General features: G+C 66.5%; 62 protein-coding genes and 2 pseudogenes (1 of these 64 running past the window's edge). 47 read left to right on the top strand and 17 right to left on the bottom strand.

Annotated elements, in window-relative coordinates; all coding sequences use genetic code 11:
- On the top strand, positions 1–66 hold the final stretch of the coding sequence (locus JD276_RS06075; protein ID WP_200114774.1) for a hypothetical protein. It extends 174 nt beyond the left edge of the window; only the last 66 of its 240 coding nucleotides appear in the window; the start codon falls outside the window, past its left edge; the stop codon is at positions 64–66.
- An 81-nt stretch (positions 67–147) separates the two neighbouring features.
- On the opposite strand, the gene JD276_RS06070 is transcribed toward JD276_RS06075, so the two are convergent.
- Together JD276_RS06070 and JD276_RS06065 are read right to left on the bottom strand one after the other, a co-directional pair.
- Positions 148–456: a DUF7882 family protein gene (locus tag JD276_RS06070; RefSeq protein ID WP_200114773.1), complete on the bottom strand. Its 309-nt coding sequence runs from the start codon at positions 454–456 to the stop codon at positions 148–150.
- Between the two features lie 76 nt (positions 457–532).
- Positions 533–862 carry a DUF7882 family protein gene (locus JD276_RS06065; RefSeq protein WP_200114772.1) on the bottom strand — a complete coding sequence of 110 codons (330 nt, stop codon included), beginning with the start codon at positions 860–862 and terminating at the stop codon, positions 533–535.
- A 177-nt stretch (positions 863–1039) separates the two neighbouring features.
- Between JD276_RS06065 and rlmH the strand changes: the two genes are divergently transcribed.
- Both rlmH and JD276_RS06055 read left to right on the top strand, forming a co-directional pair.
- On the top strand, positions 1040–1498 hold the full coding sequence (gene rlmH, locus JD276_RS06060) for a 23S rRNA (pseudouridine(1915)-N(3))-methyltransferase RlmH (RefSeq protein ID WP_200114771.1): 459 nt from the start codon (positions 1040–1042) through the stop codon (positions 1496–1498).
- Positions 1499–1608: 110 nt separating this feature from the next.
- Positions 1609–1953: a hypothetical protein gene (locus JD276_RS06055; protein WP_200114770.1), complete on the top strand. Its 345-nt coding sequence runs from the start codon at positions 1609–1611 to the stop codon at positions 1951–1953.
- A 100-nt stretch (positions 1954–2053) separates the two neighbouring features.
- Here JD276_RS06055 and JD276_RS06050 read toward each other — a convergent pair whose 3' ends face one another.
- On the bottom strand, positions 2054–2371 hold the full coding sequence (locus tag JD276_RS06050; RefSeq protein WP_200114769.1) for a helix-turn-helix domain-containing protein: 318 nt from the start codon (positions 2369–2371) through the stop codon (positions 2054–2056).
- Between the two features lie 441 nt (positions 2372–2812).
- Here JD276_RS06050 and nrdH point away from each other — a divergent pair, with 441 nt between their 5' ends.
- The 7 genes and pseudogenes from nrdH to JD276_RS06020 all read left to right on the top strand — a co-directional run bounded on the left by nrdH (position 2813) and on the right by JD276_RS06020 (position 8686).
- Positions 2813–3049, top strand: a complete 237-nt coding sequence (gene nrdH, locus JD276_RS06045; protein WP_200114768.1) for a glutaredoxin-like protein NrdH — start codon at positions 2813–2815, stop codon at positions 3047–3049.
- 73 nt (positions 3050–3122) lie between these two features.
- Positions 3123–3524: a class Ib ribonucleoside-diphosphate reductase assembly flavoprotein NrdI gene (gene nrdI, locus JD276_RS06040; protein ID WP_307866481.1), complete on the top strand. Its 402-nt coding sequence runs from the start codon at positions 3123–3125 to the stop codon at positions 3522–3524.
- Between the two features lie 35 nt (positions 3525–3559).
- A complete protein-coding gene (gene nrdE / locus JD276_RS06035; RefSeq protein ID WP_233615417.1) occupies positions 3560–5665 on the top strand; it encodes a class 1b ribonucleoside-diphosphate reductase subunit alpha in 2106 nt (701 codons plus the stop codon).
- Positions 5666–5783: 118 nt separating this feature from the next.
- Positions 5784–6752 (top strand): class 1b ribonucleoside-diphosphate reductase subunit beta, encoded by a 969-nt coding sequence (gene nrdF / locus JD276_RS06030; protein WP_200114766.1) that lies wholly within the window; start codon positions 5784–5786, stop codon positions 6750–6752.
- A gap of 361 nt (positions 6753–7113) precedes the next feature.
- Positions 7114–7314: pseudogene (locus JD276_RS16455) on the top strand (hypothetical protein); the annotation flags it as partial.
- A gap of 120 nt (positions 7315–7434) precedes the next feature.
- Positions 7435–8427, top strand: coding sequence for a tyrosine-type recombinase/integrase (locus tag JD276_RS06025; RefSeq protein WP_017883934.1), 993 nt, complete (start codon positions 7435–7437; stop codon positions 8425–8427).
- Positions 8428–8479: 52 nt separating this feature from the next.
- A complete protein-coding gene (locus tag JD276_RS06020) occupies positions 8480–8686 on the top strand; it encodes a helix-turn-helix domain-containing protein (protein ID WP_051066173.1) in 207 nt (68 codons plus the stop codon).
- A gap of 82 nt (positions 8687–8768) precedes the next feature.
- Here JD276_RS06020 and JD276_RS06015 read toward each other — a convergent pair whose 3' ends face one another.
- From JD276_RS06015 to JD276_RS05990, 6 genes are all read right to left on the bottom strand, one after another.
- Positions 8769–9362: a hypothetical protein gene (locus tag JD276_RS06015; RefSeq protein WP_024356177.1), complete on the bottom strand. Its 594-nt coding sequence runs from the start codon at positions 9360–9362 to the stop codon at positions 8769–8771.
- Positions 9363–9382: 20 nt separating this feature from the next.
- Complete coding sequence (locus JD276_RS06010; RefSeq protein ID WP_024356176.1) at positions 9383–9826, bottom strand: single-stranded DNA-binding protein; 444 nt, start codon at positions 9824–9826, stop codon at positions 9383–9385.
- A gap of 39 nt (positions 9827–9865) precedes the next feature.
- Complete coding sequence (locus JD276_RS06005; RefSeq protein WP_017883930.1) at positions 9866–11698, bottom strand: TraM recognition domain-containing protein; 1833 nt, start codon at positions 11696–11698, stop codon at positions 9866–9868.
- Positions 11695–12183, bottom strand: coding sequence for a hypothetical protein (locus JD276_RS06000; protein ID WP_233615414.1), 489 nt, complete (start codon positions 12181–12183; stop codon positions 11695–11697). Before JD276_RS06000 ends, JD276_RS06005 begins: the two co-directional genes overlap by 4 nt.
- Positions 12184–12347: 164 nt before the next feature.
- Entirely contained in the window at positions 12348–13355 is a 1008-nt protein-coding gene (locus tag JD276_RS05995; RefSeq protein ID WP_017883928.1) for a DNA-processing protein DprA, read from the bottom strand.
- Positions 13356–13475: 120 nt separating this feature from the next.
- On the bottom strand, positions 13476–16028 hold the full coding sequence (locus JD276_RS05990; RefSeq protein ID WP_233615403.1) for a hypothetical protein: 2553 nt from the start codon (positions 16026–16028) through the stop codon (positions 13476–13478).
- An 871-nt stretch (positions 16029–16899) separates the two neighbouring features.
- Here JD276_RS05990 and JD276_RS05985 point away from each other — a divergent pair.
- Positions 16900–17055, top strand: coding sequence for a hypothetical protein (locus tag JD276_RS05985; protein WP_017883926.1), 156 nt, complete (start codon positions 16900–16902; stop codon positions 17053–17055).
- 86 nt (positions 17056–17141) lie between these two features.
- On the opposite strand, the gene JD276_RS05980 is transcribed toward JD276_RS05985, so the two are convergent.
- Positions 17142–17594, bottom strand: a complete 453-nt coding sequence (locus tag JD276_RS05980) for a hypothetical protein (RefSeq protein WP_200114765.1) — start codon at positions 17592–17594, stop codon at positions 17142–17144.
- 517 nt (positions 17595–18111) lie between these two features.
- On the opposite strand from JD276_RS05980, the gene JD276_RS05975 reads away from it, so the two are divergent.
- From JD276_RS05975 to JD276_RS05895, 17 genes are all read left to right on the top strand, one after another.
- Complete coding sequence (locus tag JD276_RS05975) at positions 18112–18540, top strand: hypothetical protein (protein ID WP_017883925.1); 429 nt, start codon at positions 18112–18114, stop codon at positions 18538–18540.
- A gap of 439 nt (positions 18541–18979) precedes the next feature.
- On the top strand, positions 18980–19753 hold the full coding sequence (locus JD276_RS05970) for a M23 family metallopeptidase (protein WP_200114764.1): 774 nt from the start codon (positions 18980–18982) through the stop codon (positions 19751–19753).
- Between the two features lie 62 nt (positions 19754–19815).
- Positions 19816–20724 carry a cytochrome c oxidase assembly protein gene (locus JD276_RS05965; protein ID WP_233615402.1) on the top strand — a complete coding sequence of 303 codons (909 nt, stop codon included), beginning with the start codon at positions 19816–19818 and terminating at the stop codon, positions 20722–20724.
- Positions 20724–21101, top strand: a complete 378-nt coding sequence (locus JD276_RS05960; protein ID WP_024356173.1) for a hypothetical protein — start codon at positions 20724–20726, stop codon at positions 21099–21101. The genes JD276_RS05965 and JD276_RS05960 overlap by 1 nt, the downstream gene beginning before the upstream one ends.
- A gap of 68 nt (positions 21102–21169) precedes the next feature.
- Positions 21170–21607 carry a hypothetical protein gene (locus tag JD276_RS05955; RefSeq protein WP_238560329.1) on the top strand — a complete coding sequence of 146 codons (438 nt, stop codon included), beginning with the start codon at positions 21170–21172 and terminating at the stop codon, positions 21605–21607.
- A gap of 187 nt (positions 21608–21794) precedes the next feature.
- Complete coding sequence (locus JD276_RS05950) at positions 21795–22310, top strand: TlpA family protein disulfide reductase (RefSeq protein WP_017883919.1); 516 nt, start codon at positions 21795–21797, stop codon at positions 22308–22310.
- A complete protein-coding gene (locus JD276_RS05945; protein ID WP_017883918.1) occupies positions 22307–23071 on the top strand; it encodes a cytochrome c biogenesis CcdA family protein in 765 nt (254 codons plus the stop codon). The genes JD276_RS05950 and JD276_RS05945 overlap by 4 nt, the downstream gene beginning before the upstream one ends.
- Positions 23052–24773: a cytochrome c biogenesis protein ResB gene (gene resB, locus JD276_RS05940; RefSeq protein WP_017883917.1), complete on the top strand. Its 1722-nt coding sequence runs from the start codon at positions 23052–23054 to the stop codon at positions 24771–24773. Before JD276_RS05945 ends, resB begins: the two co-directional genes overlap by 20 nt.
- Entirely contained in the window at positions 24770–25510 is a 741-nt protein-coding gene (locus JD276_RS05935) for a DsbA family protein (protein WP_017883916.1), read from the top strand. Before resB ends, JD276_RS05935 begins: the two co-directional genes overlap by 4 nt.
- A 2-nt stretch (positions 25511–25512) precedes the next feature.
- Positions 25513–26520 carry a c-type cytochrome biogenesis protein CcsB gene (gene ccsB, locus JD276_RS05930; protein ID WP_017883915.1) on the top strand — a complete coding sequence of 336 codons (1008 nt, stop codon included), beginning with the start codon at positions 25513–25515 and terminating at the stop codon, positions 26518–26520.
- 48 nt (positions 26521–26568) lie between these two features.
- Complete coding sequence (gene lnt / locus JD276_RS05925) at positions 26569–28230, top strand: apolipoprotein N-acyltransferase (RefSeq protein ID WP_017883914.1); 1662 nt, start codon at positions 26569–26571, stop codon at positions 28228–28230.
- Entirely contained in the window at positions 28227–28868 is a 642-nt protein-coding gene (locus JD276_RS05920) for a signal peptidase II (protein ID WP_017883913.1), read from the top strand. Before lnt ends, JD276_RS05920 begins: the two co-directional genes overlap by 4 nt.
- A complete protein-coding gene (locus tag JD276_RS05915; RefSeq protein WP_017883912.1) occupies positions 28865–29197 on the top strand; it encodes a DUF6804 family protein in 333 nt (110 codons plus the stop codon). Before JD276_RS05920 ends, JD276_RS05915 begins: the two co-directional genes overlap by 4 nt.
- Positions 29198–29246: 49 nt before the next feature.
- Positions 29247–30449: a M23 family metallopeptidase gene (locus JD276_RS05910; protein WP_024356171.1), complete on the top strand. Its 1203-nt coding sequence runs from the start codon at positions 29247–29249 to the stop codon at positions 30447–30449.
- Between the two features lie 150 nt (positions 30450–30599).
- On the top strand, positions 30600–31640 hold the full coding sequence (locus tag JD276_RS05905) for a zinc-binding alcohol dehydrogenase family protein (RefSeq protein ID WP_024356170.1): 1041 nt from the start codon (positions 30600–30602) through the stop codon (positions 31638–31640).
- A 108-nt stretch (positions 31641–31748) separates the two neighbouring features.
- Positions 31749–32678 (top strand): SURF1 family cytochrome oxidase biogenesis protein, encoded by a 930-nt coding sequence (locus JD276_RS05900; RefSeq protein WP_017883908.1) that lies wholly within the window; start codon positions 31749–31751, stop codon positions 32676–32678.
- 63 nt (positions 32679–32741) lie between these two features.
- Complete coding sequence (locus JD276_RS05895; RefSeq protein WP_017883907.1) at positions 32742–32957, top strand: hypothetical protein; 216 nt, start codon at positions 32742–32744, stop codon at positions 32955–32957.
- A gap of 118 nt (positions 32958–33075) precedes the next feature.
- On the opposite strand, the gene JD276_RS05890 is transcribed toward JD276_RS05895, so the two are convergent.
- The 4 genes from JD276_RS05890 to JD276_RS05875 form a co-directional block, all read right to left on the bottom strand.
- Positions 33076–33690, bottom strand: coding sequence for a hypothetical protein (locus JD276_RS05890; protein ID WP_024356169.1), 615 nt, complete (start codon positions 33688–33690; stop codon positions 33076–33078).
- Between the two features lie 156 nt (positions 33691–33846).
- The gene (locus JD276_RS05885) at positions 33847–34203 is read right to left on the bottom strand and encodes a hypothetical protein (protein ID WP_017883905.1); all 357 of its coding nucleotides are present in this window, start codon (positions 34201–34203) and stop codon (positions 33847–33849) included.
- A 22-nt stretch (positions 34204–34225) separates the two neighbouring features.
- Entirely contained in the window at positions 34226–35383 is a 1158-nt protein-coding gene (locus JD276_RS05880) for a heparan-alpha-glucosaminide N-acetyltransferase domain-containing protein (protein ID WP_233615401.1), read from the bottom strand.
- A 28-nt stretch (positions 35384–35411) separates the two neighbouring features.
- A complete protein-coding gene (locus JD276_RS05875; protein WP_024356167.1) occupies positions 35412–36353 on the bottom strand; it encodes a cation diffusion facilitator family transporter in 942 nt (313 codons plus the stop codon).
- 143 nt (positions 36354–36496) lie between these two features.
- Between JD276_RS05875 and JD276_RS05870 the strand changes: the two genes are divergently transcribed.
- Complete coding sequence (locus tag JD276_RS05870; RefSeq protein ID WP_017883902.1) at positions 36497–36877, top strand: ArsR/SmtB family transcription factor; 381 nt, start codon at positions 36497–36499, stop codon at positions 36875–36877.
- Positions 36878–36890: 13 nt separating this feature from the next.
- Here the strand turns inward: JD276_RS05870 and JD276_RS05865 are convergent, their stop codons facing one another.
- Positions 36891–37124, bottom strand: a complete 234-nt coding sequence (locus tag JD276_RS05865) for a hypothetical protein (RefSeq protein ID WP_017883901.1) — start codon at positions 37122–37124, stop codon at positions 36891–36893.
- Positions 37125–37211: 87 nt separating this feature from the next.
- Between JD276_RS05865 and JD276_RS05860 the strand changes: the two genes are divergently transcribed.
- From JD276_RS05860 to JD276_RS05835, 6 genes are all read left to right on the top strand, one after another.
- On the top strand, positions 37212–37589 hold the full coding sequence (locus JD276_RS05860; protein ID WP_017883900.1) for a BlaI/MecI/CopY family transcriptional regulator: 378 nt from the start codon (positions 37212–37214) through the stop codon (positions 37587–37589).
- 6 nt (positions 37590–37595) lie between these two features.
- A complete protein-coding gene (locus JD276_RS05855; protein ID WP_017883899.1) occupies positions 37596–38411 on the top strand; it encodes a M56 family metallopeptidase in 816 nt (271 codons plus the stop codon).
- Between the two features lie 87 nt (positions 38412–38498).
- Entirely contained in the window at positions 38499–38732 is a 234-nt protein-coding gene (locus tag JD276_RS05850) for a heavy-metal-associated domain-containing protein (protein WP_200114762.1), read from the top strand.
- A complete protein-coding gene (locus JD276_RS05845; protein ID WP_200114761.1) occupies positions 38729–40789 on the top strand; it encodes a cytochrome c oxidase assembly protein in 2061 nt (686 codons plus the stop codon). The genes JD276_RS05850 and JD276_RS05845 overlap by 4 nt, the downstream gene beginning before the upstream one ends.
- Positions 40786–43026 carry a heavy metal translocating P-type ATPase gene (locus JD276_RS05840; protein WP_200114760.1) on the top strand — a complete coding sequence of 747 codons (2241 nt, stop codon included), beginning with the start codon at positions 40786–40788 and terminating at the stop codon, positions 43024–43026. Before JD276_RS05845 ends, JD276_RS05840 begins: the two co-directional genes overlap by 4 nt.
- A 14-nt stretch (positions 43027–43040) precedes the next feature.
- Positions 43041–43856, top strand: coding sequence for a CPBP family intramembrane glutamic endopeptidase (locus JD276_RS05835; RefSeq protein WP_017883895.1), 816 nt, complete (start codon positions 43041–43043; stop codon positions 43854–43856).
- Positions 43857–43864: 8 nt separating this feature from the next.
- Here the strand turns inward: JD276_RS05835 and JD276_RS05830 are convergent, their stop codons facing one another.
- Positions 43865–44473, bottom strand: coding sequence for a DUF5134 domain-containing protein (locus JD276_RS05830; protein WP_017883894.1), 609 nt, complete (start codon positions 44471–44473; stop codon positions 43865–43867).
- Between the two features lie 147 nt (positions 44474–44620).
- Between JD276_RS05830 and JD276_RS05825 the strand changes: the two genes are divergently transcribed.
- From JD276_RS05825 to JD276_RS05790, 8 genes are all read left to right on the top strand, one after another.
- Positions 44621–45010, top strand: coding sequence for a hypothetical protein (locus JD276_RS05825; protein WP_024356163.1), 390 nt, complete (start codon positions 44621–44623; stop codon positions 45008–45010).
- 21 nt (positions 45011–45031) lie between these two features.
- Positions 45032–46090 carry a CPBP family intramembrane glutamic endopeptidase gene (locus tag JD276_RS05820; RefSeq protein WP_024356162.1) on the top strand — a complete coding sequence of 353 codons (1059 nt, stop codon included), beginning with the start codon at positions 45032–45034 and terminating at the stop codon, positions 46088–46090.
- 82 nt (positions 46091–46172) lie between these two features.
- Positions 46173–46544 carry an IS3 family transposase gene (locus JD276_RS16405; protein WP_200114759.1) on the top strand — a complete coding sequence of 124 codons (372 nt, stop codon included), beginning with the start codon at positions 46173–46175 and terminating at the stop codon, positions 46542–46544.
- Positions 46545–46704: 160 nt separating this feature from the next.
- A complete protein-coding gene (locus tag JD276_RS05810) occupies positions 46705–47997 on the top strand; it encodes an APC family permease (protein WP_200114758.1) in 1293 nt (430 codons plus the stop codon).
- A gap of 187 nt (positions 47998–48184) precedes the next feature.
- Positions 48185–48499 carry a transposase gene (locus tag JD276_RS05805; RefSeq protein ID WP_200114757.1) on the top strand — a complete coding sequence of 105 codons (315 nt, stop codon included), beginning with the start codon at positions 48185–48187 and terminating at the stop codon, positions 48497–48499.
- Complete coding sequence (locus JD276_RS05800) at positions 48496–49410, top strand: IS3 family transposase (RefSeq protein ID WP_200114756.1); 915 nt, start codon at positions 48496–48498, stop codon at positions 49408–49410. The genes JD276_RS05805 and JD276_RS05800 overlap by 4 nt, the downstream gene beginning before the upstream one ends.
- Before the next feature lie 101 nt (positions 49411–49511).
- Positions 49512–50126, top strand: a complete 615-nt coding sequence (locus JD276_RS05795) for a vitamin K epoxide reductase family protein (protein WP_017883891.1) — start codon at positions 49512–49514, stop codon at positions 50124–50126.
- Positions 50127–50208: 82 nt separating this feature from the next.
- Positions 50209–50568: a TFIIB-type zinc ribbon-containing protein gene (locus JD276_RS05790; RefSeq protein WP_024356160.1), complete on the top strand. Its 360-nt coding sequence runs from the start codon at positions 50209–50211 to the stop codon at positions 50566–50568.
- Positions 50569–50607: 39 nt separating this feature from the next.
- On the opposite strand, the gene JD276_RS16310 is transcribed toward JD276_RS05790, so the two are convergent.
- Positions 50608–51624: a DinB/UmuC family translesion DNA polymerase gene (locus JD276_RS16310; protein ID WP_017883889.1), complete on the bottom strand. Its 1017-nt coding sequence runs from the start codon at positions 51622–51624 to the stop codon at positions 50608–50610.
- Positions 51625–51798: 174 nt separating this feature from the next.
- Between JD276_RS16310 and trxB the strand changes: the two are divergent.
- From trxB to JD276_RS05765, 4 genes and pseudogenes are all read left to right on the top strand, one after another.
- Positions 51799–52773: pseudogene (gene trxB / locus JD276_RS05780) on the top strand (thioredoxin-disulfide reductase).
- Positions 52770–53096 carry a thioredoxin gene (trxA, locus tag JD276_RS05775; RefSeq protein WP_010157039.1) on the top strand — a complete coding sequence of 109 codons (327 nt, stop codon included), beginning with the start codon at positions 52770–52772 and terminating at the stop codon, positions 53094–53096. The pseudogene trxB and the gene trxA overlap by 4 nt, the downstream one beginning before the upstream one ends.
- Positions 53093–54181, top strand: coding sequence for an ACR3 family arsenite efflux transporter (gene arsB, locus JD276_RS05770; RefSeq protein ID WP_200114755.1), 1089 nt, complete (start codon positions 53093–53095; stop codon positions 54179–54181). The genes trxA and arsB overlap by 4 nt, the downstream gene beginning before the upstream one ends.
- Positions 54178–54920: metalloregulator ArsR/SmtB family transcription factor (locus JD276_RS05765; protein ID WP_200114754.1), on the top strand; the 743-nt coding region annotated here is incomplete at its 3' end. The genes arsB and JD276_RS05765, both read left to right, overlap by 4 nt.

The raw sequence follows: 54920 nt of genomic DNA, 5'->3' as shown, positions 1-54920 counted from the left end.
GAGACGGCCGGGGAGGAAGAGGGCGAGGAGGGCCTGCCCCGCATCACCCTCGATCCTCCGGATTGAGCGGCCGAGGGGGCCGGCCTCAGGGGCGTCTCCACTGCGAGGTGGAGGCGCCCCTGTCGTCTCACCGGAAGCGCTCAGCGCTCAGTGGTGGGAGTCGTGCCCGTGGCCCTCGGGCTCCTTGGCGAGTCGGAGCCCTGCGGGACTGTTGGCGAGGCCCATGAGCAGCTCGATCCACTCCCGGTTCACGGGCGGGGTCTCGGCGGACTCGAACTCGAAGGTGAGGGTGTGAGAGGGATGCATCCAGATGCTGCGCTGCAGGCCTTCGTCGGTCCAGGTGAAGACGAAGCTCTCCTGGAGCACGAACTTGCCGGTGATCACCACGCGGAGATGAGTGAGCGTACGGTCGTCGAACTGGAAGGGCTGGTGCTGACCGTAACGCAGGTATCCCATGGTGTGCTCCTCGATGTGGTGGATGAGACGCGGATGCGCCTCGGTGCCGAACGCCGCCGCTGCGGCTCCCTACGGGCTACTCGACCTGCCTCCGGGCCGCGTACGATTCGGCCTCCTTCTCGCTGATGAGGATCAGGCCGCGCGGGGTGTGGGAGAGTTCGCCCAGCACCTCGAGCCACGTCTGGTTGAGCTCGGGAGCTCGGCTGCCGGCGAAGCGGAAGATGAGCGGGATGTTCGGAGACACCCAGAGCGAGACCCGGCCGCTGCCCTTCTCGACAGGGTTGGACCAGCTCACGAAGAAGCACTCCTGGCGCCTGAGCTTCATGCCGATCGCGACTTTGGCGTGGGCCAGGGCTCTGTCTTCGATCTCATACTCGACGGCTGCTCCGTACACGAGATAACCCATGCCTAATGGTTGCACAGGTGGGAGGCTTCCCGCCATTTCGACGCGCGGCTTTCCCGCCGCTGACCAGAACATTTCGCGGGTTCCGAGCGGGTTCGGGCGCTCCGCTCGCTCCTCCGCCGGGAGCCTTCGGGGGCGGCGTCGCCCCCTGCGTCGATCCCGCGCTGGGAGAATGTGCCCATGAGTGTGCGCATTCTCGCGATCGGCAGGAAGCACGAGGGCTGGGTCTCCGAGGGGATCGAGCGCTATGAGAAGCGGCTGCGGAAGCCGTTCGACACGAAGTGGCAGCTGCTGCCGCACTCCTCGCGCGACGGCGAGGCGGCGCGGGCGGAGGAGTCCGAGCGCGTCCTCGCGAAGGTGGGGCGCGACGAGTTCCTCGTGCTGCTGGACGAGCGGGGGCGCAACGTCGACTCGCCGGCGCTCTCGGGCGCGCTGCAGGGGGCGCTGGAGCGGGGAAGGCCGGTCACCCTCGTCATCGGAGGGGCCTACGGGGTCGACGACGCGGTGCGGAGCCGGGCGGACTTCGTGTGGAGCCTCTCGAAACTGGTCTTCCCGCACCAGCTCGTGCGCCTGATCGTCGCGGAGCAGCTCTACCGGGCTCAGGAGATCGCGGCGGGACGCCCCTACCACCACGTCTGAGGCGGCCTCGCCCGTCGTGCTGAACGGCGCTTCCGTGCTCGGGGCATCCGAGCGGGATCCCCGTCGGGAGGCGACCCGTCGATGTCGGTGGCGGAGCCTACGGTGTCCGCATGAACCCGTTCCGGCTCACCACCCGACTGAGCCCGGCGCCGCGCGTGGACCCCGGTGCCCGGCCGGCCGCCGCCGTACCCTGGCGCGTCGCGAGCCGTTCGGACAGCGGTGTGATCGAGTTCGAGCACTGCGGGCCCGAGCCGCTGCGAGGGGTGAGGTTCTTCCTGGCGGGCGGAGGACTGCTCGGCCTGTCCCTGCCGCGCACCGTGCACCCCGGGGAGCGGCTCCGCGTGGTGCTGCGCGGGGTGCACGCCGACGAAGCGGTGGTCAGCGCCGACTCGATGCTGGTGCTGCGGTGGTTCCACGCCGACGGGACGGAGCTGCTGTGGCCGATCGCGCTCTAGAGAGACGGACGCGTCGAGGCCCGCCGCGCCTGTGCCGGCGGTGCTCGTCGCGGCGCCGGAGATGTTCGTCGCGCCTCGGCCGCATGCCGCAGCTCCCCGTTCAGGGGTCGTGCGCTTCGGCGCTCAGCCCGCGGGCGCGGATCAGGTCGGCCGCCGTGACCCGGCGCTCCCGTGGTGCGACGTGCTCGGCAGTGACGTACCGCGTCAGATCCGACACGGTCGTGTTCAACGCCGTGGCGATGCGGGTCAGCGTGTCGAGGTTCGGGTTGGCCTCGCCGCGCTCGATCTTCCCCAGATTCGACGAGTGCAGCAACGCGAGTTCGGCCAGATCGTTCTGGCTGATGCCCAGGGCCAGTCGGATCTCGCGCACGCGCGCCCCCACCGCGCGTGCGGGGAGGCGGGAGAGGGGAATGTCCATGAGTGTATGTTCGTGCCCGCGCGGGGGAGAATCCAGAGGCGAATGCGCTCGAAGCCCGGACGCTCAGATCGTCCAGGACCAGTGTCTCGCCTGTGAGGTCACAATGCGTATGAGATGGTTCTCGTGTGAGAGCACGCGCACGGCTCATCTCGCCGGCGGGAGTTCGGGTGCGGGATGTCGCGCAGGCCCGGCGAGGAATCCATGCGACACGCCGGAGCGGGGTGTGTGGGCAATTTTCTTTCGCCGCCTCGCCCTTGTGGATAACCGGGGAAGAGGGGCGGAATGGTGCCGAAAGTTCTCCCCAATCCGAGCTGCCTCCCGGTGGAAACGGCGTGGAAAACTACACAGCTGTAACTACAGCATCTTGTGGTCGGCGGCAGTGTGGTTCACTATATGTAGTGCCTCGAACGGGGCGCGGCAGATTTTGACGAAGGGCGTGAAATGGCGATCACGGTGTACACCAAGCCGTCGTGCGTGCAGTGCACGGCGACCTACCGGGCGCTCGACAGCAAGGGGATCGAGTACAACGTTCTCGACCTCTCGCAGGACGAGACGGCGCTTGAGACGGTCAAGGAGCTGGGCTACCTCCAGGCGCCCGTGGTGGTCACTGAGGACGAGCACTGGTCGGGCTTCCGCCCCGACAAGATCTCGGAGCTCGCCGGCCGTCTCGCCGACTGACGCTGCTCGATCGCCCGCGGCTGGCCGGTCGCGGGCGATTTTCTCTATGGAGACGAGGCTGAAGGGGGCGGCTGTGGCGGATCTGGTCTATTTCTCGAGCGCATCGGGGAACACGCACCGTTTCGTGCAGAAGCTCGGCCAGCCGGCGGTGCGCATCCCGCTCTATGCGAAGGATGAGCCGCTGGTGGTGGACGAACCCTTCGTGCTCATCGTGCCGACCTACGGCGGCGGGCCGGAGACCCGTGCGGTGCCGAAGCAGGTCATCAGATTCTTGAACGATGAGCGGAATCGAAAGCACCTCCGGGGCGTTATAGCTGCGGGGAACACGAATTTCGGTGAGGCCTACGGGATCGCGGGCGACATCATCGCTCGCAAGTGCCGCGTGCCGCACCTGTATCGATTCGAACTCTTTGGGACCGAGGACGACGTCAACGCCGTTCGAGAGGGATTGGAACAGTTTTGGAAGCAACACTGACGGAGACGAGCCTCGAATCGTCGAAGATCAGCGAGATGGATTACCACTCGCTGAACGCGATGCTCAATCTGTACGACGCGAACGGCAAGATCCAGTTCGACAAGGATCGGGAGGCCGCGCGCCAGTACTTCCTGCAGCATGTCAATCAGAACATGGTGTTCTTCCACAACTTCGAAGAGCGCATGCGCTACCTGATCGACAACGACTACTACGAGAAGGAACTGCTGGATCAGTACCCGCTCTCGTTCGTCGAGGAGCTCCGCGACGAGGCGTTCGCGATGAAGTTCCGCTTCCCCACCTTCCTCGGCGCGTTCAAGTTCTTCACCTCGTACGCGCTGAAGACCTTCGACGGCAAGCGCTACCTCGAGCGCTTCGAGGATCGCGTCGTGATGGTCGCGCTCGGCCTCGCCCAGGGCGACCATGAGCTGGCACGCGGTCTCGTCCGCGAGATCATCGCCGGCAGGTTCCAGCCGGCGACCCCCACGTTCCTCAACCTCGGCAAGGCCCAGCGCGGCGAGCTGGTGTCCTGCTTCCTGCTGCGCATCGAGGACAATATGGAGTCGATCTCGCGCGGGATCAACTCGTCGCTGCAGCTGTCCAAGCGCGGCGGCGGCGTCGCGCTGTCCCTCTCGAACATCCGCGAGGCCGGCGCCCCCATCAAGAAGATCGAGAACCAGTCCTCGGGCATCATCCCCGTGATGAAGCTCCTGGAGGACAGCTTCAGCTACGCCAACCAGCTCGGGGCCCGTCAGGGCGCCGGGGCGGTCTACCTGTCGGCGCACCACCCGGACATCATGCGGTTCCTCGACACGAAGCGCGAGAACGCCGACGAGAAGATCCGCATCAAGACCCTCTCCCTCGGCGTCGTGATCCCCGACATCACCTTCGAGCTCGCGAAGAAGGGCGAGGACATGTACCTGTTCTCCCCCTACGACGTCGAGCGGGTGTACGGGGTCCCCTTTGGCGACCTCTCGATCACCGAGAAGTACCACGAGATGGTCGACGACGCGCGCATCAAGAAGACGAAGATCAACGCGCGGCACTTCTTCCAGACCATCGCCGAGCTGCAGTTCGAGTCGGGGTACCCCTACATCGTGTTCGAGGACACGGTGAACAATGCGAACCCCATCAAGGGCCGCATCAACATGTCGAACCTCTGCTCCGAGATCCTGCAGGTCAACACCCCGACCACCTACAACGAGGATCTCAGCTACGACGTCATCGGCAAGGACATCTCCTGCAACCTCGGCTCGATGAACATCGCCATGATGATGGACGGCGACCGCTTCGGCGAGAGCGTCGACCTGGCGATCCGCGCGCTCACCGCGGTGAGCGACATGAGCCACATCACGTCGGTGCGCTCGATCGAGGACGGCAACGACAAGTCGCACGCCATCGGCCTCGGCCAGATGAACCTGCACGGCTACCTCGCCCGCGAGCGCATCCACTACGGCAGCGAAGAGGGCGTCGACTTCACGAACATCTACTTCTACACGATCCTGTTCCACGCGCTGAAGGCCTCGAACCGCATCGCGATGGAGCGCGGGCAGCGCTTCGAGGGATTCGAGGATTCGAAGTACGCCTCGGGCGAGTTCTTCGACAAGTACACGGATCAGCCGTGGGAGCCCGTGACCGGGCGCGTGCGCGAGCTGTTCGCCTCGGCCGGCGTCGAGATCCCGACCCAGGACGATTGGCGCGAGCTGAAGGCGAGCGTGCAGCAGCACGGCATCTACAACCAGAACCTGCAGGCGGTGCCGCCCACCGGTTCGATCTCGTACATCAACAACTCGACGAGCTCGATCCACCCGATCGCGTCGAAGATCGAGATCCGCAAGGAGGGCAAGCTGGGCCGGGTCTACTACCCGGCACCCTTCCTGACGAACGACAACCTCGAGTACTACGAGGACGCGTACGAGATCGGCCCCGAGAAGATCATCGACACCTACGCCGCGGCCACGCAGCACGTCGATCAGGGCCTGTCGCTGACGCTGTTCTTCAAGGACACCGCCACCACGCGCGACATCAACAAGGCGCAGATCTACGCGTGGCGCAAGGGGATCAAGACGATCTACTACATCCGCCTGCGCCAGCTCGCACTCGAGGGCACGGACATGTCGGAGTGCGTCAGCTGCATGCTATAGCGTGAGCGTCGAGGGCACCGGTTCGCCGGCGCTCTCGGTTCGCGGGGGCCTGTCCACCCCGATCCCGAACTGAACAAGCGGCCGGATGCAGGAGCCGCGAGCTGAGAAGAAGGAAACGATGAACTTCAAGCTGGGCCATGTGGTGCAGGCGATCAACTGGAACCGGATCCAGGACGACAAGGACCTCGAGGTCTGGAACCGGCTCGTCAACAACTTCTGGCTGCCGGAGAAGGTGCCGCTGTCGAACGACGTGCAGTCCTGGACGACGCTCACCCCCGAGGAGCAGTTGCTCACGATGCGCGTGTTCACCGGCCTCACGCTGCTCGACACGATCCAGGGGACGGTGGGCGCCGTCTCGCTGATCCCCGACGCGATCACCCCCCACGAGGAGGCGGTGTACACCAACATCGCGTTCATGGAGTCGGTGCACGCGAAGAGCTACTCGTCGATCTTCTCGACGCTGTGCTCGACGCAGGAGATCGACGACGCCTTCCGCTGGTCGGTCGAGAACCCGAACCTGCAGAAGAAGGCCAAGATCATCGTCGACTACTACGAGGGCGATGATCCGCTGAAGCGCAAGGTCGCCTCGACGCTGCTCGAGTCGTTCCTCTTCTACTCGGGCTTCTATCTGCCGATGTACTGGTCGAGCCACGCGAAGCTCACGAACACGGCCGACCTGATCCGCCTCATCATCCGCGACGAGGCCGTGCACGGCTACTACATCGGCTACAAGTTCCAGAAGGGTCTCGAGACCGAGACCGAGGAGCGCCGCCAGGAGCTCAAGGACTACACCTTCTCACTGCTGTACGACCTCTACGAGAACGAGGTGCTCTACACGCAGGATCTCTACGACGGCGTCGGCCTCACCGAGGACGTCAAGAAGTTCCTCCACTACAACGCGAACAAGGCGCTCATGAACCTGGGCTACGAGCCAATGTTCCCGAAGGAGATGACTGACGTCAACCCGGCGATCCTGTCGTCGCTGTCGCCGAACGCCGACGAGAACCACGACTTCTTCTCGGGGTCGGGGTCGAGCTATGTGATCGGCAAGGCCGTTGCGACCGAGGATGAGGACTGGGACTTCTGAGTCGTTGATGTAGCCCCAGGCCCGTGAGGGCTGATGAGAGGCCCGGAACTGCAGGATTCTGCAGTTCCGGGCCTCTTTTCATGCCACCTCCTGATGAACAGAGGAGGACGGAAATGCACATCAGTATCCAGTCGGAGTGGCACGGAGGTGGCACGGGCGCACCTGCCAGACCAGAGCGGGGTGGGTTCCCGGACGGAAAGCAGGTTCGAGAGGTCACCGAGGCCGTGCCACAACGTGCCAGCGAGGACGTTTCAGGCTCGCTCGGAACCGCAGAATCATGCGGATCTGGGCTGATCCAGGTGCCTAGTGGCACGAAGTGGCACGACCGTCCGCAACAGTCCGTTTGCGGCCACGGGAGGGCATGATGAGCGTCACGGAGCAGAAGAGGCCAACTACAAAGCGTGAGACCTGGGGAAGCCTGCGAAAGCTCCCTTCGGGGCGATGGCAGGCTCGCTATCCGGCGCCTGACGGGGAGATTTACACTGCGCGAACCGACGACGACAAACCGCTGACGTTCCTTACCAAGACGGATGCTCGCACCTGGCTCGCAGGCGCTCACACGAAGATTGCTCGCGGCGACTGGCAGCCTCCGTCCGCAGTGGCTGCACGTCGTCGCGCGGAAGCAGCTGCGGATCAGGCGCGCGCGGTCGGGTTCTCGGAGTACTCGGAGCGTTGGCTTGCAATGATCCGCACGGAGCCGAACCGCAGCGGTAAGAAGCGTGCCGTCGGCACCGTCCGCTCTTACCAGAGCAAAGTCACGGGCTATCTGGTGCCAGAGTTCGAGAACACTCCAATCCGTGACATCGACGAGGCCCGGATTCGCGTCATGACAGAACGCCTCGACAAGATCCCATCGCCGTTGAATCCGAGGTCGAAGTTCAACGGCGTCACGCGTCCGGTCTTGATCGTATTGATGATGATCTTGCGACAGGCGGCACGGGACGGCATCACTCCTGCGGCTCCGAACGTCTCGATTCCACGTCAAGAGCCGGTGCGACACGATGCCGACCACGATGCCAGCGAGGACGTGATCGCACCCGAACAGGTTGAAGCTTTGTATGCGGCGGCACCCCCTGAGTGGTCGATCATGGTGCTGCTGGCCGCGTGGTGCCAGTTGCGGCGAGGCGAGTGCCTCGGACTCCAACGCCGAGACGTTGAATGGTACCCAGACGGGAGCGCCACGCTGCACGTACGTCGACAGCTGAACGCGAACACCGGGGACTACACAGATCTGAAGAGCGACGCAGGCAAGCGATCGCTCAGCGTCCCAGATCTGATGGTTGATCGCCTGCGCGAGCACCTTCTGTCGCGCGTCGCGCCGGAGGCCAAAGCGCCCTTGGTGCCGGCAAGCCCTCGCGGAAGCATGCCCCTTTCCAACACTCGCTGGGGGTTCATCTGGGGTGACGTCCGTGACAACGTCGCTGGGCTGCCCCCAAGGTTTCGCTTCCACGATCTGCGCCACACCGGTCTGACGCTGTTCGCTCAAGAGGGTGCCACGTTGGCTGAGCTGATGCGTCGGGGCGGGCACTCGGATATGAGGATCGTGTTGCGATACCAGCACGCCACGATGACGAGAGATCGAGAACTCGCCTGTCGAATGAGTCGCCGTGTCGAGGCTGCCATCACCTCCGCACTGCCTGAGAACGGTAGTAGCGGTGCGGCCCGGGATTCGTGAAGGGCACCTATGGGATGAACCCATGTGACGACAGAGAAGGAGAGGTGTTGACATGGTTCGTCAATCTCGAACAAAAGTGCCCGTCGAGAACCTGGTCCCGTTGGCAGAGGCCGCGGTGAGATTCGGGGTGTCCGTGAAGACGCTACGCCGGCGGATCTCGGACGGCACGGTTACTGGGTACCGTGTGGGACGCCTGATCCGAGTCGACATGAAGGAGCTGGAAGAACGATTGCTGGTCGAGATTCCATCGACGCGATAGAAGTGAAAAGGGAGGAACGGTCCTGGCGGACGTTCCTCCCTTTCGTGTTGGCCGGGAGTCCAACCACGGGTGCCGGCCGGGATCATTGAGACTTCGAACCCTTTGCGGCCGCGACCGCGGCGGCGATCGTTTCCTCTTCGATCTGGGCGCGACGGGCGGCGTCGGCAGAGACGAACGTGATGAAGTCAGCGTCCCGATCCGGGATTACCTCATCCTCAATCGGTGCCTGCGCAACCTCACCAGGCCAGGTGGTCTGCCGAGTTGGCCGGTCGCGATCCAGGCGGGTGCCGCAGGTGGCCACCCATTCGCGGAGCCGTTCGCGGGCGAGCGCGAAATCGGTGTGCCACGCGATCGGCCCCGACCCGTCCTGTTCGGGGTCGTAGCTGCACAGCCAATGCGTGTGCAGCGCAGAGAGCTCCCAGACGAGTTCGGGATGCCGATGCCAGAACGGCGGCACTACCGACGCGGGCAGCCCATAGGTCTCGCGGAGCTGGTTCACCCACTGGTTCAGATCGAGCCATTCTTGTTCGGCTTCGTGCGAGCGCAGGAGATGCCAGTTGATCGGCTTCGGGGTGATCGGCAGAGAGACAGTGCTGAGCGGGTCAGTGCCGTCGTCCTCCTCCTCGAGTTCTTCGGGGTCGAAGCCTTCCTCGTCGGCGGGCGCGTCGATGTTCATGGCGGGGTCCCCTTCCCGGTTCACATGGCCCTGGCGAACACCGGCGACGTGCTCCGCTCAGTGCCTCGGGCAGCGGTGCTGGTGCGTTCGACGGTTCGGCTGGCGCGCTGGCTGCGATCCATCGTGAAGGTGGTGCGGGCGGCGTCGGGGCCGATCTTCGAGACGATGAACTGCTCGATCTCGGTCGGCACACCGTCTCGCTCGATGGTTCGGCGATTCACGCGCCCCTCGGCGACGAAGTTGTCGTGCTTCTGCAGCGTCGACAGTGCGCGCACGGCGCTCTCCCCGAACGCGACGAGGTCATGGAACGAGGGTTCGAGCTCCGTGAATGTGCCGTCCTCCTCACGCCGGTAGCGGGGCTTGCCCACGCGGGCGAACATGCGCGGCACCCCGCTCTTCGTGGACGAGGGATGCGGGGTGGTTGCGATGAACCCTGACAACGAGGTCTTGGTCGGGATCGACACGATTTCGCCTCCTGCTTCACGGCCGCGCCCATCACGGCTCTACGAAACAGGTGCACCTTCTCTGCCTGACGGATCGTCCGCGCCCGGCTGGGTGTTGGCCTGCCGGTAATGGAGTTTTGCTTCGACCGCGCGGCGGTCGGCTACGAGTTGTTTCCCGTCGGCGCGCTGGTTCCAGGAGCGCAGGCGTGCCACGATCGGCGGTGCCGCGCGCAGCAGCACGAGGCCGGTGCCGAACGGGAGTCGGCGGATCGCGTCGGGCGGCATGATCGGTACGCGGCGGATCGAGCGTTGCGCGGAGCGGGTGCCGTGGTCGCCGACGGTGGTGGAGTCGGTGATCTCATCGCGTTCCCCAATCAGGGTTGAGAGGTCTTGGAGGTCGCGGCTGTTGGAGGCGCCGCCGAGGACGATCTTCACGATCGCGGCATCCCAGATCGCGGAGGCCGCGTGCTCCGACCACTGCTCCCGCGCCTGCGCAAGCGACTGCAAGACCGGCATGGTCGTGATCCCTGTGCCGCCGCCTTCGGCCATGAGCGTCGGCAACGACGGCAACGGGCTGAGGTTCGCGACCTCGTCCAAGCAGAGCAGCAGGGGCGGATCGAGTCGTGCGCCTGCGGAGCGTGCGGCGAGGCGGCGGGCTGCCTCGACTACGTCTTCGATGAGCGCTGCGACCAGCGGGGCGCTGTTGTTCGCCCCGGCCGCGGTCGCCAGCAGGTACAGGGTGCCCTTCTTCGCGAGGAAGTCTTCGGGGTTGAATACCTCGTCGGGGCCGGGGGTGACGGCATCGAGCACGCGGGGGTCGGCGAGGGCGGCGAGGGCGAGGGAGACGCCCTGCCAGATCGAATCCCTGGTACGCGGGTCCGCGTCGATCATCGCCTGCAACGCCTCCGCCCACCCGCCCGCGGCTTGCGGGTGGGTGGCGAGGATCGATACGGCGTCGCCGGCGGCTGCGGGGTCGAGCGTCCACCGGAACAGGTCGGCGGGCTGCCGCTGGTCGAGGGCGGCGGCGTGGAGCAGACATTGGAGCGCAACACGGGTTTTCGCTTCCCAGAAGTCTCCGCCCTCGACCCCGCCTTTCCCGAGCCCGGTGGCGGAGGCGAGCCCTGCGGCGCGAATCATCGCGGTGAGGGGATCGGTGCAGCCTCTGACGGGCGACCAGCGGAGCCCGGCGGGGATGCCGTCGGCGAGGTGCTGCGGATCGAACACCGCCACCGGCCCCACCTTCTCCCTGGCCCGGATCGTGGCGGTCACGTTGTCCGGACGAGTGGACGTGGTGACGACCGCGCCGGGGGCGGTGAGGATCGAGTTGATGACGATGTGCACGCCCTTCCCGGAGCGGGGCGGCCCGATCAGCAGGATCGAGTCTTCGACCGACGCCCACACCTCGACCCCGCGCGACACCCCGAGCCGGTACCCGACCTCTGAAGGCTCAGGGTTCTCGAGCGACGGGCGCAGGTTCCCCGCCCGAGCCAGGAGCGCGCGCGGAGATCCCGCTTTCGCGACTTCGGCGCGGGTGGCGATCCCGGCGATCCGGTACGGGTCCATCGCCTGCCGGCGGCCGTGCTGCCGGATCGCCGTCCACCCCCGCCAGGCCGCAGCCCCGGCGGTGAAGATCATGGTGCCGGCGATGACCCAGTACACGACCGGGTTCAGGCCCGGCGCGCCGAGTGCGGCGCCAGGGGCGCCGGGGTGCAGGAGCACCCCGGCCCCGGCGCCGAACCCGGTATCGGGTTGCGGGGTGCCGGTGAGGAACGCGGTGACACTGCCCGCAGCCCGGAGGATCACCGCGATGACGGCGAGGGTGGCGAGCCCTACGAGGGCGGCGTTGGTGAGTTCGTCGCCGAGGCTCCCCGTCGGGCGGATCGGGGAGGTCACTGCGGTGCCCCGATGCAGACGGTGGCAGAGATCCGGCCGAGGAGAATCACTTCATTGGTGGGCGCGTGGTCGAGGTAGCGGGAATCGATCAGGGCGCGGGCGATGCCGTCGGGCCCTGTCTCGGTGTGCGCGATGACGATCGCGACCGCGACATCCTCGCCCGGCACCATCCCCGACCCCGCGAACTGCACCAGACGCGGCACCACCGGCACCGGCACCGCGGCCACGGGCGGAACCTGTTGCACCGGCTGCGCCTCTGGTTGTGGGGTGCGGCGCGGGCGCGGGGTGTAGAAGTCGGTCATCGTGCGGCCGTCGGTTTCGATGACGTCGACGCGGATCGTGCAGTCGGTCTGCTCGCGGATCGCGTCCACGATCGCCGGGAACGATCCCCGCCGCCACGGCGGGGAGAACTCCGGCGGCAGAAACGGCGCCCCGTCGACCGTGACGGCCAGGGTGCCGTCCTCGGCGACGACGATGCGCACCATCACCACGGACGGATCAGCAGGGTTCGAGCGATCACGCTTCGACATACAGGGTCTCCTTCATAAGACGGGCAGGCAGAGATCGGCCCGAGGCAAGGGGTGCCATCGGGCCGGAAGACACACACCCAGGACGGCGCGACGTGGATGGCAGTGATGAGCGCCGGGGTTCAGAGCGCTGGCCGGCCCGCGCCGCGGCCTGGGTCTGGGGCGGTGCGGCGGGCGGCCGACTGATATGCCGGCGGGAGCTGGTACGCCGCTGGCGTCGGGTCGAGCATCGCTTCGACATCTCCGACGCTCGTGGTGACTTCTGCGAGGCCTTCGGCGAGGAGCCGGTGGCAGCCGGCTGAGTTCGCGGAGGTGATCGGCCCAGGGATCGCGCCGAGCTGGCGGCCGAGTTCGTAGGCGGCGACCGCGACCCGGAGGCTTCCCGACCGTGCCCCGGCTTCCGGGATCACCGTCGCGGCGGAGAGGGCAGCGAGCAGACGCGAACGTGCCTCGAACCGGCCCTTCGTCGGCGCATATCCTGGCGCGGCCTCGGAAAGGAGGAGGCCACCCTGATCGGTGATGCGGCGGAACAGGTCATCGTGCGCCTGCGGATACGGCCGATCCAGGCCACCCGCGAGCACCGCGATCGTAGATGCCGAACGCGCAGTGAGGGCGGCGCGGTGGGCTTCGGCGTCGATGCCGTAGGCGCCGCCCGAGACGAGGATGCGCGGCGACGCTGCGAGCTGCCACGCGAACTCACGAGTGACCTGCACCCCATAGCCGGTGGCGGCGCGGGCGCCGGTGATCGTCACCCGGGACGAGAGCGAGGCGGTGAGCAGTTCCGGGTTGCCCTTCGCCCACAGCGCCAGCGGTGCGGCGTGGCCGAGGTCTGCGAGGGCTGTGGGCCAGCCGGGGCGGTGCGGGGTGAGGATGCGCAGGCCGTGGCGCTCGGTCAGGCCGATCAGCTCATCGGTGAGCGCGTCCTTCTGCAACGAGGCGGCCTGCTGCCGCCACCTCACCCCGGCCACAGGGTCGACCTGTGACGGGATCGCTGCGCCTGGGTCGCGGATCAACGCGAGCGTCTCCGTGACGCCGATGGCCTGCACGAGCTGCCCGGTGACCGGATCACCGGGCTCGGTGAGCACGGCGAGCGTGATCCGCGCGATCGTGTCTGCCGTGTACTCGCTCATTACCGCCTCCTGCACCGCCGTCACTGTCAGAGGACAGGTGCGCCAGGCGGACACGCGAAAAGGGCGGGGCGCAGACCCTGGGGAATGGTCTGCGCCCCGCCCAGCATGGGGGTGCTGGGGTTACTGGTTCATGAGGTCTTCGATACCGGTGTCCTCCTCTCCGCTGTCTCCGCCTCGCTCCCGGTGGAGCGCGAGCCTGCGCCCGAACCACAGCGTCACTCCGGCCGCGAGGAGCGCGACCAGGCCGCCGGCGGCGATCAGCCACGGGAACCCGCCCCCAGTCGTAGCCAGCTCGGACGGCGTCTCCGGAAGCTCCGGCTGCTCCGGCGTCGGCGGCACCTCTTGCGGCGTCTCGGTCACGACCGTCGTCTCACCCGGTGCACCGCATTTCCCTTCCGCGATGACCTTGCCCGTGGCGTCGTAGAGGGTTTCGACCCAGTAGACGTGCCCGGCACGGTCGACGCTCGTCTTCCCGGAGCGGTAGATGCCAGCCTGGGTGACGGCGATCTTCTCGGAGGTGAAGAACGGCACCTCGCAGACCGGCTCGGCGTCGGGGTCGTGGGGGCCGTAGGCGCGGAACACGAGGTACGCGCCGTCGGGGATCTTCGTCCCCTGCACGAGTGCGGTATCGTCGAACTCCTCACCGACCCCCGCGACGGGGGTGGCCTGCGTGATGACCGACACCGGCTGCTCGTCATCGGGAACGTAGAACCGCTCCCAGATATCCGTCGGCGAGCTCGTGAAGGGCTGCACGCGGTCGTCGCCCGCGAACCGCGTGACGATGACGTAGTAGCCGGCCTCGGTCGGCTGGATGCGGTCCTCATTGGTGTAGCCGATGTCGTAGACCCCGTTCTTCGCGGGCGTCGTGATCCGCGTGAGCACCGGGGCATCCGACAGATCGAGATCGTCGGTGAGCTCCGCATCGGTCTGGAAGGGGCCGTAGACGGTGTGCTCGATCTCCTGCTCGTCGGGCCCCCAGTAGCCGTCACCTGTGAACTCGGGGTGATTCTCCGGGAACCCAGAGACGGTGATCCGGTCGAACGCGCGCCCGTTCTTGTGGACGTTGTATTCGCGGACTTCCGAGGTGATCGTGAGCGGCCACCTGACGGAGTGCGATTCGATGTTGATGCCGTACTCGTCCTGCCAATCGGCGGCGATGTACGGGCGCACCCACTCCGGCTGCGACGCCTTCTTCACCTGCCACACCCAGGCCACGAACCCCGCATCCGGCAACTCCACCTCGGGCGACTCGTACTCACCGGGCCCGGGCGCGGTTACCGTGACGGTGCCGATCGGCACCGCACCCGCCGGCGCCTCCGCACCCTGCACCGGCGGGAGGGTTCCGGGTGCCTGGTAGGCGGTGCCCTCGAAGACGACCGGGATCGGCTCGCCGTTGTGCTTCAGCCAGGCGCCATTGGTCGAGGAGACCGTGATCGTATCCGTCACCCGGTCGCCGGGCTTCACGAGCTTGCCGTTCGCCTTCGATACCGCCTCCGGCTGGAACGGCGTGACCGAGGTCTCGGCCACCCGCCCGAACCGATCCGTGAAGGAATCGGTGAGGTACTTCGCGTTCGCACCCTGCTTGGTCTTGTCGATCCTCCACACCCACGTGTAGAACCCCGACTCCGGGGCCGTGAGCGTGCCCGGCGACACGTAGTTCCCGGGGTGCGTGAGCGTCAGCGACTCGGTCCCGAGCACGGGCGCGCCCTCTGGCGGTGCGTTCGCTTCGACCGGCTGCGCGTCGAACGGCCCGTAGAGGGTGCCTTCGGCGAGCACCGGCACCGGGATACCGTTCACCTTGATCCAGGAGTGCTTCGTCACCGTGACGTTCAGCTTGTCGGAGAATACGTCGCCTGCCTGCACGAACTTCGCATCCACGACCGTCTCGATCACCGGCCGGAAGTCCAACGGAATCACCGCTGACTGCGCAGAGGCGAACAGCGGCTCGAACGAGGCCGCGCCGAGGATGCGTTGCTCGCCCGGAGTGTAGAACAGGTCCACGCCAGCCCCGTACCCAAGCGACGGAGCCTTGAGGCTCGCGGTGATCTGATAGTCCGGTGCGCCCTCGGGTGGGATACCGACGATCTCATGTGTCCCGACACCGAGTGTCGCGGAGGTGCTGCCGTTCGTGAAGTTGGCGTTGGTGAGCGTAACGGTGCCGGTTGCGCTCGTGGGGTTCGCCTGGACTTTGAGCTGCCCCTGGTACTGGTCGGTCATCGTGATCGACATCGACACCGACGGGTTCGCGACGGCGTTCGCCGCCGACTCGCTCCGCATCGTGGTGAGGTGCGACAGGATCGTGGCCTGCATGTTCCCGGGTGCCCGGGTGACGAACTGCCCGTCTCCGCCGCGTGCGGAGTAGTTGCCGCGGTCGGCGATATCCCAGACGTATAGCTGGACGGCGGAGGTGATGTTTGGATCGTTGCTCTCACCCCACCGCCCGAGTACGTAGTTCAGGCGGGCGAGCTCGGTCGCGCTGAGGCTGTCGAGCGTGGTCTTCAGCTCCGGGTGTTGCGTGTTGCCCCACGGGGCGAGCGCGTCGAGATCCATGCAGTACGCCTGACGGCCATGCGACGAGAAGGAACCGAGCCAGAGATCCTGATTGCCATACCCGACGCCCAGGGTCGCGGCCTGCGCCGGGGCTGCCGGGAAGAACAGGCTGCCAAGTAACATCAGCAGGATTGTGAGGGTCGTCGCAACGCTTGAGACAACGCGGCCGGGCAGCGGTGATTTGTCGGGTGGTACGAGAATGTGAGCAGACAAGTGGGATCTCCTTATTGATTGTGTCCGCCGTCGTCAGAACGGCAACAGCTACTAGTCAGGTGCGCACACTGCACCGGTAGGACTTGGACGAGCACTACATAGGTCTCTCCGGTTGCTCAGTGCAGCGCGACGGGGCTGCCGGGAATGCCGCGCCATAGTAGAAGTACCCCGCTTCATGGAATCTCGTGTCAAAGCAGGTCGCTGCCCGGCTCCGGCAGCGGGTGCCGTCGACGATCGCAACGAGGTCGAAGCCCTCGGTTCCGTACTCGGTGGTGATCCGAAGGCTGCCGTTCGGGTCGATCCGCGCGGCTGCGCCATACTGTACGGTGCCAGGACGAAGCAGATTGGTGAGTACTCGGTGCTGGTCGGTGCGGAGGGCGCTGCGCAGCGATGCGACCGAGGATTGGGGTTCGGTGAGTAACCAAATGCCCGAGGGCTTGCGCTACCCGGCGCCTTGACGCGATCTATCCACTCGATTCTGAACTGACCGCATTACCCAGACCAGAGCGTCGAGTGCTTGGAACGTGTTCCCGAAGAGCATCAGCGCTGCAACGTCGGGATCTTCATCATCAAGGCTGGAGAAGGAGACGCCATCGGCGGTACTGCTTTCGACGGCACATTCAGTATCGACGCCTCTGCTATCACGAGGGAGTCCATCCCGGTCTGGGGGAGGGGATGTGGCTACGGCAATCGCTGTCGACAGGTCGTGCGTGCTGTTCATCAAGTCCACCGCCTATGGCCGAGAAGACTCGCTCACGCACATCGGACCCTTATCGACCGAATGCACGCCCACGAGTGGGAACGTGCCAAGCTCACCGACCGAGGCGCCAAGCTGCTCGTGCCGACCGTACTCATCATCGCCGCTTCTCCGTGGGCGCCTGTGAACACCGTCTCCGCCACCGTGAAGGGCGCGATCGGCTCCGCCTCCAAGCACTGAAATGTGCCCAAGCTCCGTCAGGAGTTCGAAGAGCTGGGTACGATCCGCACCGTGGCCCTCAACGGTAAAGGCGCACTTACCCGCAACTAACCCCAAGTCGTCGAAGTCGTGAGCTTCGAATGCGCCGAACGCGAGGTGATCGGCTTCGCCAACGCACTCGAATCATCCAGCATGCACCCGCCGTCGTGACCGTGCCCGATGCGGCGACCAGGCGAGATGCTTAGTAGGATGAGCCGTAGCGCGGAATCACCGGCACCGCCTCCTGCCAGAGGATCCGAATCAGTATTGTCCGCTGGGTTGATCCCGGTAAGGACCGACTCGCCACCGAGTAGCTTGCCGAGCAGGGTATGATCATCGTCGTGATCGAAGCCGATTGGGAACTCCCCAATCTCATCGAGGTTCGCGACGAGTTGCGTGCGCGGGATTGGCTGAGACGATCCAAATGCTGCAGGAGACGGGATCTCTCGATCATGCTCACCGGTGGCCACGATTGCACTGCACAGGCTCTGGCGGCCGACTCCGGCATCTTGAGTATGCACGCCGGGCGGTCCCCGCAGACAAGGCCATGCCATCAGCGCCCTCGTCGCCGCTGATCCCACGGTGATAGTCGGCGATGGTTTTTACGACGTCCCGGCGCTCGCTCCGGTGACCGTCGCGATGAGCGTCAAGGTTCCGTGGCTGCCATTGAGTCTGCTGGCGTTGCCAATAGCCGTCACGATTCAGTCTTCATTCCGCAGAACCTTGTGCCAGCTCAGCGGGGCCGGCGCATCGTTATCCGGAATATAGCCCTAGCCCTCTACATCGTGATTGTCCCCTCGTGCTGTTCTGTGCACTCGGGTAACCCGGAGTCGTGCACGTTCTCAAACTCGCGTAGCGCTCGTGATCCTCAACGGCGTCCCTGCCCCATACCAGTGGGTGCGGCAGGATCAGCCCTGGCATGCGGAGCCGCGCCGACACTGGCAAAAGCGCCGACGTACGCCCACACGCAGTAGCATCCCCTGGCTGACCTCAGGTTCCGATGCTAAATTGTTACATGACAATGGAGGTGATGGAGTGATGAGTGCACGCGTTGCATCGCGACGACCGCTATCGCGGCGTGCGATCCTGACCCTCGTCTGGGTCGGCGCCTTCGTCATCCTCGGTCTCGTCGGACTGCGCGCGCACAGCGCCGAACTCAGCAGCGTGCCGGTAATCGCCGAGGCCTCGGCGAGCACCAGTGCGACCACCCCCTCAACAGCCTCGACCGCCACGCTCGTCGAGGGGGGCGAGCACGCCGCCCACGGCAGCGTGCAGAGCTGGCACCTCGATCTCATCGCGATCTGCATGCTCACCATGCTCGCCACTCTGATGCTGGTCGTGCTCTTCACCCGGCGACCGTGGCTACAGCTGCGGCTCGGCAGGATCCGCGAATGGGCGGTCGCCCTGCCGCGCGCACCCGCCCGCCCGCAGCCATTGCTGCTCCTTCACTCGATCTCGCGAACCTGATCTCCACCGGGAAACCCGTGCACGGGGATAGCCCGCGAAGCTCCGTGTGCCTCCAACCGGCACCACGTTCCCTCTGAGAGCTTCGCCGGCCCCTGCAAAAGCGCTGACATCGGCACGCCTTCCGGCATTGCGCACTCTCGAACATCACTCGGGCGCACGAGCGCCCCCGATCAGGAGCCAGCAGTTTGAACTGCACAGATTCACCGATCAAAGCTAAACACTTCCTCTTCGTCTTCGGCACCGTGCTCCTGAGCATCTGTTTCGCCGTCGTCTCGTTCTTCGTCCTCGGAGTCGTCTTTTGAGGCGGTGTCGGCACGCCGAGGAATCGGCGGGGCCGAGGCGGAGCACCTGGATCGAACCCACTGATACAGACGAACGCTCGACCGACGACTCGGCTCGGCCCCGCCGATCCAAGCATGCAGCCGCAGCACCGTCCACGGTGCCATACACCGATCTCCCGGCGCAGCCCGTCAGCGAGCTGCCTGCCGCCGAGGAGACGCCGACCGGGGGCGGAACGGAACCCGAGACCGGCACGGCACGGCGACGCTCACAACTGCGCAGCTTCGTCGCTGGCAGTACGGCGCTCGCGAGCGTCACCGTACTCGTGGCGGGTACCGTCTTCCCTGCGACCAGCGCCGCGACCGCCGATACCCCCGTCTTCGCGAGCCGACAGCAGGCCTTCGTCACGGGAGGCACAACCGACACTCCGACGCTGCTCGACGAGCTCTCGGTCTCCCCGACTGCGATCGCGCCCGAGATCGGGCTGAGCGGTGGGGCAGTGACCGTCAGCGGCCTCACCGACACCACATTGCAGTACCCCTTCGCCCAAGAGGTGCCGCTCACCGATGGCTTCGGATACCGCTCCGCACCAGTCGCAGGCTTCCACGACGCACAAGACATGGCCGCTGCCGGCGGCACTCCGATCCGCATCGTCGGTGACGGCGTGATCACTGAGGCTGGCTGGGCCTCCGACGGCTGCGGCTTCTCGCTGAAAGTCCAGCACCAGGTTGCCGGTCAAGAGGTCATCAGCCGGTACTGCCATATGCAGGAGAACTCCCACTCCTGGCAGGTTGGCCAAACCGTTCAGGGAGACGACCAAGCCGGACTCGTCGGAACCACCGGGATGTCCTTCGGCAACCACCTGCACCTGGTGGTGCGCGTCGAAGATGAGCCCGTCGACCCGCTGCCGTTCATCGCCGCGAACTCGAAGTAGCCCCCTCCCCGGCGAGCACTCGCCAGCGTCAGTAAGGACAACCCCCGACCGTGTACCCCGCGATGGCCAGCCTCGAGCTCGGCGACCTCTTCCAGTTCGATTTGCGCAGCATGTCGCCGCTCGCCTGGCTCGCCGTCGTCTGCCTCTCCATCTACCTGACCGGGGCGATCTCCCTCTGGGTACGGGGAAAACGATGGGGCGTCGGTTCGACGCTGCTGTTCACCGTCGGCTGCCTCCTCTGGTTCGCGGCCACCGGACTGCGCGCGAACGCCTACGCCGAGGAACTCGTCTCGGTGCTGCTCTTCCAGCAGATCACGCTCATGGTCGTCGCACCCCCGTTCCTGCTCATGGGCTCTCCCGGCCGTCTGCTCCTGCGCGCGACGCCGCGCCGGGGACTCGGGCGGCCGGTGATGCGCGCCGCGCTCAGCGCCTACCGCTCGCGCACCGCCCAGGTGCTCCTGCACCCGGCCACCGTGATCGTCATCGCCGTCGTCGCCTTCCCTACCCTGTACTTCACCGACACCCTGAGCTGGTTCCTCGAGCTCCCGTCCGGGCATCTCATCCTGCTCACCCTGTTCCTCGCCTTCGGCATGATCGGTGGCGCTCCGCTGTGGTCACTCGACCCGTTGCCGCGCGCCCCATCGTTCGTGGTACGCATCGTCGACGTGCTCCTCGAGATCCAGATCCACGCGATCTTCGGGCTCGTGCTGCTGCGCAGCACCGAGCCCATGTTCCGCTGGTACGCCACCGACCCCGAAGCGTGGGGGATCAGCCGCGCTCTCGACCAGGCCATCGCTGGCGGCCTGATCTGGTCATACGGCGAGCTGCCGCTGATCATCGTGCTCATCGTCACCATTTCCAAGTGGCGCACGAGCGATCTGCGGCAAGCGAAACGTCGAGAAGCTCAAGAGGACGCGGAACTCGACGCCTACAACGCCTACCTCGCCGCGAAGTTCGGAAAGGAGCAGTGATGGCGACGATCCTGATCTTCGCGCTCACCGCGATGCTCGGCGTGCTGGCCATCTTCCAGATCGCCCTGGCTGCCGGTGCACCGCTCGGCAAGTACGCGTGGGGCGGGGAACACATCACGCTCCCGCTCAACCTCCGCCTCGGCGCGATCTCCGCTGTGCTCCGCTACGCCTTCATCGCTTTCATCGCCCTCGATCGCAGCGGCACCATCGCTGTGCTGCCCGGGGAGTTCAGCTTCTGGGTGATGTGGCTCATCGTCGCTCACCTCGGGTTCAGTGTGATCCTCAGCCTGCTCTCCAAGAGCAAAGACGAGAAGATGACGCTCGCTCCCTACACCTTCGTGATGGGCCTGCTCAGCCTGCTCATCGCTCTTCAATAGGGTGCAGTATGCCGTGCGCGTCAGTCCACTCCCATGATCGCCTTGAACCCGCTCGGTATAATCGGGGTGTGTCCTCAGTTCCCCGCAGTGCCCGCATCACGCGGCGACGATTCACGATGAGAGCCGCGACGCTGCTCCTCGCCGCAATCGTCACCGTCGTGGGCTTGTGGGGCGTCTCCCACGCCGATGATGTCGGCTTCTCCGCGCCGGCGGCCGCCTCGAACACGGTCGCAGCCACCTCCTTCGACGCCGCAGTGGGACACTTCGCCGACACCGTGGGGGAGACCACCGCCAGCGACGACATCCTGATCGGTGTTGTCACCTGCCTGCTCGGGATACTCTGCGGCTTTGCCTTGGCGATCCTGATCGTCTTCGCGCTCCGCTGCAGGCAGATGCGGTTCCAACGCCAGCGCCCCCAGATCGCTCCGATCGCCGCAACTGCAGCGTTCAATCATCGCGGCAGGCATCGCTTCGGCCTGCACGACCTCAGCCTCCTGCGCATTTAAGCGCCCCTCACGCTGCCCCCTGAGGCAGGAACGGGCCGGCACGTCCGCCATGCCCGCGACCACGCGTTGAGGAATGAGGAGAACCAGGAACTTGAGGACGTCCAAACCGACGTACCTGCTGCTGACCGCACTCGTAGCGACCGCCGCAATCAGCATTGGGCTGATCGGCTGCACAGCCGCCGCGCCGATGTCGGAACAGTACCAGCAGGGCAGTGAACGAAGCGGCACTTCTGATGGCCGCATCGTCGAGATTCCGGTCGACGAGCGTGGCGCCGCCGTGAGCTTCAGCGGCACCACCGAATACGGCGACCCGGTTTCCAGCGACGACTACGCCGGAGAGGTGTACGTCGTGAACTTCTGGTACGCCGCCTGCGGCCCCTGCATCATCGAGGCCCCCATGCTCGAGGAGGTCTGGCTGAACTACCAGGATGAGGGCGTCGGGTTCCTCGGTGTGAACATCTACGACCAGCCCGCAACCGCCGTCGCCTTCGCCGAAGAGAACGGCATCACCTACCCGAGCATCATCGATGTGAACGACGGCCGCGTCAAGCAGGCCTTCGCCGGCGTCACCCCGATCCAGGCCACGCCCACCACGCTCGTGCTCGACCGCGAGGGGCGCGTCGCGGCCCGCATCATCGGGCAACTCGAGTCCGCCTCCATCCTCGACACGCTCGTCGCCGACGCACTCGCGGAGACGCCATGAACCCGAGCGATCTCGTTTTCGACGGCGCACTCTGGGCGGGTGTGCTCATCGCCGCACTCGCCGGCTTCGTCTCCTTCGCCTCCCCCTGCGTGCTTCCGCTCGTACCCGGTTACTTCGGCTACCTTGGCTCCGCCGTCGCCCCCGTCGAGCCGAGCTTTGCACCTGCCCGCGGCACCACCGCACAGCGCCGCCGCCTGCTCCTGGGTGTTCTCCTGTTCATCGCCGGATTCTCCATCGTGTTCGTCACTGTCACCGTGCTCGGAGGTGTCTTCGGCCAGGTCTTCCTCGCCTATGCCGACATCGCCACCCGTATCCTCGGCGTCGTCGTGATCGTCATGGGGCTCGCCTTCGTCGGGGTCTTCCGCAAGATGCAGCGCACTGTCCGACCCCGCTTCCGCTCACGCCTGGGCCTCGCCGGGGCGCCACTGCTCGGTCTCGCCCTCGGTATCGGCTGGACACCGTGCATCGGGCCCACCCTCGCCGCGATCATCTCCGTGTCGTGGAACCTCGGCGACCCCGTCCGTGCGGGGCTGCTCGGCGTCGCCTACTCGCTCGGCCTCGGTATCCCGTTCCTGCTGCTCGCCCTCGGGCTCGGCTGGGCCACCCGCTCGATGTCGTTCCTGCGGCGTCACATCCGCGCCATCAACATCGCCGGCGGAGTTGTCCTCGTCGTGCTCGGCCTGCTCATGGTAAGCGGGCTCTGGACGCGCCTCATGTCCTCCCTGCAGGGGGTGATGGCGAATGTCCAGCTCCCGCTCTGAGAACGATACCCTCCCCGCACGCCCAAGCGATCACGTCGACTCCACCGAACGCGGCAGCGGCGACGTCGGCCTCGGGTGGCAGGGCTGGCTCCGATGGGGGTGGCGGCAGCTCACGAGCATGCGCACCGCGCTCATCCTGCTCCTGCTCATGGCGATTGCCGCGATCCCCGGCTCGCTCTTCCCACAGCGCCAAGCCGACCCCAACGGCGTCGTGAAGTACTTCGACGACAACCCCGAGCTCGCCCCCACCATCGACAAACTGCAGCTGTTCGACGTCTACAGCTCGGCCTGGTTCTCGGCCATCTACCTGCTGCTGTTCGTCTCCCTCATCGGCTGCATCATCCCGCGGATCAAGCATCATGCGAAAGCGCTCCGCGCGCCGGCGCCGAAGACCCCGGCCCGGCTGCAGCGCATGGTCGGCTATTCCTCCAACGATCTGCAACTCGTCGATGATCGCACCTCCGAAGCCGACGTCGCCCAGGCCATCGCGATCGCCGAGAGCGAGCTGCGACGCCGCGGATACCGCACCGCCCGCTACGACAGCGCGACTTCCTGGTCGGTATCCGCCGAACGCGGTTACCTGCGCGAAACCGGCAACCTCGTCTTCCACTCGGCACTCGTCGGGATCCTCGTGACCGTGCTGCTGAGCACCGGCCTCAACTACACCGGCGATCGCGTCATCGTCCAAGGCACCACCTTCGTGAACAGCGAGAGCGCCTACTCCTCGTTCTCGCCAGGACGGTACTTCGACCGAAGCTCACTCACCCCCTACGCACTGAGCCTCGACAGCTTCGACGTCGAGTACGTCGACCCTGGGAAGCCCGGTGCGGGGCAGGCAGGCAACTTCGCTGCCCACCTCTCCATCCGAGAGGCCGGGGACGACGACACCCGTGCCGAGACCGTGCGGGTGAACGCACCGATCGAGGTGAACGGCGACCGCATCTACCTCCTCGGTAACGGCTACGCGCCGATGATCACGATCCGCAACGCCGCCGGAGACGTCGTCTACCAGGAACCCCAGCCCTTCCTCCCGCAGGATTCCGCGATGACCTCGCTCGGCGTGATCAAAGTCCCCGACGGTCTGCCTGAGCAGGTCGGGCTCATCGGCTTCCTGTACCCGACGCAGAGCACCTTGGACACCGGCGCCTACTACTCGGTGTTCCCCGACCTCTACAACCCGATGATGACGTTCAACGTGTTCACAGGAGACCTCGGCATTGACGACGGCACTCCGCGCTCGGTGTACCAGCTCGACACCCAATCGATGACCCAGATCACCGGCGGCGACACCGGTATCGACTCGATCGAGCTCACCCCCGGCGACACCGCCGACCTCCCGAACGGGATGGGAACTATCACCTTCGAGGATCTCACCGTCACCGAGGGCGCCGAAGAGTCGATCAAGCGCTTCGTCTCGCTGCAGATCCAGCGCGACACCGGCGCCACCTGGGTGCTTGTCTTCTCCATCCTCGCCACGGTCGGCCTCATCACCGGCCTCCTCGTGCCGCGCCGTCGGCTCTGGGTGAAAGCCACCCTCACCCGACCAGTCGTCGGCGGCCGCAAGGTCAAGATCGAGTACGCCGGCCTCGCCCGCGGTGAGGATCCAGGCCTCGAGCGCGCCGTCGAACAGTTCCGCACCAGCCACCTCTCGGCCATCGCCGAGCAACTACCGTCACCGCTTTTCAAGAAGGGAACCCCATGAACTGGCCCCCGCACACCGTGCAGAAACCGAACAAGAAGCTGAGCACCTCGCAGAAGGCGGCACTCATCGCCATTCCCGCCGTGCTGCTCATCGCGCTCATCCTGATCCTCATCTCGGTGCTCAACCGGCCCGAAGTCCAGGCGCCCGGCGAGGCGTCGAACAGCGGCGGAACGGGCGGCGGAACCCCCACGCAGAGCGAAGTGCCGCTCGTGCAGGAGAACTCGCACGTCCTCGACGACGCCGGCGAGGGTGCACCCGTGCTCGTCGAGTTCCTCGACTTCGAATGCGAGGCCTGCGGCGCCGTCTACCCGGTGATCGAGGAGATCCGCAAACAGTACGACGGGCAGATCACCTATGTCGCCCGCTACTTCATCACCAACCACACGAACTCCATGAACGCCGCCATCGCGGTCGAGGCCGCGTCGCAGCAGGGCAAGTTCGAGGAGATGTACCAGAAGCTCTTCGAGTCGCAGTCCGAATGGGCGGAGCAGCAAGACTCGCAGGCCGACAAGATCCGCGGCTACGCCGAGGAGCTCGGACTCGACATGGACGCCTTCGATGCGGCCGTCGCCGACCCTGCAACCCAAGCGAGGGTCGAAGAAGACCACAACGCCGGCATGTCGCTCGGCGTGCGCGGCACCCCGACGTTCTTCCTGAACGGTGAGCTGCTGCAACCCCAGACCGTCACCGACATCACCGACGCCCTCGACGCGGCGATCGCGGAGAGCAAGGAGTAGCCATGGATCTGCAACTGCAGGCCGCGCTCGACGAGTTCTCCGTGCTCGCCGTCTGGTCAGCGATCACGATCTACGTCCTTGCGTTCCTCGCCTTCGCCTACGACCTCTCGCAGCGCGCCTCGGCCGCACCCATCAAACAGCGGGAGGCCGCGCTCGTCGGCGCGGCCGGAGGCCCCGCAGCCTCCCCGCAGAACGGGGGAGGGGAGGGGAGCCTCCGCGTGCCCGGTGCCGAACGGTCACGGCGCTACTTCGCGCGCCTCGGTATCGCGTTCACCGCCCTCGGCTTCGCGCTCCATCTCGCCGCCACGGTCACGCGCGGGATCGCGGCCGAACGGGTGCCGTGGGCGAATATGTACGAGTTCGCCCTCATCGGCACCCTGCTGATCGTCGCCGTCTACCTCGCCGCCTTGCGCTGGTACGACCTCCGGTTCCTCGGCGTCTTCATCGTCGGCATGGTGGTGTTCTTCCTCGGTGGATCGACGATCTCCTTCTACGTCGAAGTGACCCCGCTGATGGATCCGCTCAAGAGCATCTGGCTCATCATCCACGTCTTCGTCGCCTCGCTCGCCACCGCGCTGCTCGCGATCGCGGCGGGCCTATCGACGATGCAGCTGCTGCAGGCACGCCGCGAGCGGATCAAGGCCACCGGGGGCGAAGAGGTTGCCCCGGATCGCGGCTACCTGCGCACGCTCCCGAAGGCCGAGGTGCTCGAGACGCTCGCCTACCGCTTCGCGATTCTCGGCTTCATCTTCTGGACGTTCACGCTCATCGCCGGAGCGATCTGGGCGAACGAATCCTGGGGCCGCTATTGGGGCTTCGACGTCAAGGAGGTGTGGACGTTCGTGATCTGGGTGATCTACGCCGGGTACATCCACGCCCGCGCCACCCGCGGCTGGCGCGGCACGAAGTCGGCGTGGCTGTCGCTCATCGGCTTCGCCACGGTGATCTTCAACTTCACCATCGTCAACCTCTACTTCCAGGGCCTGCACGCCTACTCCGGCGTCAGCTGAGCCGCCCCCGACCACACCCGCGATTCGAGCACCAGGAAGGAGGCCGCTGTGACGACCACGGACACGCTCCCGCTGCGCGACGACCCCGACGTGCCCCGCACGGCACTCGGGCGCGGTGCGCGCGAGCAGCGCACCACCACCACGGTGCGTCGCCTGCCGTGGGGCGCGGCGATCCCGATCGCCGCCGTCTCGGGCCTGCTGCTCGACGCCGCGTTCCCGAGCCTCGGCTGGTGGCCGCTCGCCTTCCTCAGCATCGCCGGCGGGCTCTGGACGCTCATGGGCCGCAGCATCGGGGGAGCGTTTCTCGTGGGTCTCGCCTACGGCGCCGCGTTCTACTTCACGCACCTCATGTGGGTCGTGCAGTTCCTCGGCCCGATCCCGTGGGTCGCGCTCGCCGGGGTCGAATCGCTGCTCTTCGCGCTCGGCGCGATCCCGATCGCCCTCGCCTACCGCTGGGGCGCTCTCCTCGAACGCCGCGCCACCCGCCGATTCCTACTCCCGGTGCTCATCGCGGTGCTGTGGGCCGCACGCGAGCTCCTCCTCGGAACCTGGCCCTACAGCGGGTTCCCGTGGGGCAGAATCGGCATGTCCCAGGCTGGTGGCCCCTTCGCCGAAGCCGCTTCCTGGGTCGGCGTCGCCGGCCTCACCCTGCTCATCGTCTGGCTCTGCGCGTGCGTCGTCGACTGGGCCGCCCGGCCCGCACCCCGGAGACGCGCCGAGCTGCTGCCCGCAGCGGTGATCCTCGCCCTGCTGCTCGTGCCGGCGTTCCCCACGACTGCAGCGGGCAGCCTCCGCGTCGGTTGGGTGCAGGGTGATGGGCCTGCCGGCTACTTCGACACGCGCAGCCCCGGCGATGTGCTCGCCGCCCAGCGGCAAGCGAGCGACGCACTCCTCGGTGAACCGATGGATCTGCTCGTGTGGCCCGAGGGTGGGGTCGATTCCGATCCACTGAACACCCCGGCCACCGCCCGCATCCTCGACGAGCTCGTCGCAAACGCCGAGGCCCCGCTCCTCATGAATGCGGCCACCGCGCGAGGCGAGGACACCTACAACACGTCGATGCTCTGGGAGGCCGGCAGCGCCGAGCAGATGCATGACAAGGTGAACCCGGTGCCCTTTGGCGAATATGTGCCCGACCGGTGGTTCTACGAACGCATCGTCCCCGACCTGGTCGGCCTCATCCAGCGCGAGTACACGCCGGGTACGAACCCGCCGCTCGTCTCCGTCGACGGCATCCAAGTCGGGCTCGCAATCTGCTTCGATGTCATCTACGACTCGGTGATCTGGGACGGGGTGCGAGGCGGTGCGCAGTTCTACGCCTTCCAGACCAACAACGCCGACTTCCGGGGCACTGACGAGAACCTGCAGCAGCTCGAGTTCGCGCGTATGCGCGCCATCGAGACCGGACGTGCCGTCGTGAACGTATCGACCGTGGGCACCAGCCAGATCATCGCCCCCGACGGCACCATCATCGACGGCGCACCCGCCGATTCTCCGGCGGCCGCCGTCACCGCCGTACCACTGCGCACCGGGCTCACCCCGGCCGTGCTCGTCGGCCCGACCCTCACCCTCATCATCCCCATCGCCGCGCTCGGCGGGCTCCTCGCACTGGGCCTGCTCGAGCGACGGAGCCGCACGACCTCCCTCCCGCCCGCGCCTGCCTCCGCAAAGGGCGGCGCAGCAGCCGAACTCCCGCCGAAAGCATCATGACCTACGAACTCCCGCACGACCCGCCCGCCGATGAGCGCACCGGCCCGTCGGCGCAGCCCCGAAGCCGCCGTCCCTCCCGCCGACTGCTGTTCGTCTACAGCTGCGCCATCGCCGCCCTCACGATCGCTGTCGACGTGATCAGCAAACAACTCGCCTTGCACTTCCTCGACACGGAGAACCGCATCCCCGTGCTCGGCGACCTCTTCGGGCTGCAGCTCGCCTTCAACACCGGGGCCGCGTTCTCGATCGGTGCCCAGCTCACCCCCTTCATCACGCTGCTCGGCATCGTCGCCTCCGTGCTCCTTATCCGGGCCGCCCTCCGCACGAAGTACCGCATCTACGCCGCCTCGATCGGGCTGATCCTTGGCGGTGCCCTCGGCAACCTCGCCGATCGCATCTTCGCCCCGCCAGGATTCGGCAGCGGTGCGGTCACCGATTTCCTCGCCTACGGTCACCTGTTCATCGGCAACCTCGCCGACGTCGCGATCGGGGCCGGCGTCGTGCTCTATGCCCTCGGTGCTTGGCGCCTCCACGCAGCCTCCCGCGCTCGAGATACCGACGATTCGGTCGAGAGCGCCGAGGCCGAACTGCCGACCAGTAGTCCCGTAACCACCCGAGCAGAAACGACGGACTCATGAGTCAGAAACAGCAGCCCCCGTCCTACCAGCGCAACGCGCTGCTCCCGGGATTCATCGCACTCGCCCTACTCATCGTCGCGGTCGCCTTCATCGGCACCGACTGGTTCACCGTCTTCCGCTTCATCATCGCTATCCTCGCGCTCATCGTCGCCTGGTTCGCGGTGCAAGCCCGCCACTGGTGGTGGGTGCCAGTCTTCGTCGCGATCGCCGTGCTCTGGAACCCCGTCTATCCGTTCAACTTCAGCGGCATCTTCTGGATCCTCGCCCAGCCCATCGCCGGCAGCGTCTTCCTGATCGCCGGAGCACTCATCAAACGGCCTCGCGACTAGAGACCCAGGATCCGACCGTTCACACTCCGCAGACAGGAGGAGCAGACAGATGAATATCACCTCAAGCGTTCGGAGACGCCGGCTCGTCGGCGCTCTCGCGGCCGCCCTGGTCGGCCTCGCCCTCTTCCTCTCGGGAGGGGCGACGCCCGCCCACGGGGTCGAGCTGCCCACCTGGGACGACGTGCAGGCCGCGAAGCGGAACGAGGCGGCCGCCGCCGCGAAAGTCACGGAGATCGAAGGACTGCTCGAGCAGAGCCTGGCGGAGCTCGAGCTGCTCCGGGTCGCGACCGAACAAGCGAACGCGAGCTGGCAGGACGCCGAGACCGCAGCAGCCGACGCCGCGCTCCGCGCTGAGACGCTCCAAGCGAAGGCCGACAAGAGCCGTGAGGAAGCCAACGTCGCCGCAGACCAAGCGGGGGTCGTCGTCGGCCAGATGTATCGCTCCGGCGGTATCGACCGCAGTGCCGACATGTTCTTCGAGGCCGACGCAGCGACCACCGACGCCCTGCTGAACCGCCTCGCGATGATGGAGCAAGCCACCCGGCGCAACACCACCATCGCCGCGAGTGCTGAGCTCGCCCGCAACACGGCTTCCTCGCTGGGCGAGCAAGCCGACGCCGCGAGCACGGAGCGCGATCAGTTGCGAGCCGATGCCGAACAGCTGGCCCAGACCGCCGCTGAGAACCTCGACGCACAGCGCACTACGTTCCTCGCGCAAGAAGCGCAGCAGCGTGAGCTCGAGGCGCAGCTCGCCGCTCTGAAAGACGCGACCACCGACACGGTCGCCGGTTACGAGGAACGCCTCCGCGCCGAAGAGGAGGAGCGCAGAAAGCAACAGAGCGGCGGAGGTGGCGGCGGTGGGGGTGGCGGCGGTACCCCCGGCGGTGCCGGCTGGTACCAGCCGGTGCCGATCTCCTGGATCTCCACCTACTTCCGGCAACCACCGAGTCACACCGGGCTCGATCTCCCAGCCGGCTGCGGCACCCCCATCGTCGCGCCCTCCTCCGGCACCGTCGCCGTCGCCGGTTGGGTCGACAACTTCGGCGGATACATGACCTACCTCAACCAGGACAACGGCTATCAGACCCGTTTCGCGCATCAGATCGGCACACCGCCGGTGGTCTCCGGCCAATGGGTGCCCGCCGGAGCTGTCATCGGCTACGTCGGCAACACCGGGATGAGCTTCGGCTGCCATGTCCACTACGAAGTGCTCTCCGGCGGCAACTTCATCGATCCGACCCCGTTCATCTAGCACGATGTCACCTCTAGACACCGCATCCGCTCAAGACCCGCCTCTGGCACGCCGACGCCCCATGCCGTGCCGCGCGCAGAGGCCGCAACCGGTGACGCCGCACTCGTGCCGGAGCCCACGACTCATCTACATGCAGGAAAGGGGACAAACATGAAGGCCGTTGGATATACCCACCCAGGCCCCCTCGACGAAGACGGGGCTCTCCGCGACGTCGAGCTGCCGATACCCGAAGCCGAGGAACACGATCTGCTGGTGCAGGTGCACGCTGTCTCCGTGAACCCGGTGGACTGTGCGATTCGCGCCACCGAGCAACCCCGCGCCGGGCAGCCTCGCGTTCTCGGCTACGACGCCGTTGGCACAATCGTCGGACTCGGCGCGTCCGTCGAGGACGAACCGCTGCTTGAACACTTCGCCGTTGGCGACCGCGTCTTCTACGCGGGAGCGATCGACCGGCCGGGCAGCAACGCCGAATACCAGATCGTCGATGCCCACCTCGCTGCTCACGCTCCGGCCTCGCTGAGCGACACGCACGCGGCGGCGCTGCCGCTGACAGCGCTCACCGCGTGGGAGCTGCTCTTTGACCGGCTCGAGGTGACGCGGCCCGTCCCGGGAGCCGCATCCGCAGTCGTCATCATCGGCGGGGGCGGGGGAGTCGGGTCGATGGCCATTCAGCTGCTGCGCGCCCTCACCAACGTCACCGTGATCGCCACCGCCAGCCGCCCAGTCACGAAGGCGTGGTGTGCGAACCTTGGCGCCCACCACGTCCTCGACCACCGCCGGCCGCTCACCCCACAGGTGGCCGAGCTCGGCCTCGGGGCGCCCGGCTTCGTGCTCTCCACCGCGGGATCCGAGGAGAGACAGGGCGACATCCTCGAACTGCTCGCCCCGCAGGGGCGCTTCGGGTACACCGATCACCCCGAGCTCGACGTGCAGCCGTTCCAGTCGAAGTGCATCTCACTGCACCCCGAAGACGTGTTCATGCGCTCTCGCTTGCAGACCCTCGACCTGGCCGAGCAGGGCGAGATCCTCCGACAGGTCGGCGAGCTCGTCGACGCCGGGAAGCTCCGCAGCACGCTGACCAGCACGCTCGGCGAGATCGACGCCGCGACCGTCGCCGAAGCCCATCGCCTCATCGAGAGCGGCACGGCGGTCGGGAAGATCACACTCGAAGGCTTCAGCTCCCTGCCGTAGCAGCGAGGCCGCCCAGCTGCGGGCGGCTCAGGAAAGGATGACCGGCATGATGCTTGCCGCCCTCACACTCCGTGTCGACTCCGGCATGCTGCGCACCCCTTGAGCGGCATGACGACACACACCGCCACCTCCGGGCAGGGCCCAGTCCACGGAGGACATGAGCGACCCCAGGAGCCGCCCCAATCGCAACCGGGCTGGTCGTTCCTGCGATCGCGCCGCTGGCTCGGGTACTACGTCCTCCTCGTCATCTTCTGCATCGTCTGCGTCTGGCTCGCTGACTGGCAGTTCGACCGGCGAGCCGATGCCCGAGCGGAGATCGCGCGCATTGAGCAGAACTACGACGCCGCAGCTATCCCGCTCGATGACGCTGTGCCCGACCCTGCTGGCTTCGACGAAGACACACTGAAATGGCAGACCGCCACCGTGCGCGGCGAGTACCTCGGCAACCCCTTCCTCGCCCGCAACCGACCCGGCCCCGAAGGGGTCGGCTCACATCTCCTCCAAGCTCTGCGCACCGATCAGGGGTTGATGTTCATCGTCGACCGCGGCTGGGTGCCGGTCAATGGCAACGAGGCGAATGCGGGCGACGCCTGGCTCGACAGCATTCCTGCAGCCCCAACCGGGCCGGTCGAGGTCGACGTGCGACTTCGGGCGAGTGAACCGCAGATCGCCGGGCGCCTCGCTCAGGGCAGCACGGTCGCCAGTATCAACTTGCCCGAGATCGCCCGGATCGGCGGTTTCGATGAGGCCTACACCGGGGCGTACGGCATGCTCATCGGGGAAACCCCCAAGGCCGAAACCGGGGTGCTCCCCGAGCCACCGGAGCGCGATGAAGGCCCGCACCTCTCTTACGCGCTGCAATGGTATGTGTTCATCCTCATCGCCGCCTTCGGCGTCGTCTACGCCGCCCGGCAGGAGCATCGCGGTCTGAATGCGGGCAGCGAAGCCGTGCTGCGGCAGCAGCGACGAGCCGCAGCGCGCAAGGCCCGGCGCGGCACGACCGACGCCGAAGAGGAAGACGCCTTCCTCGAGCAGTAGCGGTCGCCACCGGCCGCATGCGCCGGAGCGTCTTCCCGACCCGGGCCATCGAAAGGAGCAGGCGTGGAGATCGCCCTCTGGATCACGCAGCTGCTCATCATGTCCGCCCTGATCGCCGTCATCGGTGTCGCCGGCGCACCCCCGCGCGACAGCCGCGAGGATCCGACCGTTCGCGAGGAGCTCGACGACTTCGTCTACCGCTCGCGTCGGCTCGGCTCACGGCTCAAGCGCCGATGGCAGCAGCGCGGCAGGCGGAAGAAACGCCCTCCGCGTCGCTGATCTGTCGTCTTGCCGGGTCTTGCCTACACTGGACGATGCGGCTACACTAGTGAGTGCAAACCGGAGCATTCCAGCCCAGCGCTCGATAGCTCCGGCGGCCCCCGGTCTCTTGCTTCGGCTACCGGGGGTTGCTTTTTTCCACGGGCACGACCCGCAGCAGCGGCGCCAGCGGCACGGCATAGCCCGCGTCGCTCCCACGCTCAAGGTGGCTCTGCGCGAACGCCACGATGTCGGGCACCCACAGCAGCGGCTCCACTGACGGTGAGGTGAAGGTCACCTGCATCTGGCCGATCACCTGCGCCTGTCGCATCGTCTTGATCGTCCGCAGATCACGGGCCCGCTGTCCTTGGTGGCGTCGCTCCTCGGCCACGACGAGCGACGGCCGAGGCGTCAGCTGCCCCTCGTGCAGGTTCCCCAGCAGTGCCGTCAAGCATGCCTCGCGAGCGAGTTCATCGCCGCCAGGAGCATCTTCGATCGGCGACTGCACCGCCAACAGGAACGCTTCGTCCTCCTCGGCTGCGGCGAGGTAGCGGCAGAGCTCGTGGATCGTCTCCGCATCGCCCGCCGCGTGTGCCTCGCTCGTATGCCAGTAGCTTCCGCCGACGATCGACCCGAGATCGTCACGCACCGGCTGATGGAGTCGAACCGGCGACACATACGCGGTCGCGATGTAGAACGTGCGTGCACCGTGTGCGACCTCGGGGACGACGTAGCTCTCATCGACGAACGCCACATGCGCATCCGGTCGGAGACGACGGTAGGACTCGGAGAGCAGCCGACGCCGAGTCTCATCCGTGTGCGAAGCTGCCATTCCGCCATTCTCTCAAACCTCAGCCGGGCGGCGGGCGATGTCACCGCGGCGCGGCGTGCCGGTCAGCGTCGAACTCACTCATCCCCAGATCACCATCATGCGGTAGAGCATGACGGCGACGGCGAAGTTCACGACGACCAGCACGAGGTTCGCCGTGCGGCGACGGTCGACGAGCGCCCAGAACGCCGCACCGAACGGGATGAGTAGCGCGACGATGAGATACATCCAGAACTCGAGCGGATCCCCCACGACGGGATTGCCTGCGACAGGCTGCACGATGCCGACGACTACCTGCGCGATGAGCAGCACCCCGACAAGCAGGGTCGCGCCGAGGGTGTAGTCGTTGGGGCCTCGCTTGCGGGAGAACTCAAGGATGCAGACGAGCGCCGCGAGCAGGGCGAGGACGATCTGGGCAATGCCGAACCAGACGATCATGCGGCGAGAGCGGGGTCGACAGTCACGGCTCAAGGATATGCTGGCGCCGCTGCGCATTGCCCCCGGAGGAGCCAGGCGGCCCGCCGAACGACGAGAGCCGACCGATCAGAGCTTCCAGCGGCCCTTGCCCGACCAGCAGACTCCACACCACGGAGAGCACAATCGTGGCGAGCGTCATCGGGAGAAACGGGTCGAGATCGCGGAACGCATGCTCATGCGCGGAGCCGAGCAGGATCGTCGAGGCGAGGGCCCAGCCCACGATCTGCAGCACATAGGCCGTCAACGGCATCGACCCTACCGCCCGGAGCGGGAAGGTGAGCCACGGCAGCCGTCCGGCAGAGCACAGCAGCAGGCACACGCCGATCACCGCGATCGCGAAGCCGCCGCTCCCGATCGCCTCGAGCACGCCGCTCGAGTGCGGATCCGCCGTCCACCAGGCCTCAAGGAACGGTCGATCAGCCGACTCCTCCGACGGCTCCGCGCCAGGGGAGAGACTGTATCCGGCTACCGCCAGCAACATGCCAAGGCCGAGTGCCGCCCACTGCGCCCGCCGCGACCACATCCCCGCGCGCGCCAGACCGAGGCCCGCGAGGGTGAACGCGACCCACAGCGGAAACGGATAGTTCCATCCGATGTAGAGCCCGGTGAGCCAGCCTTCGTAGCTCTCCCACCACGGCGAGGCATTCGCCCACACCACCACGGGCGAAGCCACGAGCACGACGATCGCGGCTGCGAGGAACAGCCGTGAGGCGCGCTGCGCGAGCAGGGGGAGCGCCAGGACGAAGATGACCGCATAAGTCGGCAAGATGATCGCCGCCGGTACGTCGAGGCTGATGAGCAGCACGCCGATAAGCCAGATCAACAGCGCCCGGATCACCACCCGCAGCCTCGCCCGGCCGAGCCCGGCACCGCTCGGAGGCCTCGGGCCGCCCGTGGAGAGGCCGAGCGAGACGCCAGCGAGCGTGGCGAAGAGGATCGAGGAGCGACCGTTCACGATCGCCCCCCATGTCGACGGCTCCGTCCACGACAGCGAGCCGAGCCAGAGCAGATGCGCCGCCAACATGCCCAGCACCGCGAGCCCGCGAGCGAGGTCGACCCCCGCGACCCGGGCGGGGCCGTTCAGCCGCCGCCAGTTTCGTTCGATGCGGCGGCGCAGCGGAGTCGTGGGGGCGCTCGTCATGCTCCGCCGCCGATCCCGCGCCACTCGCTCATGGGTGCTTGACGCCCACCGGCTCGTCGTCGCTGATGTGCGCCGTCTCGATCTGGAAGGTCGAGTGGTTGACCGACACCTCGAAGTGCTCCGCTACGCACTCCTTCACCGCATGGAGCACTTCGGCAGCATGCCCGTCGGTGAAGCATTCATCCTCGACGACGACATGCGCGGTGATCGTCGGCAGACCGGTCGCGACCGTCGAAGCGTGCAGGTCGTGCACATCCTTGACGTGCTCGAGCTCGAGGATGTGCGCACGCACCTCGTCGAGATTGAGGCCCTTGGGGGTGAACTCCATGAGCACGCTCGTCGTCTCGCGCATCAGCTTGAAGGCGCGGGGCACGATGAGCGCGGCGATGAAGAGGCCGGCGAGGGCGTCGGCGCGCTGGAAGCCCGTGGTGGCGATCACGATGGCGGCGACGATCACGCCCAGGGAGCCGAGCGCGTCGTTGAGCACCTCGAGGAATGCGGCGCGCATATTGAAGTTTGCGCCTCGGCTCGAGGAGAGAATGAGGATGGCGGTGATGTTCGCGGCGAGGCCGACGATACCGAAGACCAGCAGCTCGGTCGCAGGCACCTCCGGCGGTTCGAATAGGCGCCGGATGCCCTCGATGGCGGTGTAAAAGCCGACCACGAGCAGTAGCGTCGCCTGCCCGAGCGCGGCGATCACCTCGATCCGGCGGAACCCCCAGGTGCGCGTCGACGTCGCCGGCCGCAGCATCAGTGTCGCCGCGATCAGCGCGACCAGCAGCCCCGAGGCGTCGGTGATGGCATGCGCGGTGTCAGTGAGCAGTGCGAGGCTTCCGGTGACGACGGAACCCACGGCCTGCGCGACGACGATCGTTGCGGTGATGCCGAAGGCGATCCAGAGCTTACGGCGATAGTCGCCGGGCTGTCCCGCCTCGGCCACGCCCGGGCCGTGATCATGTCCTGCGCCCATTCGAGATCTCCGTTCTCATTCGGTACTGGTCAATACACTTCACTATATAGATAACATCGTCGTTTGGCGATGTTATCTTTCGCCAATAAGTCGCGGCTGCCTCCGACCTAGAGTGATTGCCGATTCGGAGATAACATCGTGATATGACGATGCAAGCCGAACGTTCTCATGAGCTGCCGACGATTGCCGAAGCCGAGGCGCTGACCTCTGCGGCAGCCCTCTTCCATAGCCTCGGCGATCCTTCCCGACTGGTGATCCTGCAGCATCTGCAACTCGGGGAGCACCGCGTGGTCGACCTGGTGAAGCACCTCGGTCTCTCCCAGAGCACCGTCTCCAAGCATCTCGCCTGCTTGAAAGACACCGGCATGGTCGTCTCGCGAGCCGAGGGGCGGGCCTCGATGTACTCGCTCGCGCATCCCGACGCCGTCGTTGCGATCCTCGCAGCAGCCGAGAAGATGCTAGCTCTCACCGGGGACGCCGTCCGCTTGTGCCCCATGCATCATGAGGGCATCACCGCTGACTGACCGGCCAGCGTGCTCACTCCGGCGTCTCTTCGACAGGCGCGGGCTCGGCAGCCGCCGGCGACTGCGCGGGAGGCTGCTGTTTCGGCGGGAGACCAGCTTTCGCGCGCTCCTCGGCCTCGATCTGCTTATAGACCCGGCGCTCCGTGCGATCGGCCCGAGAGATCGCGCGGATCACGAACCAGAAGAAGGCGCCGATGATCACCGACGGGGTGAGCGACCAGAGCGCGTTCGCCCACCAGTTCTCCATGCGCAGAGGCTACTGTTGCATGCTGTGAGAACAATGCAATAACTCGACGAGATGTAGAGTAAAAATCATCGACGAGGAGGGTACGACATGGCCGGGGTGCGCAAACGCGAATGGGGCGGTCTCGAAGACGAGGTCATGCAACGACTCCACGAACAGGAGCGCGCCGTGAGCGCGCGCGAACTGCAGACCATGTTCAGCGAACCCGTGCCGGCCTACACGACGCTCATGACGGCACTTACCCGCTTGGAAGGGAAAGGCCGCGTCGAACGGATCGGCGACTCGCCCCGGAAGATCAGCTTCCGACCGCTGCGATCAAGTGAGAAGGAGGCGAGCGAGACGATGACCTCCGCGCTCGAGCAGGCCGCCGACCGGCGGGCCGCCCTGCTCGCCTTCGCCGGGAATCTCGCCGAAGACGACGTCGCCGCGCTCATGGACGCCTTCGGCGAGGCGAAGCCCGAAGGATAACCGACCGTGCTGCTCCTTGCCCTAGTTCTCCTGGGCACGGCCCTCGCGCTCGCCGTACTCTGCCCGCGCGTGCTCACCGCAGGACGCTGGCACCTCTTCCACCCGAGAGCCGCGCTGACGGTCTGGTTCGGGTCGTTCGGCGTGGGCATCGCGACCGCCCTCGCCGGCATCGCCCTCGGCATCGTCGCGGTCGAGTCGCTGCGGCACACCATCCCGCACACCACCAGCGTGACCGTATCAGCGGTGATCTGGGTCGCCGCCGGGATCTCCGGCGTCTTCCTCGTCTTCGCCTTCACCTTCGCCGGCTCGCTGCAGTCCCTGCGCCCGGCCTCCCACTCCCACGCTGTCGCCTATGCGAGAGACGAGCACATCGGATTCACCCTCGTCCGCTTCCACTCGGAGACGCCCGAAGCCTATGCTGTCCCCGGCAGACGTCCCGAGATCTTCGTCTCCTCAGCCATGGAGCAGCTCCTCACCCCGCCGCAGTTGCAAGCCGTGCTCGCCCACGAGTTCGCCCATCTGCGCCACCAGCACGGACTCGCCATCCGCATTGCCCAGCTCAACACGCTCGTCCTGCCGGGTACCCGAGCCAGCCGAGCGCTCGAACGCGCCACCCGCCTGCAGATTGAGCTCGCTGCCGACGATGCCGCCGCCCGTCAAGTCGGGGCCGCACACCTCGCGAATGCACTCATCGTCCTCGCAGCCGCGACGCACGATGTCGGCATGACCCTCCGAGCCGAGCGCCTCACCCGGAAACGCTGGCCTACCCCGCAGCGACGCCGCATCCCGCAGGGCCTGCACGCCGCCGCACAGTTGCGCTGACCTCGTCGCGCCGGCTGCCCGCGCCAAGCTCGCGTACGTCTACATCTTGTAGTCTTAAGCGAGTATCCCGAGGAGAGGACGACGGCGATGGACGTGACCAGCAAGCAGGAGCTCACCGTCAACGGCATGACCTGCAGCCACTGCGCTCAGACGTTGACCACGGTGCTCAGCGCGCTCAGCAGCGTCGAGAACGTCGACGTCGACGTGACCTCCGGCCGGGTGATCCTCGACGTCGCCCACCCCCTCAGCACCAACGCCCTCACGCAGGCCGTCAGCGAGGCCGGCTTCGAACTCACCGCCATCCGCGAGCGGGCACGATGAGCAGCAGCGCGGCCACGACCACGCCCGCTCAGGCCTCACGGGAGCGCTCGCCACGTCGCACCGCCGTCGCTCTGGCGATCGCGGCATTCGGTCTCCTTGCGATCATCGTCCCCCCGATCGTCGCCACGCTCCGCATCGGGCCGGCCGCCTATGAACAGATCTACCTCACCTTCCCTGGCTTCGACGTCGCCGTGCCGACCGCGCTCGGGCAGGGACTCGGCGATCTCGCCGCCATGCTCACCCTCGGCGCCCTGCTGTACCTCCTGTTCTTCCGTGACGCTCGCGGCAAACAGGCCAAACGGATCGAGCCATGCCTCGAACTCGCCCTGCTGCGTATCGCCTCGGTCGCCTGGGCGATGGTGTCGGCAGGCATGGTGGTCTTCGAATCGCTCGACAGCAGCGGCATGCCCCTCGCGCGTCTCACGGAGCCGGGCGCATTCGCCTTCCTCTACGAGACGAGCGCCTTCCCGCGAGCCTGGACGGTGTCGCTGGTCGCCGCCGTCATCACCTCACTCGTCTGCCAGTTCGTCACCCGGTGGACAGGACTCCTCATCCCGCTCTGGGTGACCTGCTTCGGCATCCTCGCCCCCGTGGTCGTCGGGCAGATCCTCGTCGGCCCGAATCACGACCTCGGCAGCGACGCCGGCACCTATCAAACCCTCGCCACCGGAGCAGTCTTCGGCGTCATCCTCATCGCCGCCATCCGCGCCGCGAGCGGCCGCACCCTCGACCCGGTCATCGTCACCCGCCTCACCAGCTTCGTGCTCGCGGGCATTGCGCTCATCATCGCCACCGACCTCGTTCTGACCTGGTTCAAGCTTGCCGGATCGAGCCTCCTCGAGTCCGAGACGGGCTGGCAGATCCTCGCACGCTGGGCATGCCTGGCACTCCTCACCGTCGCCCTGCTCGGCTGGCGCGCGGCCCAGCGCGCAAACCCGGCACAGCCCGCTGCCCTGCCGCCCGCCATCGCGACCCTAGCGATCACCGGATGGATCGGGATCACCGCGGCGATGACGAGGATCCCGCCACCCCACTACTTCCAGCCCACCAGCATCTCCCAGGTGTTCCTCGGCTTCGACGTCGACGAGGCACCCTCGATGCTCGTGTGGTTGACGCACTGGCGGCCCAATCTCCTCTTCATCGTGCTCGCGATCGCCGCCATCGCCGCCTACCTCTGGGCGGTGCGCGTGCTATGCACGCGCGGCGACCGGTGGCCGATCGGCCGCACGGTCTCCTGGATCGGCGGGTGGTGCGTCATCGTCTTCGCCACGAGCTCGGGCTTCGGCAAGTACTCCGCCCCCGACTTCGGCACGCACATGATCGTGCACATGAGCCTGAACATGCTCGCCCCGATCCTCCTGGTGATGGGCGGCATCATCACCCTGCTGCTGCGGGCGACCCGCGCAGACCCCACCAGACCAGCAGGCCTGCACCTCTGGATCACCTGGATGCTGCACTGGAAGGCGCTCCGCCTCGTCTACAACCCGCTGTTCGTGTTCGTGCTCTTCGTCGGCTCCTACTACGGGCTGTACTTCACCGGGATCTTCGAAGAGGGCATGCGGTTCCACTGGGCGCACCAGCTCATGAACGTCCACTTCATCATCGCCGGGTACCTCTTCTACGGGCTCGTAATCGGGGTCGACCGACCGCCGCGCCCCCTCCCGCACATCGGCAAGCTCGGCTTCGTGCTCGCCGCGATGCCGTTCCACGCGTTCTTCGGCGTGATCCTGATGATGGCTGATGGCGAGTGGATCGCGGAGAACTTCTACCTCTACTTCGGGCTGCCCTGGACAAACCTCCAAGCCTCCCAATACCTCGGCGGCGGCGTCGCCTGGGCTGGCGGCGAGCTGCCGCTGCTGCTCGTCATCATCGCGCTCGGCATCCAATGGTCGCGGCAGGACGCGAAAGAGGCCCGCCGCAAGGATCGACACCTGGACTCCGGCCGCGATGAGGAGTTCGACGACTACAACAAGATGCTCGAAACTCTCGCCAATCGACGGCAAGCCGCAGGCCCTGGACGACCCGCGCCCCGGAGCGAAGAGGAGCCCCAGTCGTGACCCTCGCCCCCGACGTCGTCGAGCCGTTGCAGCTCGACGTCTCAGGCATGACCTGCGCCGCCTGCGCGGGACGCGTCGAGCGCGCCCTGAACAAGATCGAGGGTGTCACCGCGAGCGTGAACTACGCGACCGAGCGCGCCATCGTCTCTGGCCTCGGCGCCGCTCGCGCGAGCGAAGCACTCGAGCGCGTCGAGAAAGCCGGCTACGGGGCGCGCATCCACGACGACGCCGACGACGCCTGGTCAAAGCGCGCTACCGAAGTGCGCATCACCTCGCTGCGCAGACGGCTCATCCTCGCCGCCGTGCTCACCGTGCCGCTCATGGATCTCACGATCGTGCTCGCCCTCGTCCCCGAGTGGCGCTTCCCCGGCTGGGAATGGCTCTGCGTCGCCCTCGCCGTGCCGATCGTCACCTGGGCGGCCTGGCCGTTCCACAAGGCCACCCTCAGAAACCTCCGCCACGGCGACGTCAGCATGGATACCCTCGTCTCCCTCGGCATCGCCGCGTCCTTCGGCTGGTCGGTTGTGACGCTGCTACTCGGTATCGAGGGGAGCGGGGCCGGATACTGGCTTGGCATCGGCGCCACTCCCGAGGGGGCAAACGCCATCTATCTGGACGTCGCCGCCGGCATGACCACCTTTCAGCTCGCCGGCCGCTACTTCGAAACCCGCTCACGCCGCAAAGCCGGCGACGTGCTCGGCGCTCTCAGCGAGCTTGCCGCCACGCACGTCCGCATCCAGCGCGACGGCACCGAGGAGATCAGGCCCGCCACGGAACTCCGCGTCGACGACGTGTTCGTCGTGCTCCCCGGCGAAACTCTCCCCGCCGACGGCACCATCATCGTCGGTAGCGCCGACATCGACGCCAGCATGCTCACCGGCGAACCGCTCCCCGTCACTGCCTCGAGCGGCGATGCGGTGATCGGCGGCACGATCAGCACCAACGGCCGCCTCGAAGTGCGCACGAGCTCGGTCGGCGCACACACCCAGCTCGCGCAGATGACCGCCCTCGCCGAACAAGCCCAGGCCCGCAAAGCCCGCGTGCAGACCCTCGTCGACCGCGTCACCCGCTACTTCGTACCCGGAGTGATCGTTCTCGCCATCCTCGTCACCACTGGGTGGATGCTCGCCGGCCGCTCCTTTGAAGAGGCCTTCGGGATCGGGATCTCCACCCTCATCATTGCCTGCCCATGCGCCCTCGGGCTCGCCACTCCGACCGCGCTCATGGTCGGCATCGGCCGGGGCGCCAGCCTCGGCATCCTCGTGAAGGGGCAGGACGCGCTCGAGGCGAGCGGCACGATCACCACCGTGGTGCTCGACAAGACCGGTACCCTCACCACCGGCGAGATGACCGTGCGCAGCATCGCCACCGTTCCCGGCGTCGCCGAGCACGAGCTGCTACGCGTCGCCGCCTCCGTGGAGCAGGGATCGGAGCACCTCATCGCCCGTGCCATCGTCGCGGCCGCGAAGCAGCAGATCGCCGACCTCGACCCCGTCAGAGACTTCATCGCCGTGCCCGGCCGGGGCGCCTCCGGCACCGTCGCCGGCGACACCGTCCACATCGGCAGCCTCGCCTACCTGGACGAGCAGGGCGTCTCGACCGGTGCCGCCCGCGTCTACCTCACCGAGGCCGACGCCACGGAATCGACCGTGTTCGTCTCCCAGGCAGGACGCCTGATCGGGCGCTTCGGACTCGCCGACACCATCAAGCCGAACGCCCGTGCTGCAATCCAAGCGCTGCAGCAACAGGGCCTCACCACCGTGCTGCTCACCGGCGACTCCCGAACGGCCGCAGAGGAGATCGCCGACACCCTCGGCATCGACCGCGTCTCCGCAGAAGTGCTGCCCGCCGAGAAAGGCGATGCGATTCGCGAGCTGCAAGCGGCGGGAGAGCGGGTCGCGATGGTCGGCGACGGCATCAACGACGCCGTCGCCCTCGCCGCCGCCGACCTCGGCCTCGCCGTCGTCTCCGGCACCGACATCGCCCTCAAATCGGCCGACGTCATCCTCGTTCGGGAAGACCTCGCCGTGATCCCCGAGGCGATCGAGCTCTCCCGTCGCACCCTTCGCACCATCCGCGTGAACCTCGGCTGGGCGTTCGGCTACAACCTCGCCGCGATCCCGATCGCCGCTGCCGGCTTACTGAATCCCCTCATCGCCGCCGGCGCCATGGCACTCTCCTCGGTGCTCGTCGTCTTCAACAGCCTTCGGCTGCAGAACTACCGCCGCCGGATATAGACGGGCTCTCAAAGGTGCGACCACCCCAATACGCGCGCTTCGACGTTGCCCCGATCTCGAAGCGTCGACTGCGCTGGGAGCTCGCGATCGTGCTCGCACTGTCTTTCGGCTACGCGGGCGTGCAGTCGATCATCACGATCCTGCGCCGCCTCAGCCAGGAGACCGCGCTCGCCTCCCAGACCGCCACCATCAACCGGCCGCTGGCCGAGCAGCCCCTCTTCGACCTCGCCTACCAGCTGCTCGGCTTCGTGGGGGAACTCGCACCCGTCGCGCTCGTGGCGTATCTGCTCTGGCGCACAGCGGCCCCGCACCTGGGAAACCTCGGCCTCGGACGGCTCCCCGGCAGGGGCGGCCGGTGGTGGCTGGCAGACACCGGCTGGGGTGTCGTGCTCGCGGCTGCGATCGGGATCCCGGGGCTCGCGTTCTACCTCTTCTCGCGCATCATCGGAATCAACGCGAACGTCGTACCGACCGCCCTCGACGCCTACTGGTGGACGGTGCCCGTGCTGATCCTCTCCGCCCTGCGTGCAGCTCTCGGCGAGGAACTCATCGTCGTCGCCTACTTCTTCGACCGTATGCGACGCCTCGGGGTCGGCCCGATCTCCACCATCGTCTCAAGCGCACTGCTGCGCGGCAGCTACCACCTCTACCAGGGCATCGGCGCATTCATCGGCAACGTGGTCATGGGGCTCCTCTTCGGCTGGGTCTACCACCGCTGGGGGAGGTCGTTGCCGCTCATCGTCGCGCACTGGCTGCTCAACATCGTCAGCTTCGTCGGCTACCCGCTCGCGCTGCTGCTCTGGCCCACTCTCTTCCAAGTCGCGCCATAGCAGGCCGACTACCCGTTCATGAGCAGCAGCATCGCCGTCATCCCCGCCGCCATCAGGCAGTGGCAGAGCGCGTGCAACCGATCCCCGCGAACCGTCGCCGCGCGGAAGGCCCACCACAGTGCGATCGCTGCGCTTCCAGCCACAAACACCACGTTGACGACGTCCACCCACACCGGGGTGGTCATCGCCAACATCATCGCCTCATCAGCGGCCTCTCCGTGGCCGCCACCGTGCTCCCCGCCGCCCATGTCCGCCATGAGCAGCGGCATCGCCGCGATCATCCACACCATCGCGCCAGCGAGCCAGATATGCCCGGCGAGATCGACGCGGCGGGCCGGCAACGGCGCCTTCCAGAGCCCCGGCACTAGGGCGAGCGCAAGTACGGTGAAGACCACGATCTGCGCCCAGTTCGACGCCGCCGGAATCGACATCATCCAGCACATCGCGATCATCCCGGCGCTCATCACCAGGTGCATGAGATGGATCGCCATCGACTCGAGCACCGGGCCGCGCCGCGCGCCGGGAGGGGGCCGGTGCGCGATGAGGCGCACGAGGCAGTACACCCCGGTGAACGCGAAGACGACGGTGAGAATCAGATTCCACGGGGAAGCCAGCATACCCACGAGCTTACATCTACATCATGTAGAGTACGGGCCAAGGCCCGCATCCCTCGAGGTTCCCCGAACCCGGGGGAGGGGAGGAGACATCCCGGGCGCCCGGCGCGGCCCAGAACCCCTGCGGCGTCTGCGAAAGGAATACTGACCATGACCGGACTCACCTTCGCCGTCGGCGGCATCCTCACCGCCACCGGCGTCGTCGCCTACTTCGCGTCCGACGCGAGCAGCATGACCGCACTCATCCCCTCCGCACTCGGCGTGCTCATCCTCGTCGCAGCCGTCATCTCACGCGCGCCGAAAGCCCGCCGCCACGCGATCCACGCCGCCCTCGCGATCGCCCTCCTCGGCATCGCCGGCACCGCGATGAACGTGATGAAGATCGGGGAACTCTTCGCCGGCACCGCCGAGCGACCGAACGCCGTGATCGCGAGCACCGTCACCTTCGTCGTGCTCCTCGTATTCCTCGCCGTCGGCATCGCCTCCTTCGTCCGCGCCCGCCGCTACCGCGCGCAGCAGCCGACGAACGCCCCCGCCTGAGCCGCAACCGCAGTTCCCCGCATGTCCAGCCCCGAGTCCGAGCCCCACGCGCCGTCTGCAGTGTCGCCGTCCTGGGGCTGGGCACGGGGCACGCCGCCGCAGCTGCGCATCATGGAGACCGAACCGCTCGACTACCACAGCCTGCTGCGCGGCACCTCCGCCTACCGATGGTGGAAACCGCTCGCCCTGCTCCTGCTGTCAGGGGCCTTCTTCGGCATCCTCACCGTGGTAGTCACCGTGGCCGTCATCCCAGTGCTCCTGCTCACGGATCCCGACTATCCGGCGCAGGTCGCCGCCGGCACTGCCGCGGCGCTCGACACCCAACGGCCCGTCTCGGTACTCGTGAGCATGGTGTCGATCATCATCATGCTCCCGGCGGTGCTGCTCGCGATGCTCGTCCTCGGCATGCGGCCCATCGGCCTGATCTGGTCAGTCGCGGCCCGCATGCGCTGGGGGCTGCTCGGGCGACTGTTCGTCATCTCCGTGCTCGCGATCGCCGTGATGAACCTCGTCGGTATCGCCGCAGGCGTGCTCCTCGAGCCCGCCACCGACCCTGCAGCGGCTGCGAACGAGACTGCCTTCGATGCACGCGCCGCGCTGCTATCGATGCTGCTCGTGCTGCTCCTGGTGCCGCTGCAATCCACTGCCGAAGAGATCGTCTTCCGGGGACTCTTCATGCAGGTGCTGGGAGCCTGGCTCAGAAACCCCTGGTTCGCGATCCTGATCCCCTCGATCGGCTTCGCGTCCCTCCACATCTACGACATCTGGGGACTCCTCGCCGTCGGGTTGCTTGGCGCAGTATCCGCCTGGCTCACCTGGCGCACCGGCGGCCTCGAGGCAGCGATCGCGATCCACGTCGTCAACAACTACGTCGCTTTCGGCATCATGGCGTCGGGCCTCACCGGGGAAACCGCGCAGACCACAGGCGACGGCAGCGCCGCCGGACTGATCGGCCAGATCGCCGGTCTTGCGCTCTTCGCCTGGCTCACGCTGCGCGTCTTCACACGGGGCGGGTACGGCCGGCAGCGCATCGACCTCATCCAGCACACCTCCGCGCCGAAGGAGCGGGGAACCCGGTAGAGCGCCGCCGAGTCGACACCGGGAGAGCAGTCCCGCGTCGCACGCCCACACTAACCCAGAAATCGAGAGTAAGAGAGACACCATGGACGCCGACACTCGCCGCATCCTCGTGCACGCCCTCGGAGCCGTCCTAACAGTCGGCCTGCTCGGAGGACTCGCCGCCTGTGCCGCCACGAAGCCCGAGGTCACCCCCTCTGCCGAGGACGCCGCCCCCGCCGTCACGGTACGGGCCTACGACGCGATGGCTGAGGCGGTCAACAATCTCTACAAGACCGAGCTTATTCGTCAGCAAGGGCCATGGCGGACCGTTGAGCAGGTCGAGCTCGCGACCCTTAAGTACGTGTGGTGGTGGAACCATGAACGACTTCACGGGGAACTCGACATGCGCACCCCGGCCGAAGTCGAGCAGGCATACTACGCTGAGACCGAGACGCTTCTGTCACCAACCGGCTGACAGGAAAACCGGTCGGAACTCAAACCAGGCCAATTCAACCCATCCCCACACCCTGATGTTGCACTTCAAACTAGAACGTGGGGAAGTGCAAAGTACTGCTCCCTGCTTAGTAAGCATGGCGTGAAAACCGAAATTGAACGAGAAGGAGCGAGGGGTTCACATGGTCGCAACGAAGGGCAGGATTTCACTCGTCGGGTCCGTTTCGCTCGGCACCGGAGTGATGATCGGGGCGGGAATCTTTGCGCTCGTCGGGCAGGTCGCGGGCTTCGCCGGAGACTGGTTTCCGCTCGCGTTTCTGCTCGGCGCGATTGTCGCCGGTGTCAGCGCCTACTCGTACACGCGATATTCAAGCGTGAACCCCTCTGCGGGTGGTATTGCGATGCTACTGAAAGATGCGTACGGACCGGGGGTCGCTGCGGGATCGTTTACCCTGTTCATGTACGTCTCAATGGTGGTCGCGGAAAGTCTCCTCGCCCGCACCTTCGGAACTTACCTGCTGCGCCCATTTGGCCTACAAGACTCTGCAATTCTCGTCCCCCTCCTGGGCGTGCTTGCGATCGTGGCAGCAGCCATCGTGAACTTGCTCGGTAATAAGCTCGTTGAAGGATCCGCGACCACGACTGCGATCATCAAGATCGTGGGCATCGCACTGCTCGCTATAGCGGGACTCGTCGGTGCTGTCGCATCAGGATCCGGACTCTTCGCCCAAAGCTCAGGCGAGGCCCCCGATATCGTCGGACTGCTCGCCGGAACGGTCCTGTGTGTGCTCGCCTACAAAGGGTTCACCACCATAACCAACCAAGGTGACGACATTCAGGACGCGAAAAAGAACATTGCGCGCTCGATCGTCATTTCCCTGGCGGTCTGCACGGTCCTCTACATGCTGATCACCGTCTCGGTAGAGTCCAGTATTGGGGCCGCAGGCGCGGTAAAAGCGCGTGATTATGCGTTGGCTGCGGCAGCCGAACCGCTCTTTGGCTCGTGGGGTATCGGAATCACGGTGGCGATCGCCGTTGTCGCCACACTGTCCGGGCTGCTGGCCAGTCTGTATTCGGTATCACGCCTCTACGGAATGCTCCAAGACATGCGCCAGACGCCGTCACTGCCTGCGCGCGTCCCGCAACAGCCGCTGATCATCACGGCTGGGCTCGCGATTATCGCCACAGCCTTCCTGGACCTCACTCAGATCGCATCGATGGGAGCGTTCCTCTACCTCGCAATGGACATCGCGGTGCAATGGGGCGTGATTCGGCACCTCCGGACAAAAATCAAGGCAAAGCCGTGGGCACCGCTTCTCACAATATTGCTCAACTTCTCGATTCTGATTTCCTTCACGATTCTTAAAGTGCAAAGCGATCTTCAAACCGTAATTGTCGCTGCAGCGGTTGCGACAGCCGTTATCGTCGGCCAGGTGATCGTTATGCGGGTGAGAGCAAAAGAGGAGACGAATTAGAGCCGGGAGTCCTAACTCTGAGGCCTCGCCGATGTCGGAGCCTCGTGCTGTCTCGGTTCCCAGAGCACTGATCCAATTACGGATTTCGTCTTCACCTTCAACGTTGCGGTGCCTGTAGCTCGACCCAATAGCTATCCGTGAATTGGCCTGGGTTTAGTTCCGATCTGTATATAAGGATGGAACTACGATGCCAAGCAAATACGACCCCGAACTTCGTCAGCGTGCGCTCCGCATGCTTGCCGAGGCCCGCCCCGAATTTGAATCGCTGACCGCCGCTTGCCGACACGTCGGCGGCCTCCTTGGAGTGAGCCCGGAGACGCTGAGAGTGTGGCAGCGCCGCTACGACATCGATACCGGCGTGAGACCCGGCGTCACGAGCGATATGGCCGAAGAGAACCGACGTCTGCGACGCGAGAACGCCGAGCTGAAGAAGGCCAACGAGGTTCTTAAAGCTGCGAGCGTGTTTTTCGCGAAGGAACTCGACCGGCCACGAACGAAATGATCCAGTTCATCGACGAGCATCGTGATCGTTTCGGGGTCGAGTTCCTCTGCCGTACGCTCAGGACGGCAGTTCGTGGGTTTCTCACCTCGCGTGGTTACCGGGCAGCCAAGTCGCGGCCGACCTCGGTGAGACAGCTCCGTGACAAGTTGCTCGTGTCCGAGATCCAGCGCCTCCACGCGAAGCATTACAACGTGTACGGGCGACGGAAGATGCACGCCCTACTCAAGCGTGAGGGGTGGGAGATCGGCCGCGACCAGACCGAGCGTCTGATGCGGCTCACCGGTGTGCGCGGGGTGCGAAAATCGAAGCGGGTATTCACCACGCGCCCGGACAAGGCGCTGGCATTGCCTGCTGATCTCGTGAACCGGAGATTCGTCGCTGATGGGCCGCGCAAGCTCTGGGTGTGCGATGTGACCTACGTCGCTACTTGGTCCGGGTTCGCGTATGTCGCGTTCGTCACGGATGTGTACTCGCGCAGGATCGTGGGTTGGAACGTTGCTTCGTCACTGAAGTCAGAGATTCTGCCGATGCAAGCACTCGATATGGCGGCATGGCAGTCAGGCGGCCGGCTCGATGGGCTCATCCATCATGCTGATCACGGGTCGAACTACACGGCCATGGTCTATACCGACCGTATCCAAGAACTCGGCGCTGTTCCCTCGACCGGAACCGTCGGGGATTCGTTCGACGCCTACGACATAGCCGAGGTCGAGGTTGCCGAGGGCGAAGCGGTGCGCTGGGTGTTCGAGGGACAGAACGAGCACGATGTCGTCGCCCAGGATGCGAGCTTCGTGAGCGATCTCATGCGACAGGGCAGCTTCACCCATGTCTTCGACCAGGCCGGCAGCTACGAATACGACTGTTCCATTCACGCGGAGATGAAAGGCGTCGTCAACGTGACGGCCGACTGACCCGTGCCCAGGATCCCGCATGCAGAGCGCCTCTGCCCGGCCGCTGCATTCGTATCGAGCAGCCGTCATCCGTTCAGCCTCCCCTTGTGTAGATTCGAACCATGACCACGAGCGCTGAGACACCGCTACGCCGACGACGCATCGGCTTCGCCTGGTTCTCGATCGTGGCCGGCATCGTCGGCTGGTTCGCCTCCTTCGAACTGCTCACCGAGTACATCAAGACCCTGCAGGAACCCACCCACGCGCCCAACTGCAACATCTCGAAGCTCGTCACCTGCGGGCCGAACATGGACTCCTGGCAGGGTTCCCTCTTCGGGTTCTCCAACACCATCATCGGCGTCACCGCCTTCACCGCGCCGATCCTCGTCGGGGCCGCGATCCTCGCCGGAGCACACTTCGCCCAATGGTTTTGGCGGCTCTACTGCCTCGGCCTCCTCGGAGGCATCGTCTTCATCACCTGGCTGCAGTACCAGAGCTTCTACTCTCTCGGCACCCTCTGCCCCTGGTGCATGGTCGTCTGGACGGCCATGATCCCGCTCTGGTGGGTCACCGTCGCGAAAGCCGGCGCCGACGGCCTCCTCCTCCCGGGCGACTCCGCCATGCGCGCGCTCAAAGGATTCGCGTCCTGGGCATGGGTCGCGATCCTCCTCCACTTCGTCATTGTCGCCACCGTCGCGCAGCTCGCCGTCGACTGGCTCTTGGAGTTCCGACTCTGACTCGGCAACGCGCGACGAACTCCCAGGCTGCGGCAGTCAACTTCACAGCCAGGGAGCGACCCGGCTGCTTTACGCTGACATCATGAACTGCCCCAGCGATGGAACCACCCTGTTGATGAGCGAGCGACAGGGAGTCGAAGTCGACTACTGCCCGCAGTGCCGGGGCATCTGGCTCGACCGGGGCGAGCTAGACAAGATCCTCGAGCGTATGCAGGCCGAAAGCGACGCGGCGCCAGGCTCGCAGTATGCAGAACCCCGCTATGACGACTACGAGGCACCCCGGTACGACGATCGACGTCGCGACAGTCATCACGACGACCGCCGACGAGAAGGCCACCACGGTGACCGACGCGGCGGCTACTCCGACGATCGCCAACGCGACCCCCGCTACCGCAAAAAGAAGAGTCCCTTCGAGTTCCTCGGAGACATCTTCGACTCCTGAGAGCTTCAGCACAGTCGTAGCTGCAGACGGTAGTCGGCCCTACGCCCGGACGATCATGAGCTCGTCCCAATGAGTTGTCGCCCTGGGCGTCAGCAGTCCACGCTTCATCTGCCAGGCCGGGCCGGGCCGGAGACCGCCATAGCCGAGCCCGAGCACCTCTCGGCCGGCCTTCTTCTGCACCGCGTCCACGAGCGTCGCGATACTCGCATCCTCGTGGACGTGCCTGAACAACTCGAGGGCCTGGTGCGCCTCAGCCGCGTGCAGATCCGTAAGCAGGAGCCCGGCCCGCGCATACCGCGTTCCCTCCTGAATCTGCGGGAGCAGCAGATGTGCCGCTCGCGTCAGCATGACCGGATCGGCCGTCGGATAGGGGAGCGGCACCCGGACAGCCGGATAGTGCTGCTGCTCGTGCCAGTGACTCGTGCCGGCGAACGCCTGCACCGACTTCGCCACCTGCCGGTGCTTCACCAGGCGCGCCGCGGCCTGCTGCGCATAGATCGAGAGCGCCTGCCGCATCCCCTCAATCGTGGACACCTTCTCTGAGAAGGAACGCGACACGATCAGCTCGTCTTTCTTCCCCGTGCGATCCTCCTCCGGGCCGATGCACGCGACCCCGCGCAGCTCGAGCGCGGTACGCATGACGACCACGGAAAAGCAGCGTCGGATCTGCGCAGGATCCGCGGTGGCGAGATCCCACACGGAGGTGATGCCGTACCCTGCGAGCCGCCGCTCGAGGCGCCGCGCGATCCCCCAGACCTCCGAGACCGGCAGTCGGCGCATCAGCTGCTCGCGCCACGCCTCCCGCGTCGCCGGCCACACGCACACCCCTTCGAAGACCGGGATCTTCTTGGCCGCGCGGTTCGCGAGCTTCGCGAGGGTGCGGGTCGGCGCGATCCCGACGCAGACGGGCACACCGACGAGCCGGCGCACCTCGTCTCTGATTGTGCGCCCGAGCACCGACATGGCCTCGGGATCGGCCGAAGTCCGACGATCCACCGCGGCGAACGCCTCGTCGATCGAATACACGTCGAGCTCGTGCGTGAAGCGCTCGAGCACCTCTACTGGTAGGTCCGATTGTTGAAGAGTGCACTTTTCATGCACTGTTCGTCGATGATGCGGAGGTCACGCGCGAAGGGCGTTGGCAGCCCTGCCTGAGCACGGTAGGTGAACATCCGGTGACAAAGCCGGCATGGGCTCGCGAACTGATTCGATAGATGTCAATATAGAAGTATGTCGAATCAAGAAGTCGAACTGGTCATCGTCGGGTCCGGTCCGGCCGGATAGACCGCGGCGGTCTACGCGGCCCGCGCGGGTCTTGCGCCGAACGTGATCGCGGGCTCGGTCACCGCGGGCGGTGCGCTGATGACGACGACCGAGGTGGAGAACTTCCCCGGCTTCGTCGATGGCGTGCAGGGGCCGGAGCTGATGGAGTCGATGCGGGCGCAGGCTGAGCGGTTCGGCGCTCGGATCGTCTACGACGACGCGATTCGCCTCGAGCTCGACGGCGACGTGAAGACCCTCGAGACGGGTGCCGGGATGACGTACCGGGCGCGGGCGGTGATCCTGACGATGGGTTCCGCGTACCGCAAGCTCGGCCTCCCCGAGGAAGAGCGCCTGTCGGGGCACGGAGTGTCCTGGTGCGCGACCTGCGACGGGTTCTTCTTCCGCGACAAGGAGATCGCCGTGATCGGTGGCGGGGATTCCGCGATGGAGGAGGCGCTGTTCCTCACCCGGTTCGCATCGAAAGTCACCGTCGTGCACCGCCGGGACGAGTTCCGAGCGTCGAGAATCATGGCACAGCGCGTGCTGGACGATCCGAAGATCGAGGTCGCCTGGAACAGCGAGGTCGCCGCGATCCTCGGCGACGAGCAGGTCACCGGGCTCACGCTGCGCGACACGATCACCGGGGCCGAGCGGAGGCTCGACGCGACGGGGGTGTTCGTCGCGATCGGGCACGACCCGCGCTCCGAGCTCGTGACTGGGCAGGTCGACACCGACGCGGACGGGTACGTGCGGGTCGCGCACCCGTCGACGCGGACGAATCTGGCCGGGGTGTTCGCGGCCGGGGATCTCGTCGACCACACGTATCGGCAGGCGATCACCGCCGCGGGCACCGGCTGCGCGGCCGCGCAGGACGCCCAGCACTACCTGTCGCACCTCGCACCCGCCACCGTTTCCGAGCCTGTTCTGGAGGTCTCCGTATGAGCACCGTCACCCCCGTCACCGACGCCACCTTCCAGGCCGAGGTGCTCGAGTCCGAGCTGCCCGTCGTGGTCGACATCTGGGCGACCTGGTGCGGCCCGTGCAGGGCGATCGCCCCGATCCTGGACCAGCTCGCCGGCGAGTACGAGGGCCGGGTGAAGATCGTGAAGATCGACGCCGACCAGAACCCCGAGACCGTGACCGCGGCCGGCGTGACCTCGATCCCGACCCTCGGCTTCTACCGGAACGGGGAACGTGTCGACGTGCTGATCGGCGCGCACCCGAAACCCGTCTACGTCGCGAAGCTCGAGGAGCTGCTCGCATGACCGACGCCCTGACCCGCACCACCCCGAAACGGCTCTCCACCCTCGACAAGTGGCTGCCGCTCTGGATCGGCCTCGCGATGGTCGCCGGCCTCGTGCTCGGCCGGTTCGTGCCGGCGCTCTCCGACGCGCTGTCTGCGATGGAGGTCGGCGGGATCTCGGTCCCGATCGGGCTGGGCCTGCTGGTGATGATGTACCCCGTGCTCGCGAAGGTCCACTACGACAAGGTCGCAGCCGTCACGGGTGACAAGAAGCTCCTGGTCTCCTCGCTCGTGCTGAACTGGCTCGTCGGGCCCGCGGTGATGTTCGCGCTCGCGTGGATCTTCCTGCCGGACCTGCCCGAGTACCGGACCGGGCTGATCATCGTCGGCCTCGCCCGATGCATCGCTATGGTCGTGATCTGGAACGACCTCGCCTGCGGCGACCGCGAGGCGACCGCGGTGCTCGTCGCGATCAACTCGGTCTTCCAGGTCGTGATGTTCTCGGTGCTGGGCTGGTTCTACCTGACTGTGCTGCCGGGCTGGCTGGGCCTGGACGCACAGGGACTGGAGATCTCGGTCTGGCAGATCGCGCTGAACGTGCTCGTGTTCCTCGGGATCCCGCTCATCGCGGGCTTCGCGTCCCGCTTCATCGGCGAGAAGCGCAAGGGGCGCGACTGGTACGAAGAGAAGTTCCTCCCGAGGATCGGGCCGTGGGCGCTCTACGGGCTGCTGTTCACGATCGTGCTGCTGTTCGCACTGCAGGGCAACGCGGTGCTGGCGAAGCCTCTCGACGTGGCGCGCATCGCGCTGCCGCTGCTGGTCTACTTCGGCCTGATGTGGTTCGCGGGGCTGCTGCTCGGCAAGGGCATCGGCCTCGGCTACGCGCGGTCGACGACGCTGGCGTTCACCGCGGCGGGCAACAACTTCGAGCTCGCGATCGCCGTCGCCATCGGGACCTTCGGGGCCGCCTCCGGCCAGGCGCTGGCCGGCGTCGTGGGTCCGCTCATCGAGGTCCCTGTGCTCGTCGGCCTCGTCTACGTCTCCCTCTGGGCCGCCAGAGCCTGGTTCCGCACGGATCCGTATACCGCTGAATCGAGGACGTCATGACCGACGCTGCCACCATCCCCGACGCCGAGGCATGCTCGCCGTCGACGACCCACGCAATCGGCGCGGAGGCGGCGAGCACGGTCGCCAGTGCGCTGAAGGCGCTGGCGGACCCGCTGCGGCTGCGGATGCTCTCCGCGATCGCGGCCGACCCGCGCGGCGAGTCCTGCGTGTGCGACCTCGCCGAGCTGGCAGAGGTCTCCCAGCCGACGGTCTCGCACCACCTGAAGGTGCTCAAGGAGACCGGGATGCTGGCCTCCGAGCGGCGCGGCACCTGGGTCTGGTACCGCATCGCGCCGGGCAAGCAGCGCGCCGTCGCGTCCCTCCTCGACGCGTTCGCTCCCGCCGCGGCCGTCACCGACGAACCCGAAGACGCCGCAGCACGGGCCGAGGCCCTGCAGCAGATGGACGCCCGCGTGACCCGCCTCGCCGAAGAGCTCGCGGACGAGCTCACCGGGCTGAACCGGGACCTCGTGATCGCGATCGTGCGCGAGTCCTACGCCGGCCTGGTGCGGTCGGCGAAGCTGACGCAGCACATGATCCCGCTGACCGAGCGCTTCGCCCGCCAGCGCCTCGCCGACCTCACCCGGGATCGGTCTTCGGGGGTGCCGCAGGTGCTGTTCGTGTGCGTGCAGAACGCGGGCCGCTCCCAGCTCGCCGCCGCCATCGTCAACCAGCTCGCCGACGGCCGAGTGATCGCCCGTTCCGCAGGCTCGACCCCGGCGTCGGACCTGCACCCGCA

Origin of the sequence: Leucobacter chromiisoli, assembly GCF_016522505.1 — a bacterium.
Taxonomy (GTDB): domain Bacteria; phylum Actinomycetota; class Actinomycetes; order Actinomycetales; family Microbacteriaceae; genus Leucobacter; species Leucobacter chromiisoli.
Note: the sequence above shows the minus strand (reverse complement) of the source record. Positions and strands in the feature narration are given on the sequence as shown.

Coding starts and splice junctions, on each gene's coding strand:
- JD276_RS06070 (WP_200114773.1), bottom strand. CDS start 456: ATGGGATACCTGCGTTACGGTCAGCACCAGCCCTTCCAGTTCGACGAC.
- JD276_RS06065 (WP_200114772.1), bottom strand. CDS start 862: ATGGGTTATCTCGTGTACGGAGCAGCCGTCGAGTATGAGATCGAAGAC.
- rlmH (WP_200114771.1), top strand. CDS start 1,040: ATGAGTGTGCGCATTCTCGCGATCGGCAGGAAGCACGAGGGCTGGGTC.
- JD276_RS06055 (WP_200114770.1), top strand. CDS start 1,609: ATGAACCCGTTCCGGCTCACCACCCGACTGAGCCCGGCGCCGCGCGTG.
- JD276_RS06050 (WP_200114769.1), bottom strand. CDS start 2,371: ATGGACATTCCCCTCTCCCGCCTCCCCGCACGCGCGGTGGGGGCGCGC.
- nrdH (WP_200114768.1), top strand. CDS start 2,813: ATGGCGATCACGGTGTACACCAAGCCGTCGTGCGTGCAGTGCACGGCG.
- nrdE (WP_233615417.1), top strand. CDS start 3,560: ATGGATTACCACTCGCTGAACGCGATGCTCAATCTGTACGACGCGAAC.
- nrdF (WP_200114766.1), top strand. CDS start 5,784: ATGAACTTCAAGCTGGGCCATGTGGTGCAGGCGATCAACTGGAACCGG.
- JD276_RS06025 (WP_017883934.1), top strand. CDS start 7,435: ATGATCCGCACGGAGCCGAACCGCAGCGGTAAGAAGCGTGCCGTCGGC.
- JD276_RS06020 (WP_051066173.1), top strand. CDS start 8,480: ATGGTTCGTCAATCTCGAACAAAAGTGCCCGTCGAGAACCTGGTCCCG.
- JD276_RS06015 (WP_024356177.1), bottom strand. CDS start 9,362: ATGAACATCGACGCGCCCGCCGACGAGGAAGGCTTCGACCCCGAAGAA.
- JD276_RS06000 (WP_233615414.1), bottom strand. CDS start 12,183: ATGGTGCGCATCGTCGTCGCCGAGGACGGCACCCTGGCCGTCACGGTC.
- JD276_RS05995 (WP_017883928.1), bottom strand. CDS start 13,355: ATGAGCGAGTACACGGCAGACACGATCGCGCGGATCACGCTCGCCGTG.
- JD276_RS05990 (WP_233615403.1), bottom strand. CDS start 16,028: ATGTTACTTGGCAGCCTGTTCTTCCCGGCAGCCCCGGCGCAGGCCGCG.
- JD276_RS05985 (WP_017883926.1), top strand. CDS start 16,900: ATGCACGCCCACGAGTGGGAACGTGCCAAGCTCACCGACCGAGGCGCC.
- JD276_RS05975 (WP_017883925.1), top strand. CDS start 18,112: ATGAGTGCACGCGTTGCATCGCGACGACCGCTATCGCGGCGTGCGATC.
- JD276_RS05965 (WP_233615402.1), top strand. CDS start 19,816: ATGGCCAGCCTCGAGCTCGGCGACCTCTTCCAGTTCGATTTGCGCAGC.
- JD276_RS05960 (WP_024356173.1), top strand. CDS start 20,724: ATGGCGACGATCCTGATCTTCGCGCTCACCGCGATGCTCGGCGTGCTG.
- JD276_RS05950 (WP_017883919.1), top strand. CDS start 21,795: ATGTCGGAACAGTACCAGCAGGGCAGTGAACGAAGCGGCACTTCTGAT.
- JD276_RS05945 (WP_017883918.1), top strand. CDS start 22,307: ATGAACCCGAGCGATCTCGTTTTCGACGGCGCACTCTGGGCGGGTGTG.
- resB (WP_017883917.1), top strand. CDS start 23,052: ATGTCCAGCTCCCGCTCTGAGAACGATACCCTCCCCGCACGCCCAAGC.
- JD276_RS05935 (WP_017883916.1), top strand. CDS start 24,770: ATGAACTGGCCCCCGCACACCGTGCAGAAACCGAACAAGAAGCTGAGC.
- ccsB (WP_017883915.1), top strand. CDS start 25,513: ATGGATCTGCAACTGCAGGCCGCGCTCGACGAGTTCTCCGTGCTCGCC.
- JD276_RS05920 (WP_017883913.1), top strand. CDS start 28,227: ATGACCTACGAACTCCCGCACGACCCGCCCGCCGATGAGCGCACCGGC.
- JD276_RS05915 (WP_017883912.1), top strand. CDS start 28,865: ATGAGTCAGAAACAGCAGCCCCCGTCCTACCAGCGCAACGCGCTGCTC.
- JD276_RS05910 (WP_024356171.1), top strand. CDS start 29,247: ATGAATATCACCTCAAGCGTTCGGAGACGCCGGCTCGTCGGCGCTCTC.
- JD276_RS05905 (WP_024356170.1), top strand. CDS start 30,600: ATGAAGGCCGTTGGATATACCCACCCAGGCCCCCTCGACGAAGACGGG.
- JD276_RS05900 (WP_017883908.1), top strand. CDS start 31,749: ATGACGACACACACCGCCACCTCCGGGCAGGGCCCAGTCCACGGAGGA.
- JD276_RS05885 (WP_017883905.1), bottom strand. CDS start 34,203: ATGATCGTCTGGTTCGGCATTGCCCAGATCGTCCTCGCCCTGCTCGCG.
- JD276_RS05880 (WP_233615401.1), bottom strand. CDS start 35,383: ATGACGAGCGCCCCCACGACTCCGCTGCGCCGCCGCATCGAACGAAAC.
- JD276_RS05875 (WP_024356167.1), bottom strand. CDS start 36,353: ATGGGCGCAGGACATGATCACGGCCCGGGCGTGGCCGAGGCGGGACAG.
- JD276_RS05870 (WP_017883902.1), top strand. CDS start 36,497: ATGACGATGCAAGCCGAACGTTCTCATGAGCTGCCGACGATTGCCGAA.
- JD276_RS05865 (WP_017883901.1), bottom strand. CDS start 37,124: ATGGAGAACTGGTGGGCGAACGCGCTCTGGTCGCTCACCCCGTCGGTG.
- JD276_RS05860 (WP_017883900.1), top strand. CDS start 37,212: ATGGCCGGGGTGCGCAAACGCGAATGGGGCGGTCTCGAAGACGAGGTC.
- JD276_RS05850 (WP_200114762.1), top strand. CDS start 38,499: ATGGACGTGACCAGCAAGCAGGAGCTCACCGTCAACGGCATGACCTGC.
- JD276_RS05845 (WP_200114761.1), top strand. CDS start 38,729: ATGAGCAGCAGCGCGGCCACGACCACGCCCGCTCAGGCCTCACGGGAG.
- JD276_RS05830 (WP_017883894.1), bottom strand. CDS start 44,473: ATGCTGGCTTCCCCGTGGAATCTGATTCTCACCGTCGTCTTCGCGTTC.
- JD276_RS05825 (WP_024356163.1), top strand. CDS start 44,621: ATGACCGGACTCACCTTCGCCGTCGGCGGCATCCTCACCGCCACCGGC.
- JD276_RS05820 (WP_024356162.1), top strand. CDS start 45,032: ATGTCCAGCCCCGAGTCCGAGCCCCACGCGCCGTCTGCAGTGTCGCCG.
- JD276_RS16405 (WP_200114759.1), top strand. CDS start 46,173: ATGGACGCCGACACTCGCCGCATCCTCGTGCACGCCCTCGGAGCCGTC.
- JD276_RS05810 (WP_200114758.1), top strand. CDS start 46,705: ATGGTCGCAACGAAGGGCAGGATTTCACTCGTCGGGTCCGTTTCGCTC.
- JD276_RS05805 (WP_200114757.1), top strand. CDS start 48,185: ATGCCAAGCAAATACGACCCCGAACTTCGTCAGCGTGCGCTCCGCATG.
- JD276_RS05800 (WP_200114756.1), top strand. CDS start 48,496: ATGATCCAGTTCATCGACGAGCATCGTGATCGTTTCGGGGTCGAGTTC.
- JD276_RS05795 (WP_017883891.1), top strand. CDS start 49,512: ATGACCACGAGCGCTGAGACACCGCTACGCCGACGACGCATCGGCTTC.
- JD276_RS05790 (WP_024356160.1), top strand. CDS start 50,209: ATGAACTGCCCCAGCGATGGAACCACCCTGTTGATGAGCGAGCGACAG.
- trxA (WP_010157039.1), top strand. CDS start 52,770: ATGAGCACCGTCACCCCCGTCACCGACGCCACCTTCCAGGCCGAGGTG.
- arsB (WP_200114755.1), top strand. CDS start 53,093: ATGACCGACGCCCTGACCCGCACCACCCCGAAACGGCTCTCCACCCTC.